The following is a 46,484-nucleotide window of genomic DNA, read 5'->3' as shown; positions in this document are numbered from 1 at the left end:
GCAGGTACGTATAAGTTTGTCTATTCGGTGACAAGTGGTGGCCAAACGTGTACGGACACGGCGCAAGTGATTGTACTTGCCAAGCCAGTGATTGCCGACGGTTCTGCGACTATCTGTGCAGGTGAGTCAGTGGATTTAACGTCGAAGATTACCAATTACAATACGTATTTGAGTCCAGTGTGGACGGTAGGCACGGCGGGTGGCACAGCAGTAGCAACGCCAACTTCAGTGAAGCCAACGGGCACAACGACTTACGTATTGGTAGCACAAAACGCCGCTGGTTGTAAAGACACGGCGAATGTGGTGGTAACGGTGAATCCCAAGCCCAATGCAGGCAAAGACACGACGTTGGCTTGCGTGAATGCAGCAAACAATACCTTGGCGACAAGTTATACCTTAGTTCCAAGTCCTGCAGGTGGCACATGGTCACAATTGGGCACGACCCCAACGACGGCGACGATTACGGGTAACAACGTGACAGGCATGAGTGTAGCAGGCACGTACCAGTTTATTTACACGACAACGGCAGGCTGCAAAGATACGGTTGCCGTGACAGTCGCGCCATGTGCAGGTTGTGTAAAACCAAATGCAGGTGCTGATGCGGCAAATGTGTGCCAACCGACGAGTACGGCGAAGTTGACGGCGGTAACGACAGGAGGCACGTGGGCACCAATAGTTAGCCCCGCCAACCCAAGCGCGGCGACGATAGACGCGAGTGGTAATATCAGCGGATTGAATGCAGCGGGTACTTATAAGTTTGTCTATTCAATTACCTCGGGTGGTCAAACATGTACAGATACAGCGCAAGTGATTGTACTTGCCAAGCCAGTGATTGCCGATGGCAGTGCGACGATTTGTGCAGGCGAGTCAGTGGATTTGATAACGAAGATTACCAATTACAATACGTATTTGAGTCCATTGTGGATGGTAGGTACAGCGAATGGTACGGGAGTAGCAACGCCAAGTTCAGTAAAACCAACGGGCACAACGACCTATGTTTTGGTCGCCCAAAACGCGGCAGGTTGTAAAGACACGGCGAATGTGGTGGTGACAGTGAATGCCAAACCAAGCGCAGGCAAAGACACGACGTTGGTATGTTCAAATGGCAATGTTCCATCAAGTGTACAACTATCAGCGGCGCCAACGGGAGGAACGTGGTCCGCGTTGACGGGTAACCCAACGGGCGCGACGGTGAACAGTTCAGGATTGGTAAGTATCACCAACGCCACTGCCCAAGGCAAGTCATTTGATTTTGTGTATTTGGTGAATGGTTGTCAAGATACGGTGAAAGTGATTGTACCTACTTGCGCAGCCCCATGTGTAGAATCAAGCGTAACTTTGACGGGCGCTCCAGTATGTTCGGCGGATGTACAAACGTATAGTATTACGTTTAGTGTAACCAACAAATTGGGCATTGTGAAAGTGAATAAAGGCACGTTAACGGGAAATAATCCTTACACGGTGACAGGTATCCCGTCGGGCGCGAGTGTGATCATTACGGACAGCTTGAGTGCTATTTGTAAGTCAGATACGACGATCGTTGGGCCTAACTGTAACTGTAATCCACCAGTACCAGTATTGTTAGCTCCAAGTTTGACGGCTTGTATCGGCGATACGTTCCCAACGTTGAAAGCGACGGTGGTAGGTTTGGCAACGGTAGAATGGTTTAGCCAACAAACGGGTGGTGCGGTGTTGTTCACAGGTTTAAATTACAAACCAAGCGGCACAGTAACGGCGAATACGGTTTTCTACGCCCAAGCGCGCAGTACTGACCCGACCTGTCCAACGGCGGTGAGTACGAGCCGCGTCCCAGCGACGATTAATGCGCAAAGCTGTATCGATACAATTGACTTGGCATTGAAGAAGTCGATTAATACAAAAGTAGCGCGGGTGGGTGATGTGCTGACGTACACCATCAAAGTATGGAACGAATGGACCAAGAACGCGACGGGCGTAGAAGTAACCGACAGCATCGCGACGACGGTACAGTTTGTGAGTGGCAGTTTTGTGGTAAGTCGTGGTACTGCGAGTATAAGTGGCAACGTGATTAAGTGGAACATTGGTAACATTGAGGCGGGAGGCGACACGGTGACGTTGCGTTACCAAGTGAAAGCGACGCAGGCGGGTATCCATTTGAACACGGCCGAAATCAGCAAGACCAACGAGAAAGATAAAGACAGCACACCAGGCAATGGCAAAGGTGGTGAAGATGACATTGACCAAGAATGCTTCACAGTACCGTTTGAGTTGTGCGCGGGTCAGAAATTAGAAGTAGGTGTTCCTGCCAACTTGACGAACGTACAATGGTTCAAAAACGGTGGTACGGCGGCAGTGGCAACGGGGAATGTGGTGTTGTTCTCAGAAGTAGGAACCTACACCTTCACGGCGACGAATCAGACGTGTCCAGCCAACGGCTGTTGTCCAGTCATCATCGAAGCGGGGACAAATTGTTGCCCTGTGGAGGTGTGTATTCCTTACACGGTGAAGAAAGTGAAGAAGTAAAAGAGAAGACTATTCTCTTTCTTAATGAGTCCCTCAGTAGGTTGCCTGCTGGGGGATTTTTTCTAAAAACTAAAAATGGTGTGTATAGAAATATTTAAAGGAAATTAATTGATGTGTTCAAGCTGATATTTTTTAGGAGTCATGCCAAAATGCTTTTGAAACATCTTATTGAATTTGATGGCTGAATTGTTGCTGTAACCTACCATTTTGGCTACTTCATTGCATTTTAGACCTCTACGTAGCAGCTCGCTGGCATATTCCATGCGTTTTTCGAGGTAAAGCTGGTAAAATCCTTTGCCGTAGTTTCGTTTAAAATGAATACGAAAAAGACTTGGAGCCATCTTTAGCTTTTCGGATATTTCTATTTCAGAAGGGATAGCCCCTAAGTGCTTCTGTAGGATATAAAACTCGTAAGCCCATTTTATCTTTTCAAGACTGCTCATCTTAGCAAAAACGGGGGTAGAGCTTATTTCGTTTGTGTTGGTTAAAGAAGCGGGTGGTGTTTTGGGAATAGAAATAACAGGTATCAGCGAAGTATGTGGTTGGTACGCAAATTCAAATGAAATCTGTTCTGAAAGCAAAAAGGAAAGAAGCATCGCTGTATCTTTTTGCTCAATTTGAAGACGTACAGTTAAGGTTTGCTTTTTAGAAACATCACTTGGGGATGAGATAAGGTTGCTATTCATGATTTTTAATGGTTTTTTATTCAAATAACAAGCAACGTTAGTGCAAAAAAGATATAATCAATAGACACTTGGTGATGAAATACACCATATGTATATGAATAAAAGAGAAATAAAGTTTGTCACCCTCAATTGCATTTTATCACCCCGTACTAAAGGGGTACTTCTAAAATTTTCATACCAAAAGTATATATTTGAACAAAATGCAATCCCTGAATGACTATCCTACTTATTGAAGATGATCCCTTTTGGCAAATAAAGATTTTGCTGATGTTAGAAGAAGCAAATATATTGGAGGTAACCAGTACAGGGTCACTCAAAGAAGCGCAAGATTTTTTGAGTGAAATCCAACCAGATCTGGTTTTAGCTGATGTAATGTTGCCTGATGGATTGAGTTATGATTTGTTCAAAGGCTTGAAACGAGAGTATCCTGTTATATTCTTAACGGGTTATCCACAGGATGAATTTCTTAAAAATGCGTTATCGTTGCCAAATACTTCTTTCTTAGTAAAACCATTTCATCCTTTTACATTATTGGGCATGGTTCATGCCATGGTGCCAGAAAACGCGCCTGATGATGCCCCTAAAGGGATAAGTTTGCCTGGGAGATTTCGGCAAAAAATATTTTTAGCTTTCGATAGCTTACTTTACATTGAAGCCGACGGAAATTATGTACACATATATACGGCAGAGCGTAATTATATTTTTAAGCGAACATTACGGGCTATCTTATTCGATTTGGATAAAAGATTTGTGCAGGTACATAGGGCATTTGTCGTCAATAAAAACTATGTAAAACGCCTCGATTTGTCAGCACAGCAAATTATTGTTCAAGGGAAGTCAATACCCGTTGGTCGTTCTTTTCGGCAGGATGTTATTGAAATGTTTGAGCAATAGTTGATATTTGTTCTTTACATTGTAACATCTTGAGATGTCTATGAAAAAACTACTGTTTTTGATATGTATTATTCTCTGTTCTAGCGTTGAAGAGATACAAGCTTTTACGTTTTCTGACGTACATCCTATTGTTAAAGTAGATAGTCTAAATAAGTGGCTAGAGAATCATAAAGAATCTTCTACAGAACGTCTCAAAAACTTAATTATACTTGAACAAAGTTACACTTGGTCAAATATCAATAAACTACTTTCGCACACGGAAGAAATCAATAAATTGTCAAATCAATTTGATGATGAAGTAGGTCGTGGGGCCTATTTTTACATTAGAGCCTTCTATTTTAATCGCCATAAACAATATCAAAAAGCATTTAGTGAATTAGAAAATGCCATTACTATTTTTGAAAAATTGAAGGATAGTGGAGGGCTACTTCATTGCTATGGTTTGGCCCTGACTTTGCAATATACACCCTTTGGCGAAAATAAAACCCAAGCCAAGATTTTTAAAAAAAAATACACTGAGTATATCGAGCTGCATTATAAAAGACAGCCAACTACCCATAACTATTTATACTACCAAGCCGTCAAACTACTGGTAGAATATGGCGAAAACGGGGCAAAGTCAGCAGAAAAGCTCGAAAAAATGTCAAACCAAGCGATTGATTTCATTAAAAAACAGCCAGAATTGTCGTATGGGTATTTTCGAGTGTACATTTTTTTGGCAATAGGGTACTATTTTCAAAATCGAATCCTGGACTCCTACCAACTTAATAAAAAAGCGGAGCGTATTCTGGCCCCTAATCAGACCCACGAAAGAGGAGTGATATACTATAATTTGTCAAACGATTGTATGGAACTCAATAAAATAGACGAAGGGATAGAATACTGCCGAAAAGGACTAAGTATTGTGGATAAATACGAGCCCCTTCATTATGTATCGAAGAGTGCTTTATATGGAAATTTACGGACTTTTATGATTCGTAAAAATAGGTTTGAAGAGGTGATAAGTATTGACGACAGCGTATTGAAATATGAGCGCCTGAGTAATCAACAAAGCAACGACATAAAAATGCTGGAGCTACAAGCTAAGTATGAGTTTGATGCGAGGCAAAAAGAAATAACCACATTGAAGGAAACCGAACGACGTAGTTTTATTCTCCTATTGGTCGCAGGGTTAGTTATAATAGGCGTAGGAATTTTGGGGTATAATTTTTATAAAGTAAATAAAGAACTTAAAATCTACACCAGTTCACGCGAGCAGCTGTTTGGGATGATTGCCCATGATTTAAGAAGGCCCATGCACGCTTTTCACGGTATGACGGAAGCGATTGGTTATTGCCTTAAAAAGAAAGATTATAAGTCGATTGAACGATTAGCACATTCATTGGATGAGTCAGGATTGGCTATTCAACGAATATTAGAAAATTTGTTAAGTTGGGTAATATCTCAGAATCAACTGCTGCCGTATAATCCTACCGAAGTACTGCTATCAGAATTGCTGATGAATGTCGTGGAGCTATACCAAAAAGTGGGGGTTAATAAAAGTGTTCTCTTTGAGGTAACGTGCCAAGAAGGAACGAAGGTTTATGCCGACCCTAACGCCATCGAATTAATTGTTCGGAACCTATTGGACAATTCATACAAAGCGATGATGCCCGAAGGTAAAATTGAACTTCATGCCCATCAGATAGACACAAAATATGTTGAGCTGGTCATAAGCGACAACGGTAAAGGAATTGATGCCGATAAATTGGCGGTAATTCGTAAGGTATTTTCTAATCCTCAAAAGGCATTTGTGGGAACGCAGGGAATGGGTTTAGGGCTGATTATGGTAGCTAGGTTCGTAAAAAGAAACCGAGGCAGTATCAGTGTCGTTAGCACCCCTAGCGTGGGCACAACTTTCAACTTGCAATTTCCTGCCAGGTTGGCTACTACTTCAAAAGGATAAATTCTTCTATTTTCTCAATTCCTTTGGCAAGTTTGTTGCTAAAAGGGGCTTCTTCTTTTGTTTCAACGGTCGGGTTTGGAACGACGTGTTGTCTATCACCCTGTTGTGCATTTCACCACCCTGTAAATGATCAATGGGGTAGATTAGTATGAAAATTGACGGAATGAGAGTTGTGTCAGACGATGCGTTGGTATGTTTTGTCATTAATTACATAACAAAATATACCACTTAGTTCGCCACTCATTCAAACATTTACTTACCTACTTCGCAATGAAAAAATTATTACGTTCAAACAGGAATAACCTGCTACACGATGCTTCACTGCACCGAGGTGATACCTTTACCGAAAAGTTGCGTATTGCTTTTTTGGCAGTAGCGCTTTGCCTAATTAGTATAGCTTGGAGTGAGGCTCAAACCATCAGTAATTGTCCTACGCTTGCTGCAACGGAGATTGCAGGTAGTGTTTGGAAAGATTACAACTACAACGGAGCCAAGGATGAAACACTTGTTGGTGTACAGGGCGTTACGGTCAAAGCGTATGACTGTAATGGTATTTTGGTAGGCACAGTTACCACCGATGGTAGTGGTAATTACAAATTTACGGGAATGGTGGCTGGGCAAAAATACCGAATTGAGTTTACCTTGCCTGCCATTGTCAGTTCTTCTTATAACTTAACAAAAGCAGGTGCAGGGGGCCGAACCACTGTACAATTTGTACAAGCAGGACAATGTGCTAGTCTAGGAATTGCTAGGCCAGAAGATTATTGCGAAGTCAACCCGCTTTTGGCTACTACTTGTTTTGCCAATGGAGATCCACTCGTAAGTGGTACGGCAGGCCCTGATGGAGCTGTGGTTACTTTTGACAACAACAGTATCGGCAATGGTACAGCTACTGGAACCGACCCTGCCACCAAAGTAGCGACGGCCAGCCAAGTAGGCTCTTCTTTTGGTATTGCCTGGGATAGAAAAAATAAAAAGATGTTGGTCAGTGCCTTTGCCAAGCGGCATGTAGGATTTGGTCCATTGGGTGAAGGCGGTATTTATCAGGTAGAGTATTCATCAGGTGCCCCCGTTGTAAGCAATTGGCTGGATGTCAAAACACTGGGAATTCCTGTTGATAATGTAGGAACTGGTACAACCATCGCAGACCGCAATATAAGCCGTGGTTTGATGGGTGATAAGTTAACTAAATCACTTGATGCTGCGGGTTATAGCGCTGTGGGTAAGACGAGTATTGGCAACATTGAATTTAATAAAAATGCGGATACCCTGTTTTTTGTGAATTTGACTAACCGAACCGTCTATGCAATCAATGTAGCCACAAAGACCTTGGCAGGTACGTATCCGCCGCCTACAGTCGCTGGTTGTGCAGGTACATTCAGAATTTTTGCCCTCAAATACCACGAGGGAAAACTATTCATGGGGGGTGTTTGTGATGGGACAACACCATCAAATATGAACTCAAAAGTGTATCGCTTAGATGGTACCACCTGGACGGAAATATTCAGCATGACGATGGATTACCCAAAAGGATATGCTTTTTGGGGTAGTTGTATCAACAACACTGGCTGGTATCCTTGGACAGATACTCCCCCTGCTGCTTGCGACATTCAAGGGGCAGAACGTGGGTTTGTTTATCCGACGCCCATCTTTTCAGATATTGAGTTTGACGTGGATGGTTCTATGATTTTGGCTTTTATGGATCGAACGGCGCACCAAATTGGCTGGCGAAATGCTAGTCCAACAAACATCAATGATACGTGGTCTTCCTTTGTGGGTGGTGATATTTTGCGTATATATAATAACAATGGCACGTATGTACTAGAAAACAATGGGACTGCTGGGCCAAACACGTCAGGAGGGGCCAATAAAGGACAAGGTCCAGGTGGTGGTGAATTTTACTTTCACGATTTCTTGTTCGAGCCCCATGCTGAAACGTCGATGGGGGGCTTGGCATTTCGCAAAGGTAGTGGCGAAATTGCCCTGACGGCCATGGATCCTTTCGAGACTCGTTACGATAGCGGGGGAATAAACTGGTTCAGTAACTCAACGGGTGCTTCATCGCGAAATCAGGGTTACTACGTCTATGCAGGCCCCGAATCATTCGGCAAATCGGCTGGGTTGGGTGATGTAGAGTATCTCTGTGGATTGGCACCGATTGAAATCGGTAATCGAGTATGGATTGATCTTGACAAAGATGGGATTCAAGACCCATGCGAAGGCTCACTTCCAAATATGAACGTTTCACTATATAAAGGCAATGTACTGATAGCCGCAACGAAGACCAATGCACAAGGTGAATATTATTTCTCCTCCAAATCAGCACTTGCTGTAGGAACATGGAGCGGAACAGGGGCTGATACGGCTTTGCTTACCAATACGGCTTATAAATTGGTATTTGCTGAAGGTCAAAGTACGGCTGGATTGGTAACGCTTTCAGGATTAGGCCAATTTTCAATTTCACCCAAAGATGTTACTACCAACAATGGCAACGACCAAAACGATTCGGACGTTGCCTTACAAGGTGGTTCAATAGGTATCAACCTGACGACAGGTAGTGAAGGGGCATCAAACCATAGCTTCGATGCTGGGTTTATTCCATTGTCAAGTCCCATTACGTGCGGTATGCTAATCGACTCATTGACGGCTGTACAAAACTCTTTAACCAACGGTCGTGTGTCGAGCGTGCAATCCTCGAGTATATTGCTGGGCGGTGAGCGTGATATGAATTTTGTGTCCAATATCCCAACGAGTAGCACCACAACGCTCTTTGAGGTGGGGCCTTACTTTGCAGGCGGCAACGTAATTGAGATAACAAATCAGGCGGCCTCATCAAGCATTTTGACAGTCCAGTGGGATGGCCTCGATGGCGACGCTGTCAACCTAAACCCGACGGGCCTGGGTGGATTAAACTTTGCGGCACTCGGCATCAATCGTTTGAAAGCACAATTAAATGCTGATTTCCCTCCAAATACCAACGACTCGTTGCAGATACGGTTGGAATTATATACCAATGCGGGGGCGGCATCGCGTATTACCAAGAATTTTAAGTTTACTTCTTCGACGTTCAATGCCATAGAGTTTAAATTCAGTGACTTTGTGCCTTTTGTAGGCAGCGGTGTGGACTTGTCCAATATTGGAGCCGTGGCCATGTTTATAGATATGTCCCCCAATACGGTGAGCACGCGCACAGGCTGGGACGTGTTGCTGAAAGATTTGACACTAGAATGTTGCACCAAACCAGTGGCGTCGGCCACACCTAGAACACAGACAATCTGCGTCGGCGGTACAGCGTCAGCTTTCACGGCTACGCCAAGTACGGGAGTAGAATACAAGTGGTATGGCCCTTTGACAAGTACTTCGGGCAGTTTGGGAACTGCCATCAGCGGTGCGACTGGCGCTAGCTATACCCCCACGGGAGCAGCTCTCACTACCGCAGGGACAAAATACTACGCCGTTGTGGTCAAGATACTGGGAGAACCGCTCTGTTCTGATACGGTTTTTGTGATGCTGAAGGCAGAAGAACTGATTATTCCTTCGGTCACGGCTCAATGCCACGCCAATGGTACGCCCGAAAACGGCAGCGATGATTACATGGTCTTTACGCTGAAAGCAATAGATAATCCATCTGATATTCATACCTTTACGGTAACGGCGACGCAGGCGGGCAGTCCGCTGGCAATCACGTTGAGTAACGGCAATCCTGCCACTGGAGTGAATTGCGGCCTGGACACGCCACTGCGAACGGCCTCGGGCAGTGCTGGAAAAGGGAATATCACGCTGACGGTAACGGATAACGTAACAGGCTGCTCAAAAACGATCACCATTACGGATCCTGGCACCTGTGCGGTAGCCTGCGTGGAAGCTACTCCTACCACTGTGAGTTATGAATACCGAAGTCAAACCGAAGTAACAGAATTATCCAATCTACCCTTGATCATTCCCCGCTTTGATGAGCAGGGAGGCACTCGCGTGCTTACATCGGTAAAACTGGATTATATCATGGGAGCAAAGACGGCCTCAATTTACGAAAACACCGCCGTGACATCGAAGGAATTCACTTCGACGACATCGGTACGCGCCCGATTGAATCTGAACGGGAGCCAAATTGTCAATTCGACGATTCAGAAAGATGTTCCCACTACGACATTGCCGGTAGGAGTATTGGTACCTGCACAGGGTACCTGGCCGGGCGATTCTACCCTTTCTCAGGCGGGCAAATCAACCTTGGTGAAGATGGGTTCTTGGGTATCTGATTATTTAAGTTTTTTCAAAGACCCACGTACTGATTCGCGCTGGGTAACCAACGCAACGGGCGATGCGACCGACGATGATGACATGTATTATTCGGGAGTATTGTCGGACTCAACGCTAGGCAGCTTTACCTATAATACGGCAACATCAATGGCACCCTTTATCGGGTCAGGTAATGTACCTTTAGCCGCCAATACCCTGACGGGCGTTACCGTGCTGGGCGGTGGCGGGAATATACAGAGTATTCAGAGAACCCGGGCGTATGCAGGGGTAAAAGTAACCTACACGTTTGAGTGTGTGACATTGTGCACCAAACCAGTGGCGTCGGCCACACCTAGAACACAGACGATTTGTGTAGGCGGCATAGCGTCAGCTTTTACGGCTACGCTAACTACAGGCGTGGAATACAAATGGTATGGGCCAATGGCAGACACAACGAGCAGTTTGGGCACAGCCGTGAGCGGCGCGACGAGCGCGACGTTTACGCCGAGTGGCGCAGCTTTAACCACTGCTGGAACGAAATATTATGCGGTAGTGGTGAATACGACGGGCGATGTGACGTGTGCTGATACGGCTTATGTACGTTTAGTGGTGAATGCCAAGCCTGTAATTGCCGATGGTTCTGCAACGATTTGTGCAGGTGAGTCAGTAGATTTGACAACGAAGGTTACAAACTACAACAGTTACCAAGGCCAAGTCTGGACGGTAGGCACGGCAGGTGGCACAGTAGTAGCAACGCCAAGTTCTGTAAAACCAACGGGCACAACGATCTATGTTTTGGTTGCTCAAAACGCAGCAGGCTGTAAAGACACGGCGAATGTTGTTGTGACGGTGAATGCTAAACCAAATGCGGGTAAAGACACGACGTTGGCTTGCGTGAATGCAGCAAACAATACCTTGGCGACGAGCTACACCCTAGTGCCAAGTCCATCGGGAGGCACATGGACGCAATTGGGCACGACCCCAACGACGGCGACGATTACGGGTAACAACGTGACAGGTATGAGTGTAGCAGGCACGTACCAGTTTATCTACACGACAACGGCAGGCTGCAAGGACACGGTCGCGGTAACGGTAGCACCATGCGCAGGTTGTGTAAAACCGAATGCAGGTGCTGATGCGGCAAATGTTTGTCAACCTACGAGTACGGCGAAACTGACAGCGGTGACGGCGGGGGGCACATGGGCACCAATTGGCAGTCCCGCCAACCCAAGCGCCGCGACGATAGACGCCAGTGGTAACATCAGTGGTTTGAATGCAGCAGGCACTTATAAGTTTGTGTATTCGATCACCTCAGGTGGTCAAACATGTACAGATACAGCACAACTGATTGTACTTGCCAAGCCAGTGATTGCCGATGGCAGTGCTACAATTTGTGCAGGCGAGTCGGTTGATTTGACGTCGAAGATTACAAACTACAATACATATTTGAGTCCAGTGTGGACGATAGGTACAGCGGGTGGCACAGCAGTAACGACGCCAAGTTCGGTAAAGCCAACGGGCACAACGACCTATGTTTTGGTTGCTCAAAACGCGGCTGGTTGTAAAGACACGGCGAATGTTGTTGTGACGGTTAATCCAAAGCCAAGTGCGGGTAAAGACACAACCTTAGCCTGTGTGAATGCTGCGACAAATACCTTAGCGACGAGCTACACTTTAGTACCAAGTCCAACAGGCGGCAGTTGGTCACAACTAGGCACAACGCCAACGACGGCGACGATTTCTGGTAACAACGTGACAGGCATGACTATAGCAGGCACGTATCAGTTTATTTATACGACAACGGCAGGTTGCAAAGATACGGTTGCCGTGACAGTCGCGCCCTGCGCAGGTTGTGTGAAACCAAATGCAGGTGCCGATGCGGCTTCGGTATGCCAACCAACGAGTACGGCGAAACTGACGGCAGTGACGGCGGGGGGCACATGGGCACCAATCGGCAGCCCAGCGAACCCAAGCGCAGCGACGATAGATGCGAGTGGTAACATCAGTGGATTGAACGCAGCGGGTACTTATAAGTTTGTCTATTCAATTACCTCAGGCGGGCAAACGTGTACGGACACGGCGCAAGTGATTGTACTTGCCAAGCCAGTGATTGCCGACGGCAGCGCGACGATTTGTGCAGGTGAGTCAGTTGATTTGACAACGAAGATTACCAATTACAATACGTACTTGAGTCCAGTTTGGACGGTAGGCACAGCAAATGGCACGGCAGTAGCAACGCCAACTTCAGTGAAGCCAACGGGCACAACGACTTACGTTTTGGTAGCTCAAAACGCAGCTGGCTGTAAAGACACGGCGAATGTTGTTGTGACAGTGAATGCCAAACCAAGCGCAGGTAAAGACACGATGTTGGTTTGTTCAAATGGCAATGTTCCATCAAGCGTCCAACTATCAGCGACGCCAACGGGAGGGACGTGGTCGGCTTTGACGGGCAATCCAACGGGCGCGACGGTGAACAGTTCAGGTTTGGTAAGTATCACCAACGCCACCGCTCAAGGCAAGTCGTTTGATTTTGTTTACTCGGTAAATGGTTGTCAGGATACGGTGAAAGTGATTGTTCCAGTTTGTCAACAGCCTTGTATCAAATCGTCGATTAGTTCAGCGGCGCCTGTATGTTCAAACGATGCCCAAACCTACAGTTTCACCTTCACGGTGGCCAACAAGTTAGGGACGATTAAGGTGAATAAAGGCACGTTGAGCGGAAATAATCCATACACAGTATCGGGCATTCCATCGGGTCAGAATGTAATTATTACTGATAGTCTGAGCGCGATTTGTAAGTCAGACACGATTATCGCGGGCGTGAATTGTAACTGTAATCCAGCGTTGCCAAAATTAATAACATCAAGTTTTACAGTGTGTATCGGTGATACGTTCCCAACCTTGAAAGCGACGGTGGTGGGACTAGCAACGGTAGAATGGTTTAGCCAGCAAACGGGCGGAACGGTATTATCAACAGGCTTAAATTACAAACCAAGTGGCACAGTGACGGCGAACACGGTTTTCTATGCGCAAGCACGCAGTACCGACCCAACGTGCCCAACGGCGGTGAGTACAAGCCGCGTCCCAGCGACGATCAATGCCCAAAGTTGTATTGATACAATTGATTTGGCGTTGAAGAAGTCGATTAATACAAAAATCGCACGCGTTGGTGATGTGTTGACGTACACGATAAAAGTGTGGAACGAATGGACCAAGAACGCGACGGGTGTAGAAGTAACCGACAGCATCGCGACGACGGTACAGTTTGTGAGCGGCAGTTTTGTGGCGAGCCGTGGTAGTGCGAGTATCAGTGGCAACGTGATTAAGTGGACGATAGGCAACATCGCCGCAAATGGCGATACGGTGACGTTGCGTTACCAAGTGAAGGCGACGCAGGCGGGTATTCACTTGAACACGGCGGAAATCAGCAAGACCAACGAGAAAGACAAAGACAGCACGCCAGGCAATGGCAAAGGCGGCGAAGATGACATCGACCAACAATGCTTCACAGTACCGTTTGAGTTGTGCGAGGGTCAGAAATTAGAAGTAGGTGTTCCTGCCAACTTGACGAACGTACAGTGGTTCAAAAACGGAGGTACGACGGCAGTGGCAACGGGGAATGTGGTGTTGTTCTCAGAAGTGGGAGTCTATACCTTCACGGCGACGAACCAGACGTGCCCAGCCAATGGCTGTTGTCCAGTCATTATCGAAGCGGGTGCAAATTGTTGTCCTGTGGAGGTGTGTATTCCTTACACGGTGAAGAAAGTGAAGAAGTAAACACTGAAGTAGATTGTTACAGAAAAAGGCTGCCTTTCGGGGCGGCCTTTTTCTGTTGTGGGTGAAAGGTAGGTGGTTCTTTACTTAAAAATCAATTAGTGCTGTTTAATGGGATAGTAGGATATATACCAAATTTTATTGTTGGATTTGTTGATTCTAAAGTTTTCTTATTCCTATTCGCATTTGGTTCAATTGTTGTGTGGTCGATTTTTGGGAAAAATTGATAAAAAACTGTTACGATGGTATCTATTTTTTGACCGAATATACTTTCTGTGGTAGGTTGTAATTTTTAAAATACCCAATGGTATGAAATTTGAAGTTGTAGGATGCAATGTTTTACAAAATAGGTGCAAAAAAATGAATGTAATGTACCTGCAAGTAAGTATCTTAAAAAATATTCCTACAAATGAAAAGAAAATATCCCTCTTTGTTCATTCAAAGGATTGAGAAAATTTGGGTTTTTATGCTTGTTTGTGTTGTGTTCTTGAGCAGCCAAACGTTCGCACAAACCCTCTCAATTGAAGCCTCCTCCAACAAATCGGACATCCTGACAGGAGAAACGTTTACCTACACGCTCAAATATAGTTGCGCGGCGGGTACAGGCGATTGCCCCAACGTAACTATGACGGCGACCATTCCTTCGTCGATTTCATTTCCCAACCAAGTAGTAGGCTTAACAACGGATATCGACAGCTACACTTTTTCGGCAGATCGACGAACGGCAACCTTTACCTTTAAAAATCCGCTGAAAGCTGGGAATACAGGTATCATCGAATTGTTGGGTCAAGGTGATTTTGGAAAGGTAGATGGTACGACGGGTACGATGACGGCGAGTATTGTTTCGGGCTCGGGAACCCCCGCTACCGCAACCGTCAACACAACTTTGCATTCGAGCAATAAGTTTTGCCCAGCGAAAGCCAATGGACGAGGCTTGGCAATTGATAATTCTACTTTTTACGATATTTACCTCCAATTTCCAGGTAATTATGGCTCAACTGGAATTGGGACAACCAGTGTCAGTTCAGTGGTGATGGTTGATAACCTGCCAGCCAATGCTGTTATCAATGGCGTCACAGCCACGGCGCTTGACGGTTGGCCAACGCCTTCGGTTCCTTCGGGTACTTGCGTTGTTGATAATACACCCGGAGCACCAAAAGTAACTTGTACTTTTCCTGCTTCGACCTTCCAAATTGGGAGTGCATACGCCCCAAGGGTGCTTGTTAAAATAGATGTTACGTATCCAAGTGGAAGTTTTAGCGCGGGGGATAACGTTACAAATAATGTCACAGTGGCTTACACACCCGATGGCGGTTCGCCCATTACGGCTACCAACGGCAGTACCATTACCTACCAAGGAGGTGCTACCTACGCCACCCAGACTACTGAAAGTTGTACTCCTACGCTTACAGTAACGGATAAGCTGGTGGCACCAGAGGCCAAGTTGGCAATAGCAAAAGGTACTTCTTCTACAAAAATCCGACCTGGCGATGTTGTATTGTTCGAGTTTTCGGCAAGCAATACGGGTAATGTACCATTAAATAACGTAGTGCTTGAAGATATTTTGCCCGCAGATTTGAGAGGTACGGCGGTTAATCAGGTTTCTAAGGTGAATATGGCAGGGACTGAAACCATTACGTATTGGGTGAAAACAAACGTCCAAACCACGTATTTTCAAGTCTTAATGACGGACTACACTTATGTGCCTCCTTCGGGTGAGTACATAACGCATTTTAAAACGGAGATTAGTTCTTTACCTGCTGGAGCACTGGTGCAATATGGGGGAATCAGAGTAACCCTGGCGCCAGGTAGTACTGCCACATCGGTGACCAACTGTTTGACAGCCGTAAGTTCGACACCAGGAGTAACAATTACCCCTGCGTCAGCTTGTCAAACTATTCCTGTGGCTCCTTTGGATAATTACAGCTCGCTGTTGGTGCATAAATGGCTGACAAGTGAGCCATTAAGCCAGTACGCCCTTTTCTACGGTACTCCTCAGAATATAGGTACAACGGTGTGGTCAATGATTCAAGCCGTGAATATGTCGGGAGGGCAACCCCTCCAAAACCCGGTAGTAATGGATTTACTTCCAGTAGGGTTGAGTTACGATGGTGCGATTCAGTACGTCCCAACGAGTTGTAATTTTCCTCCTGCCAACAACACAGAAATTATTCCCAATTATAATGGTACGGGTAGAACTTTGGTACGCTTATCTTGGAACATCCCCATGCCTTCGGGGTGCGATGTATGGTTTAGCATAAAAACAAAAATTAATACCCTTGGTACGGGTGGAAATCTTTCGTCAAATGAAGCAGCTTGGGCACCCAAAGACGCCTATAGCCAACCCGTGGGGATTAAAAACCCTGCCTTTTTTACGGGAAGTAGTAAGGCGAAGTGTTTTCAAGAAAGCATCTATGAAACCATGGATCGTTACGAAACCGTCGATAAATTTGACTTAGATGGGGACGGTTCTAAAGCAGACACTATCTGTTTTAGAACGGGTTATATTGGCCTTACTTCGGTAGCTCAGTTGGAGTCGGTAAAGTGGGTAAAAGGCCAGTGCGATACGGTTTACAGCAAACATCCAGATTTTGGACAAACCATGCCTGGCGGGATTGCCAATTATAAATTGATTGTTCGTAACAATGGAAACGTGCCTGCGTCGAGCATTGAAGTGCTTGATATGTTACCTTACATTGGTGATATTGGGGTAAAAGACCTGACCGCTCGTTTGACCCAATGGCGGCCAAACTTGGTTACGCCGTTGATTACGCCAACGGGGGTAACGGTATATTATACGACCGTTCAGAATCCGTGTCGGACGGATTACGTTGCGAGTGGACCTTCAGGATGTAACCCGCCCAACTGGACGACTGTTTTGCCCGCCGACCCAACCACGGTTCAGGGATTAAAATTTGATTTTGGAACAAAAATCTTAAACCCTGGCGACGAAGTTGAGCTTACGTGGGACATGCGCGCACCAGTAAATGCGCCTACCAACGGCGAAATTGCGTGGAACTCGTTTGCTTTCAAAGCAAAACGGAACGACAACAATGACCCGTTCTTGCCTGCTGAACCAAACAAAGTAGGGATTAAATTAAAGCCATTGGTACCAGGAGTATATGGAAACCGTGTGTGGATTGATGCCAACAAAAACGGTAGTCAGGATACGGGCGAGGTAGGCGTAGATGGGGTACGAGTGGAATTGCACCAAGATAACGGCGACGGAATCGCTGACCCGAAAAATGACCCACTTATTAGCTATACCGCAACAGGAAATGGTGGTTTGTATTTGTTCCCTAACTTGGCTCCAGGCAATTATTTTGCGGTATTTTTCGTGCCAGCAGGGTACAGCACGACCACTCCCAATGTCGTAACGCCAGGAGATAGCCTTGATTCGGACGGCGTACCGACGCTTTGCAATGGTCAACGCGTGACGGTGGTTGACATTACAACTATTGATGCTGCGGAAGTCGATTTACGTTGGGATCAAGGTATCTATTTGGACAAAGCAGCCTTAGGAAATTATGTTTGGTTTGACCAAAATTTGAACAACGTACAAGACGAATCAACGACTAACGGTGTAAACGGTGTAATCGTTTGTTTGTACAAAGACAACGGTGACGGAATCGCCCAACCCGATGCGGCCGACGGGGCACCTGTAGCCAGAGATACCACTTCCAATGACATTTATGGTCGTCCTGGGTATTATTTGTTTGAAAACCTTGACCCTGGAAAGTACTTCGTGAAATTTAAGTTGGCAACGGGGCAAACATTTACAACCAATACAGGAACAGTCAATGGCACAAGCGATGAGACGGATTCTGACCCCACTTCAACAGGTGTAACCGAAGTAACGGAACTAACGGCGGGAGAAGTGGACTTGACTTGGGACGCGGGAATTATCATTCCAACGGGGCCGTACAATTTGGGTAACTTAGTTTGGAATGATGCCAATAACAATGGAAAAGTGGACGGAACCGAAACAGGTATTAATGGCGTAACCGTTATCTTGTTTGAAGACCGAAACAATAACAACAAACCTGACCCCGATGAATACGTAACAACAACCATTACGGCTACCGTGGGCGGATTGCCAGGTATTTATACGTTTACCAATTTGCCAGCGGGTAATTACATCGTTCAAGTACCCGATGGTAACTTTAATGGGCCGTTGAAAGACTTCGCAAGCAGTACAGGAAATGACCCTGCGCCAGACCCTGACGATGACGTCGAAAACGATGACAACGGTACTGCGGTTGTAGGTTGCGGAATTATTAGTAAACCTATTACGCTTGGGAGTAATGCCGAGCCGTTGGACAATGGAAAAACCAATTATAGCGTTGATTTTGGGTTCTATAAATGCACTAAACCAAATTATACCGTAACCGTCACTCAACCTACATGTGCGGGAGGAAAAGGCAGTATTGTGTTGGGGACAGGTACCATTGGAGATAAAGTCACTTACACGACGGGGGATGCTTCAACCTTGGCGACTTATGCAAATGCAACCTTGATTAGCAGCTTGACAGGAGGAGTAATCGTTGGAAATATCAACAATCCACCAATGGATGTGACGTATTTGGTAAGAATTTATAACGGTGAAGATGGTTGTTTTAAGGACTTTACGTTTACCATTAAACCATTAAGCTGTTGCACAAAACCAGTGGCAGTAGCTATGCCGAAAACACAGACGATATGTGCAGGCGGTACGGTATCAGCTTACACCGCAACGCCAAGCACGGGCGTGCAATACAAATGGTATGGCCCATTGGCAGATACGACGAGCAGTTTGGGCACAGCCGTGAGCGGTGCCACGAGTTCGACCTTTACGCCGAGTGGCGCAGCGTTGACGACGGCTGGTACGAAATATTACGCGGTAGTGGTAAACACGACAGGTGATTTGACGTGTGCCGATACAGCTTATGTACAATTAGTAGTGAATGCCAAGCCCGTAATTGCTGACGGTTTTGCCACAATTTGTGCAGGCGAGTCGGTTGATTTGACAACGAAGATTACCAATTACAATACGTATTTGAGTCCAGTGTGGACAGTGGGTACGGCGGGTGGTACAGCAGTAGCAATGCCAACTTCAGTGAAGCCAACTGGCACAACGACCTACGTATTGGTTGCTCAAAATGCAGCAGGCTGTAAAGACACGGCGAATGTAGTAGTAACGGTGAATCCAAAACCAAATGCGGGTAAAGACACTACGTTGGCTTGTGTGAATGCAGCAAACAATACCTTGGCGACGAGCTACACCCTAGTTCCAAGTCCAGCGGGAGGCAGTTGGTCACAATTGGGCACAACGCCAGCGACAGCCACAATATCTGGCAACAACGTGACAGGTATGAGTTTAGCAGGCATGTACCAGTTCATTTACACAACAACGGCAGGCTGCAAAGACACGGTCGCAATAACAGTCGCGCCATGTGCAGGTTGTGTGAAACCGAATGCAGGTGCTGATGCGGCAAATGTTTGTCAACCGACGAGTACGGCGAAGTTGACGGCAGTGACGACAGGCGGCACATGGGCACCAATAGTTAGCCCCGCTAACCCAAGCGCCGCGACGATAGACGCCAATGGCAACATCAGTGGTTTGAACGCAGCAGGTACGTACAAGTTTGTGTATTCCATCACCTCAGGTGGGCAAACGTGTACAGATACAGCGCAAGTGATTGTACTTGCCAAGCCAGTGATTGCTGACGGTTCTGCCACGATTTGTGCAGGCGAGTCAGTGGATTTGACAACGAAGATTACCAATTACAATACGTATTTGAGTCCAGTGTGGACGGTAGGTACAGCGAATGGTACGGCAGTAGCAACGCCAACTTCAGTGAAACCAACGGGCACAACAACTTACGTTTTGGTCGCCCAAAACGCCGCAGGCTGTAAAGACACGGCCAATGTAGTGGTGACGGTAAATCCAAAACCAAATGCGGGGAAAGACACGACCTTAGCCTGTGTGAATGCCGCAACAAATACCTTAGCGACGAGCTATACTTTAGTGCCAAGCCCAACAGGTGGCAGCTGGTCACAATTGGGAACGACTCCAACAACGGCGACGATTACGGGTAACAACGTGACAGGTATGAGTGTAGCAGGCACGTACCAATTTATTTACACGACAACGGCAGGTTGCAAAGATACGGTCGCAGTAACGGTAGCTCCCTGCGCAGGTTGTGTGAAGCCGAATGCAGGTGCCGATGCGGCCTCAGTATGTCAACCAACGAGTACGGCGAAATTGACGGCGGTAACGACAGGAGGCACATGGGCACCAATTGGCAGTCCCGCCAACCCAAGTGCAGCGACGATAGACGCCAATGGCAACATCAGTGGTTTGAACGCAGCGGGTACGTATAAGTTTGTGTATTCTGTGACAAGTGGTGGTCAAACGTGTACGGACACCGCGCAAGTAGTAGTGTTGGCTAAGCCAGTGATTGCCGACGGCAGCGCGACGATTTGTGCGGGTGAGTCGGTTGATTTAACGTCGAAGATTACCAATTACAATACGTATTTGAGTCCAGTGTGGACAGTTGGTACAGCGGGCGGCACAGCAGTAGCAACGCCAAGTTCAGTGAAGCCAACGGGCACAACGACCTACGTATTAGTTGCTCAAAATGCAGCAGGCTGTAAAGACACGGCGAATGTGGTAGTAACGGTGAATCCAAAACCAAATGCAGGCAAAGACACGACGTTGGCTTGCGTGAATGCGGCAAACAATACCTTGGCGACGAGCTACACCTTAGTTCCAAGTCCAGCGGGAGGCAGTTGGTCTCAATTAGGAACAACTCCTATAGCAGCCACAATTTCTGGTAACAACGTAACAGGCATGAGTGTAGCAGGCACGTACCAGTTCATTTACACAACAACGGCAGGTTGCAAAGATACGGTTGCCGTGACAGTAGCGCCATGTGCAGGTTGTGTAAAACCGAATGCAGGTGCTGATGCGGCCTCGGTATGCCAACCGACAAGTACGGCTAAATTGACGGCAGTGACGACAGGCGGCACGTGGGCACCAATCGGCAGTCCCGCCAACCCAAGCGCGGCGACGATAGATGCGAGTGGCAACATCAGTGGCTTAAATGCAGCGGGCACTTATAAGTTTATCTATTCAATTACCTCAGGCGGGCAAACGTGTACGGATACAGCGCAAGTGATTGTACTTGCCATGCCAGTGATTGCTGACGGTTCTGCGACAATTTGTGCAGGCGAGTCAGTGGATTTGACTACAAAAATTACAAACTACAACAGTTACCAAGGCCAAGTTTGGACGGTAGGCACGGCGGGTGGCACAGCAGTAGCAACGCCAACTTCAGTGAAGCCAACGGGCACAACGACTTACGTATTGATTGCTCAAAACGCAGCTGGTTGCAAAGACACGGCGAATGTGGTAGTAACGGTTAACCCAAAACCAAATGCGGGTAAAGACACGACGTTGGTGTGCTCAAATGGCAATGTTCCATCAAGCGTTCAACTATCAGCGACGCCAACGGGAGGAACGTGGTCAGCTTTGACGGGTAACCCGACGGGTGCGACGGTGAACAGTGCTGGTTTGGTAAGTATCACTAACGCCACCGCTCAAGGCAAGTCGTTTGACTTTGTATATACTTTGAATGGTTGTCAGGATACGGTGAAAGTGATTGTGCCGACTTGCCCCGCTCCTTGTATCAAATCGTCGATTAGTTCAGCGGCGCCTGTATGTTCCAACGACGCGCAAACGTACAGCTTCACCTTCACGGTGGCGAATAAATTGGGTATTGTGAAAGTGAATAAAGGCACGTTGAGTGGAAATAATCCATACACGGTTTCAGGTATTCCATCGGGCCAGAATGTGATTATTACCGACAGTCTGAGCGCGATTTGTAAGTCAGATACGACAATAGTTGGCGTGAACTGTAACTGTAACCCAGCTTTGCCGCAGTTGTTGACGCCAAGTTTGACGGCTTGTATTGGTGATACGTTCCCAACGTTGAAAGCGGCGGTGGTGGGACTGGCGACAGTAGAGTGGTTTAGTCAACAAACGGGCGGCACAGTATTAGCGACAGGCTTGAGTTTCAAACCAAGCGGCACGGTATCTGCGAATACGGTTTTCTATGCGCAAGCACGGAGTACCGACCCGACCTGTCCAACGGCAGTGAGCACAAGCCGCGTCCCAGCGACGATTAATGCGCAGACTTGTATTGATACGATTGACTTGGCGTTGAAAAAGTTGATTGACAAGAAGATAGCACGGGTTGGTGATGTGTTGACCTATACCATCAAAGTGTGGAACGAGTGGACTAAAAACGCGACGGGCGTAGAAGTAACCGACAGCATCGCGACGACAGTGCAGTTTGTGAGCGGCAGCTTTGTGGCAAGCCGTGGTAGTGCGACTATTAGCGGGAATGTGATTAAGTGGACGATAGGCAACATCGCCGCAAATGGCGACACGGTAACGTTACGCTACCAAGTGAAAGCCACGCAGGCGGGCATCCATTTGAACACGGCCGAAATCAGCAAGACCAACGAGAAGGACAAGGACAGCACACCCGGCAATGGCAAAGGTGGTGAAGATGACATTGACCAACAATGCTTCACAGTACCGTTTGGCTTGTGTGCAGGTCAGAAGTTAGAAGTAGGTGTTCCTGCCAACTTGACGAACGTCCAATGGTTCAAAAACGGAGGTACGGCGGCAGTGGCAACGGGGAATGTGGTGTTGTTCTCAGAAGTGGGAGTCTATACCTTCACGGCGACGAACCAGACGTGTCCAGCCAACGGCTGTTGTCCAGTCATCATCGAAGCGGGGACAAATTGCTGTCCTGTGGACTTGTGCATTCCTTACACGGTGAAAAAAGTGAGGAAGTAAAAGCAGTGGATTTTTAGTAAAAGACCCCGCCGAAGCAATTTGGTGGGGTCTTTTGGCTTATTTGGTGTATATTCGCCCGTTATTTTGAAAGAAAATATGCTAAAGACAATTGTTAAAATAAGTGATGTAACCAACCTCTCCGATGCTCGTTATTGTGCAGGAATGGGGGTGGAAATGTTGGGTTTTTCGGTGGATGAAACCTCGGGGAGTTTTGTTGACCTTAAAAAGTTTCAGGAAATACGCTCGTGGATTGCGGGGGTGCAAATTGTGGCTGAAACCACTTCGACCGATGCCGAAGTTATTGTAGAAAAGATAACAAGCTACCAACCCGATGCCGTTCAGGTTAGCGAAGCAAGCGTGTTGCCGTGGCTTAAAGCCGAGACCATCAAACCCATTATTTTACGGGTAGAAGCCGACCAAGACGTGGATACGGTGGTCGAAATCATGGAAAATAATTTGCAGTATGCGTCTTACTTCTTGCTAGAGTCTGCCTCCGAAAGTGCGTTGGACGGCGATTGGCCTGAGTTTTTGGGGACGATTGCGAGCCGTTTCCCCATTTTAATTGGGTTTGGAATTACACCCGAAAATGCTTCTTCCTTGTCCGAAACGACGGCGATAACGGGCGTAGCTTTGCGAGGAAGCGAAGAAATTCGTCCAGGTTTTAAAGACTTTGGAGAATTGATGGACGTGCTGGAGGCATTGGAAGACGAATAACCTTAGGTTGTCCGTTTTTTACACCCATTTGTTACAAGGGCCATTCTAGTTTTGTGTCAACAAACCACTACTAGAATGGCTCCTGTTTTTTCTCGCCGATTTACGCTGCGCTCTTTGTTTGTCGCAGGTTTATTCCCACGATTTAGTGCTGCTTCCGACACGCCAACCCAGGCGGTTTTGGTTCGGAAAGACGAAGGTGAACGCCTGAAAATAGGGGGTTCAATTTTTGACTTTAAATTAAAGAAAAATCAAACGGGAGGCCAATTAGCTTTTGCCGAAGCAGTTATTTCAGTAGGTACGTTGGGGGCGCCGCCTCATCTTCACCGCACGTTTGATGAAGTGTGCTATGTCTTGGAGGGTACGGTACAAGTATGGGTTGAGGGAGAAGTGGTTACGCTCCACTCGGGGGATGTCCATTTGAGACCCAAAGGAAAAATACACACGTTTTGGAATGCAGGTAAAACTCCCGCTAAGTGCCTTGAAATCAGTATGCCAGGGGGGCACGAAGACTACCTCCGAGATTTGAGTCAGTTGCTGGCCAAAGGAACCCGTCCTCAACCCGAAGATTTTGCGGCTTTGGCACAAAAACACGATATTGTGTATTTCTGGGACAAGCTTCCCGAAATCATCAAAAAGTACCAAGTTCAGTTGTAATCTATCCGTATCAAATATGTTTTTACGTGTTTATTCACCCTGCTTAGCCTTGCGCCCTTTTGTGCGAGAATACACGGTTATGCACGTAGAAATTGAGAGTACAAATGGAATCATTACCAAGCCTTTCCCTGCCAGCCCCGACCAGTGTTTGTACTTTTATGCCCGTGACCCCGTCATTAGTCGAAAAGGCGTAGAAGCGTCTTTGTTAACAAATTCGCCAAGTATTATAGTTGGGCCGCAAGTGACGCGGGTGAATCTGGAGTTACACCCTAATCACCTCACGGTGGCGGTAGTGTTTCGGCCAGGTGGGTTGCACGCACTTTTAGGGCAGCTTCCAATGACGGAGCTGTTTGACTGTTCGATAGACAGTTCGTTGATTTGGCCAACTGAAATTCGAGAGCTTAATGAACAATTGGCGGCTACCTCAAATTATGATTTGATGGCGGCTTTGGTTGAGGGATTTTTAGTGCGCCAATACGCTCGACAATCATTGTCTCAACAGCCTTTTGATAAAGTCATTCACACAATGGTACAGTCGCCGCAGCTGTATTCGATAGACCAACTGGCTGATATGGCGTGTTTGAGCGGACGGCAATTCCGTCGGAAGTTTTACGAAAAAATGGGGCTAAGTCCCAAAACATTTGCTAGAATTGTTCGATTTAGCAAGGCGTTTCGATTAAAAGAAAAAAATCCAAAGCTAGATTGGCTTGACGTTGTCACAATAGCTGGTTATCATGACTTTAGGCACTTGGTGCGCGATTTTAAGGAGTTTGCTGATGCAACCCCTACGTTGTTGTCGGAAGAAGAAAGTCGATATCCACTGAAAATTTATACGTCATTTGAGTAAAATAAAAAATGCCACCCTGAACAAATTGTCATCGGTGGCATTTTACTTGTGAGGGGGCTGTTAATTTACGTGGGTATATAATAGCTCTTTGGGCGTTCTTACTTTCTTGAGTTTCGCCAACCAGTCGTTGTCTTCATCGCGGTAGCCAAGCGCTACGATGGCGGTACTTTTCAACCCCTTTTCGGCTAATCCCAACAACTCATCCAATTGTGCGGCGTTGTAGCCTTCCATTGGAGTGGCATCTACTTCTTGGTCGGCGGCAGCTACGAGGCTAATGCCAAGCGCAATGGCAGATTGTTTGGCTGTGTGGGCAAAGTTCTGCTCGGGTGTGTTGGCAAGTACCATGCCCAGCAAACGCTTACGGTAGTCGTCGGTGGCGCTGTCGGGAAGCCCTCTTTCGGCGTTGGAACGCTTAAAAACGGCATTGATACGCTCTTCGGTATAGTTGTCCCACGCTGCAAAAATCAATAAATGCGAAGCATCAGTAATTTGAGATTGGCCAAATGCGATGGGCTTAATTTTCTCTTTTAATTCTTCATTCGTTACCACAATAATTTCATAAGGCTGCAATCCTGACGAAGAAGGTGACAAGCGGATGGCTTCCAAAATGTAGTCAATTTTGTCTTGTGGCACTTGCTTGCCCGACATCTTTTTGGTGGCATAACGCCACTGTAAGCTTTCAATTAAATCCATGATTTTATATGTTGATACATTTAATGTCTGTACGTAATATACAAGTGTAGGTTAGGTTTTGTTCCAAATGCACCATTAAAAACGCATTAAAGGGTTTTTTGCAGAAGTAATCTATTGATTAACAGTAGTTTTTGAAGTAAAAAAAAACGGACAATAGTTTCCTATTGCCCGTTTGAAATCGACTGGGAGGTAGTTTACTGTAAAATCACGTCAAGAAGGGGCGTAAAATTAGTACCCAAGGCATTGGCATTAATTCCTGGCCCCGAATTTTGCCACGAAAATACCCGACCATCTTTCATCGTTGCCACAAAGCGAACTCGAAGGCGGTCGTTGGCGCGTAAATTAGCGGCGGTTATGCCCGTTTTTGAAAGCAGTTCCGACACCGAAAGTTGTTCTTTGCCATTGAGGCTCGTCAGGGTTTTGACCATCACGCCGTGCGGTGCCGCCGTAGAAGCCGCTGGCGTTACCACCGTGCCGCGTACGTGACTTACATAGGCATCTACTTTTGAAATCTCGTCGGCGTTGGCACTTTGGGTCGTAAAAGCCATGTTAGCCGAGGCCACATTGGCAAGCGGCACGTTAATAATGTTGATATTGGCCGCCGTTACAGCCGCAGGAAGCGGGTCGGGCCAAGCCACAAAACTAGCCCCGTGCGCAATATCAGGAAACGGGCTTTTGGTCTCACAGCCAGCCAGTGCCAGCATAAAAAAACCAAGGAGGGAAAGAAGATATGTTGTCTTTTTCATAAAAATGTTCTGTTTGTTTTTAGTAGTTAATAGTCGATGATGAGGTCCACAGTCCACAGTCGATAGTCCATAGTAAAGGTTTTTGAAATTGAATCTATCGACCATGGACTATTGACCATCGACTAAATCACTTCTGCCAAAAGACTTTTGCGGTTGCAATGACGCGTTGGGCAGGAGCATTGGGGTTCAATTGAAGCTCGCCAGGAACTGGGTAAGGCATCGACTGTGGGTAACCACGGTTGAGGTTGGTAAAGGCAATGTTGTCCGTGTTGGGGTCATAAATTTTTGGAAAACCCGTACGGCGAATGTCGTTGTACGACTCTAGCCCAAAACCAAAGTTGGCAATCCATTTTTCGGTCATAATCAATTCCAGTTTGCCATTGTCATTGGCGGCATCGAATTTGACCAAAACAGCATCCACGTACTCTTTGATGGTGGCTGCCGAAAGGGCAGGGGCGCCTCCGCGAGCAGCCGCAGCGTTGACCTCAGCAAAAGCGGCGTTGACGGCATCCGTAAATAATTGTTTTGCATTGCCCGTTCCGACGCCCGTTTGTGCTAATTCGGCACGCGTAAACAAGTAAGAATGATACGGTAAAATACGCTGAGGGCCATCACCACGGGCCGAAGCTCCACTTACGCCTGCTGCTGATACGCCATTACCATCGTCGTACCGACCACCGCAATAATACAACCCAACGATGGTGTTAGACGAAGATTGGTCAAAGCCTTGGTTAGGGCCTTGTGACGAAAAGTAAATCGACACAAAGTTGCCATTGCGGTACTCGACAGGGTTTTGAGCCGTGGGACGAGCCGCCGAAAGTTGGTTGAAATAATAGTACGGAATGCGCGGATCACGAATGCCGTCCAATACGGTATTGAGGGTGCTTGTTCCAAGTAAAATTTCGTGAAAATACGGACTGATGTAATTGTCGCGGCCCGAAGTGGTGATGTTGTAATCTTCACGGAAAATCGGGTTACGGTTGTCGGGGGCACTTGAAGTACCGTAGTTGAGTGAAAAACTTCCTGCCGACGTCATCAAATCTCCTTCTGCAATCAAGGCATTCACCTGCGTACTCACATTTTGTACCAAACGGATTTGATTATAAAGTTTGAGTTTCAGGGTTTTGGCAAATTGCCGCCAGCGCGTTAGGTTTCCGCCATAAATCAAATCGTCGGTTTTAGGGCTGAGCGCCGACGTTTTGGCAAGGTTGGCAATTCCTTCGTCAATCATCGCAAAAAGCTGAGGATAAACGTCTTGTCCTTTATCAAATTTAGGAAAAGGAACTTTGGCCGAAGTACTGGCCTCGGTAAAAGGAATTTCACCCCATACGTCCACCATGTAGCTGAAAGCCATTGCTTTTGTGATTTGGGCAACGCCCGTATAGGCAAATTGCTGGCTTGCATTGGCTTGTTCAATGAGCACATTTAAGTTTTGTACGGCACGGTACATGTTGGCCCACGCTTGGGTCACGGGGAAGTCCTGCCCCGTAATGGCGTACTGGTCGTTGTTGCTTCGTTGGGTTACTTGGTGCACAAAAACCCCCGCAGGATTGGCCAAACCCGTTGGCCCAGCCCCCAGTGAGTTGACAATGTCGAGTTGGGCATTGGTAAGTAGTTGACTCGAATTGACCGACGAGGGGTTATTAGGGTCATTGTTGATGTCGAGGTTACACGCATTGAGTAGTAATAGGGACGCAATGAGCGTAATATGGGTGACACTTTTTAAGATTCTATTCATGGTATTTTCAGTTTTGTTGTTAGAAAGTAACACTTAGGTTGACCCCATAACGGCGAACAGAAGGAGCGGCAAATAGGTCGATTCCTTGCGTGTTGCTGTTTCCGAAGGTGTTTACTTCAGGGTCAAAGTTGGAGTGTTTAGGGAAGTTAGGGGCAAAAAACCAAAGGTTACGGCCGCTCAACGTGATGTTAGCCGAACCAAAAGGTGTTTTTGCCAACAAACCTTTCGGCAGCGAATATCCTAAGGTAATCTCGCGCAAACGAACGACCGTGGCGTCCCAAACCGAAAATTCGTTAGGGGCGTTTACGGCCAACGAGCCACCCGCCGATTGAAACCAAAGGTTGTTTTCCATTACCTGAATATTGTTCGGAATGGGTTTGCCATCACCGTCTAACAATGGCTTGAGCGTATTGGCATCGCCAAGAACCCCCGCTACTACTTTTGGTATTTCACGGTTTTCGGTGTCTTGCGTTACCCCACGTCCTAACAAGAATTGGTTAGTCCACGAATACAAATCTCCGCCGTGACGATAGTCAATCACTCCGCTAAGGGTAAAGCCTTTGAAACGGAAAGTGTTGCTAACGGCCAAGGTAAATTTAGGGTTAGGGTTACCAATGATTTTTTGTTTGGTATCAGGAATAGTCAAACCTGTGTTGGGATTAATAAGAGCATTACCGTTTTCGTCCCGAGCCACTGCCGTACCACGCAATACCCCAAACCACTCGCCAGGGCGTACCACAGGAATGGGCTGATTGGTGTAAATATTACGTAACGTTACTTCTTCAACTCCCTCCGCTAGCGTTTCGACGATGTTGCGGTTTTGGGTATAGGCCGTGAAAATATCCCACTTAAATCCATTGGCGAGCTGAATAGGCACCAAGGTAAGTCCTGCCTCAATTCCTGAGTTACGAATAGAACCAAAGTTGGTGACAAAAGAAGTATAACCCGATGATTGCGGCAATGAACGGCGGGCGATGATGTCGGTACTCAAACGGTTATAATAGGTCAAGTCCAACGACGCGCGTCCACCAAAAAACTCAAGGTTCGTTCCTACTTCTACTTCTTTGGTAAACTCAGGTTTCAAGTTTGGGTCGAAAGCCGAAGCTGCTACCGAAGCCCCCGATTGGCCATTGAATGGATAGTCGTTGTAACGAGTCGAGCCTACTAAACCAGAGCTTTCTCCCAAGTTGATACGGAAGGTGTTAAGCACTTGGTAAGGGTCGGCGTCGCGGCCTACTTTGGCATAACTTACGCGAAGTTTGGCGTTGCTCAATACATTCGACTTGATACCCAAGGCTTCGGTCAAAATAAAGGAAGCACTTCCCGAATAATAGAAATAGCTGCGGTTGTTGGCGGGTAAGGTCGATGACTTGTCATTACGCCCTGTGAGCGTAAGGTACAGGTAGTTTTTATACCCCAGCGTTAAATCCGCAAACGTGGCATACAAACGGCGCTTGCTCATGCCTGTGTTTCCTGTGTTGGGCGTAACGGTGCTTACGTTGGTAATCAGGTCAATACCCCGCGTGACAATCCCAAGACCATTGACGCTCGTTTGGTCAAACTTACGTTCGTTGTAGTTGGCACCTATCACGGCACGGAGGTCAATGTCGGGCGTCAAATCGTGTTTGAAATTCAAGAGCAAATTGTGGTCTTGTTCGCCAAAAGAAATGGCATCAAACTGCATACTTCCAATGCCTTGCGCACCCGAAAGCGACCCTGCCGAAATCCGCTGAAAGCGGTTGTCGTTGTACGTATTATAGCCGCCTTTGTAGCTGATATTCATCCAGTTGGTGATGTCATACAAAAGACTACCATTCATCGAAATGCGGTTGACCTTGCTGGTATAAATGCTGTTGTTGATTGACCAAAAAGGGTTGTCTGCTTGCCCAAATGGGAAGAAGAACACACCGTTTCCAAACGGATCTTCGTAAGGAAGCTTGTCGAGTGGCCAGTTACGAGGCTGTTGGAACATCCGCGCGAGTGGTGACGTCCCATCACCCCCAAAAAGTGGGCTATCTTGAACGGTATTGGTATAGGCCAAGTTAGCACCTACGACGATGCCATTTTCAAGGGTGGTATTTCCGCCAATGCTGATGTTGATACGTTCAAAGGCCGAGCCAGGGAAAAAGCTTTTTTGGTCGGTGCGCGAAATCACCGAAGTGATGCTCGCCTTTGGGCCTCCACCCGTGATGCTAATGGAGTTTTCATAGACATTGCCCGTACGAAAGAAATTCTTGACGTTGTCGGGATAGGCTTGGTAGGCTACGTTGCCGTTGGGGCGAAGGCCGTACTGTGCTGCAATCGCGGGGTAGTTGGCTGCGTAAGTGTTGTAACCCACCCAGATAGGAATGGAGTCAACGGGAGCAGTGGTGTTGGTCCAACCCCCTGCGGCGTTGTAGATTCGTCCCAAACCAAAAGCAGGGCCCCACGTTCCGTTAGCATTGGCATATACCTGCTGCGAACCTGAGCCGTATTTGTTTTGGAAGTCGGGGTAGCTAGCGATTTTTTCGGCCGAAAACGATGAATTGTACGTAATCTCAAGCCCTTTTTTGGATAATTTGTTGGTGCCCGATTTGGTCGTAATGACAATTACCCCGTTGGCGGCCCGAGTTCCGTACAAAGCGGCGGCGGCGGCTCCTTTTAGTACCGTCATAGAGGCAATGTTGTTGGGGTCAAGGTCGGCGATACGACTTGAGAACGAGGCGCCGTTGTCGCGGAAGTTGCCACTTTCGTTGAGGTCGTTGTTGTAAGGAATCCCATCAACAACAAAAAGCGGCTGGTTCGACCCAAAAAACGAGTTAGCACCGCGAATGGTAATGCGCGACGAACTACCCGCAGTTCCCCCTGAGGCGTTGATGGTAACCCCAGGGATTTTGCCTTGCATGGCTTTCAACACGTCGGGCTCCGATTTCTGAACTAGCTTGTCGGCCGAAAGGCGCTCGACCGAATACCCCAAGGTTTTGTTGCTACGTTCAATCCCCACGGCGGTTACGACCACTTCGCCAAGCTGTTTGACATCGTCCGAAAGCGATACGTTGATGGTTGTTTGGCTCCCTACCACTACTTCTTTGTTGGCATACCCAATAAAGCTAAAAACGAGGGTCGCACCGTTAGGAACTTGAATTTGGTAGGCGCCTTCGGCATTGGTAGAGCTACCGGTATTTGAGCCTTTCAAAAGGACATTGACCCCAGGCAGTGGACTGCCGTCTGCACTAGCAGTAACTTTTCCCGTTACGGTGCGGTTTTGGGCGTGGACGAACCCGACACTTAGCAGCATACCAAGCATCAGAAACAATAGATTTTTTTTCATAGATGAACTGGACATTTTGGTTTTTACATCTGTCGTGGCAACTAGAAACAATTGCCACAACAAAGTTCCCCAATTCATGTATGCCAGAAATCACCCGTTTTTAGTGGTTTATTTTGCCCAATGTTATCCCAATGTGAAGTTTGTTTATGCAGGAAATGAGCATTTTTTCTGCGTATTTTTTCCGAAAAGGGCTTTCTTTTCAATAGCCTCTTTCCCCAAAAAACCGTATTTCATTTGGATACCTCCCTCATTTTTAGCTACCCCCATAGTTAGCTACCCCAAAAAAACTTAAATAAAGCCTAACAATGCTTTTAACGACGCTTTGAGGGGTATTTGCTAGTTTTGTGCCATGAAAACGCCGAAAAAAATGGCGCATATCGGGTGATTTGGGCGATTGGTTTTTTGCAGAACTTTGACCCGAGATTTCAAAATAGATATTCATTTTAAAATTCTCATACGATTTAGTTTAGGTTAAGAACGATAGCCGTAGGACCCTGTCCTACGGCTATTTATATTTGGTAGTTTCTACTTTACTCCCTACTACTTGTATATTTACCTTTTGAAACAGCATACCACTGTTTTTCAAAACACTTAACCGAAGATGATACATTTGACTACTACTCAAATCGAACACCTCGAAACTCAGGTGTTTCCTACTTATTTTAATACTTGTCGGTGGTTTGCGGGAAAAGCCCGCCCTCAAAAAGGATTTCATATTCTTCATATTTTACCCGTAGGAGATGCCGTAATCTTGATAGTGGAGGCGACCTACCACGACGGAGCACCCGAGCTATACCAGTTGCCCTTGGCGGAAGTGGAGTTAGAGATGGAAGTCCCCGTCAAAGGAGTGATTGAAAAAACAGATACCTCACAATGGATTGATGCAATTTACGACGCGGGTTTTAGGCATCAATTATATACGTCTATATATGGTCAACTTGCGCTTTCGACCGACGACGGGCAGTTGCAAGCGACCAAAGGCAGAGGGCTGGCGGAGGCAGACGCGCCAGAGGTGATTGACAGCCGCGTATTGCCCGTTGATTCGAGTAACTCGGCGATGTTGTTTGGCGGGAAATACTTTATGAAATTGTACCGAAAACTTTTTGACCAAACCAACCCCGAGGTGGAAATGGTCAGTTTTTTGACCCAACACTCTGATTTTAGCAACATTCCAGCCTACGCGGGAAGTATTACGTGGCAACGAGCAGGGCAGCCCGACGTAACGCTGGGCATGATGCAACAAGCCATTCGGGCCGAAAAAGACAACTGGGCACTGACGGGCGATTTTCTCAATGACTTTATGTACGGCGTCCCGTCGGGGATGTTTGGTATTAACGAAAGTGTGTTTGAGCAAGTGGCGTTGTTGGGTAAACGCACTGGCGAAATGCACCTTGGTTTGTTTGCCCCTGGCGCAGAAGAAGCCTTTGCCCCCGAAAAATTTGACGATTTTTACCGTAGTTTTTTACTAAAACGCCTTACCGACCTCCTCGACCGTAGGTATGCGTTGTTGATTGAAAATTACGATAAACTCGATGAACCGACGCAGCGTTTGGCGTGGATTTTTATGGAAGCGCGGGAGTTGATTGATGATTTTGCCAACGAAATGCTAACGCGGCCGTTGGATTCGCTGCGGATTCGGATTCACGGCGATTACCATTTGGGACAAGTGCTGACCGACAAGGGCGATTTTATTGTGATTGATTTTGAGGGCGAACCCGAAGCCACCATTGCCGAACGAAAAATAAAACATAGTCCCCTCAAAGACGTAGCGGGGATGATTCGCAGCTACCACTATGCCGTGAGTGCCAAGCTGTTTGAAAGTGCCGAAACCAAGGGGATTTCGTCCGAAAAGCTTCAAATCGTTTCCGACCGTTGGTACAAACTCATGCGCGATACCTACATGGATGCCTATTTGGAAGCCTTTGGTTGGCCGCATCCGTTGTTTAAAAGTCAGAACGAAATCAACTTTTTATTGCTGTTTTTCTTGCTCGAAAAAGCCGTTTATGAACTCGGATACGAAATCAGCTACCGTCCTTCGTGGGTGAACATTCCGTTGCGCGGGATTGTTGAAGTCATCCGTGAAATCGAGAAGTTAAAAGAGCCAACGGTAAGGATTAGTCGATTGGGGATGCAATCCTAGGGTAAGTTTTGTATTTTTGTCGCGTTCATTGATGGCCCATTCTTTGCGGTAGGGGTGTATAGTGGTTAGTCTAAAAATCATTGTATCACCTTTGAACCGAGTTTTTCGGGCACAACCATTTACTTTAATGTCTAAAATTCAATCCATCGTACAGGCTTCCATTGATACAAAAAATCGCGTTTTAGCCGACGAAACTTTACTCAATACCGTAGCAGAAGTAGCTGCCGCGATGACCGAAGCCTTCAAAGCGGGTAAAAAAGTGCTTTTTTGCGGAAATGGCGGAAGTGCTGCCGATGCCCAACACCTAGCGGCCGAATTTAGCGGCCGTTTTTATTACGACCGTCCACCTTTGTATTCGGAGGCATTGCACGTCAATTCATCCTACGTAACGGCCGTCGGAAACGACTACAGCTACGATGTCATCTATTCTCGGATGATTGAGGCGATGGGCAAAGAAGGCGATGTGTTGGTCGGGATTTCAACTTCAGGAAATTCGCCCAACGTCGTCAAAGCCCTCGAAGCGGCCAACAAACTCGGCATGATTACCGTCGGTATGACGGGCGAAACGGGAGGAAAGATGAAAGAAGTAAGTAATTTTTTGATTAATATTCCTTCCAAAGATACCCCTCGTATTCAGGAGTGTCATATCTTACTAGGGCATATCCTGTGCCAATTGGTGGAGGAGAATGTGTTTCCTAAGTAAAAAATACAGAAAGGGGAAGCTATACACTTCCCCTTTAAAGTAACTTGGATAAAGTTAAAGTGCTTTCAATAGAATGAGAATTGAACAAATAAAAGTCGAGAATTTTAAAGCATTCAAAAATACTACCATTAAGGACTTACCCGCAATGGCCGTGTTTTTGGGGGCAAATGGTTCAGGGAAATCTACTTTCTTTGACGTTTTTGGCTTTTTAAGCGATGCTCTACAAACGAATGTTACGATTGCACTTAATAAAAGAGGAGGTTTTCAAGAAGTAATTTCAAGAGGCTGTGATGTACATAAAGATTTTATAGTACTTGAAATTAAGTTTAGAAACCAAGAAAAGGACAGTGATAGTTCTCCTCTTATTACCTATTACTTAGAAATAGGGTTTAAAACTGGGAAGGTTTACATTAGTAGAGAAGTTTTAAAATACCGACGCGGCCAAAAAACGGGAAAACCTTGGCACTTTTTGGATTTTAAAGAAGGGGTTGGAGAGGCGATTACAAATGAAAATGAATACGGCCAAACGGGAGTAGAGGCAGAGAGGATTGCTCAAAAAGTTACTAGCCCTGATATATTGGCTATCAAGGGGTTAGGTCAGTTTGAACAGTTTAAAGCCATTAGCTCTTTCAGAAGTTTACTTGAAAAATGGTACGTTTCTAATTTTAGTATCGACTACGGTAGAAGAATTTCTGATACTGGAATTTCTAATCATTTGTCAGTAACGGGAGATAACTTGGCACAGGTGACAAAATACATGTATGATTATCACCGTGAATTGTTTGATGGTATGCTGGAAAAACTTCCGAGACGTATTCCGGGCATCAACAAAGTAGAGGCAAAAGAAACGGAAGATGGAAGAATTATTTTGCGTTTTCAGGACGAAAATTTCAAAGACCCGTTTGTCGCTCGCTATGTTTCGGACGGTACAATAAAAATGTTTGCTTACATGATTTTATTGCACGATCCAGAACCTCATCCATTATTGTGTATCGAAGAGCCAGAAAACTTTCTTCATCCCGATTTATTGCTGCAATTAAGCGAGGAAATTAGAGAATATGCGGAGAGGGGAGGGCAAGTATTTGTTTCTACACATTCGCCCGATTTCGTGAATGGATTGAAAGTCAATGAATTGTTTTTTCTGGTAAAAGAAAAGGGGTTTACCACGATCAAAGCGGCTGCCAATGATAAATTAGTAGCTGAGTTAGCGAAAGAAAACGAGTTGGGTTGGCTGTGGCGCAATCATTACATTACTGGAGCCAACTTATAAAATGAAAATGTTATACGTTTTTACTGAAGAACCCTCCGCAAAAATTGTCATGGATTCGTTGCTTCCCAAAGTGCTTCCTGAAGGTGTAGGTTTTAAAGTATTTCCGCATCAGGGTAAACAAGATTTGGAGAAAGCGCTGAGGAAAACATTGCCCCACATTAGCCAAATGCCTGGGGCCAAAATACTGGTGACGCGCGATCAAGACAGTGCAAATTGTGTCGCACTCAAAAAAGAACTTAACAGTATTATTGAAGGCTCTTGTAAATGTGAATATTCGATTAGAATTATTTGTAAAGAGTTAGAAGCCTGGTTTTTAGGAGACTTGAAAGCGGTACAAGCGGCCTATCCTCGGCTGAAGCCTGAACAGCACCTTGCCAAGGCTGATTTTAAAAATGTTGATAAAATTACTAACCCCAATAAGTACTTGTTGAAAATTATACCTGAATATAAAAACCGAGAAACATTGCCTAAATTAGAGTGTTCAGAAAGGGTTTCTCCATTTTTGGATTTGGAAAATAACCGCTCTGAAAGTTTTAATCATACTGTAACTGCTATTCGGAAATTAATTGAAACTTAATTATTTATACATGTCTCTTTTACAAAACAAAGTCGCTATCGTAACGGGGGCTTCTCGTGGAATCGGGAAAGCCATTGCCACTCGCTTTGCCCAAGAGGGGGCTCAAGTGGCCTTTACGTATTTGTCGAGCGTCGAAAAAGGCCAAGCCTTAGAAGAAGAACTCAAACAATTTGGAACAAAAGTAAAGGGGTATCGCTCAGATGCTTCTGATTTTAAATCGGCCGAAGACCTTGTCGCGCAAGTTGTGGCAGATTTCGGCACGGTTGATGTGGTAGTTAATAACGCAGGTATTACCCGCGATGGCTTGTTGATGCGCATGACCGAAGAACAATGGGACGAGGTAATTCGCGTTAACTTAAAGTCAATCTTTAACTTGACCAAAGCAGTTACTAAAGTGATGATGAAAGCCCGCAGTGGGTCAATCATCAACATTACATCGGTGGTAGGTTTGACAGGAAACGCTGGCCAAGCCAACTATGCGGCTTCTAAAGCGGGAATGATTGGTTTCACAAAATCAGTGGCCAAAGAACTTGGTTCACGCAATATTCGTTGCAATGCTGTGGCGCCAGGGTTTATCGAAACCGAAATGACGGGCGAACTCAACGAAAAAGCCATCGAAGAATGGAAACAGGGAATCCCGTTGAAACGCGGTGGCGCTCCCGAAGAAGTAGCCGACTGTATCGTGTTTTTGGCCTCTGATATGTCGAAATACATCACAGGGCAGGTGTTACAAGTGGACGGTGGAATGGTGATGTAAAACATAGATTCAACTTCCCGAAAGCTTCAAGCTTTTCGGGAAGTTTTTATCCCAAGCCTTTTTCTGTAACAAATAAAAATAAGGTAGGTTATTGAATAAAAGCGGGTAGCTGATTTAAAATGGACAATAAATAACCGATAATTCTCTAATGTTTGCAGCCGAGATTATTTTTCAGACACCATATTGGTACGTAGGATTGTGTTTGTTGGCAGGGGCAGCCTATGCTTTTTTTCTTTACCAACCCAAACCCATTTGGAGTAAAACAACCAACTACGCGCTTTCCTTTTTTCGGGGAGCGCTGGTGAGTATCATCGCTTTTTTACTGCTTAATCCGCTGTTGAGAAGTGTCCAAACTTTCAGCGATAAGTCGAAGGTGGTACTGGCGATTGACAACTCCGAATCGGTAGCAAGCTATGGAAAAAAAGCCCTTGAAGCCCTCGAAAACCTTCGTGAAGCCCTTGCCGATGAAGGAATAGATGTGGCCGTTCAAACCTTAAATTCCGAAAATTACCAAGAAGAGTTGTCGAAAGTGGCTTTTAATCAGCCTACTACCAATCTCGCTGACATGTTGGGAGGAGCAAAAAGCAACTACGAAGGTCGTAACTTGACCGATGTAGTGCTGCTCACCGATGGCATTAGCAACCAAGGACTTGCACCCACTTTTACCAATTATCCATTCCGAATTCATAGCGTAGGCGTAGGGGATACCTTGCCTAAACGTGACATTAGCATCAAGAACATTGCGGCCAATAAAATTGCCTACTTGGGAAATCAATTCCCAATTAACGCTGATATTGTCGCCAGTGGTTTTCAAGGACAGACCGTCACCGTGACCCTCCGACAAGGAAGCTCAACGCTGAGTAGTCAACGCGTGACTTTTAACCAGAAGGATGATTTTAAACAAATCTCTTTTCAAGCAACTTCGGCCGTCAAGGGGCTTCAACATTATGTCATTGAGGTGGAGGCGCTGAAAGGAGAGTTTACGACTCGAAACAACCGCCGCGATGTCTATCTTGACATCATCGACGGCAAAGAAAAAGTGCTCGTATTGGCCTTGGCCACGCACCCAGACATTAAAGCGATTCGGACCATTTTAGAGAAAAACCTCAACTACGAGGTGGATGTCAAAGTGTTTGGCGTCAACCCGGCGGCTGAAACTTACCCCGACAAAAAATACGACCTCATTATTTTGCACCAACTGCCCGATTTGTTCAACATCGGGGGGGATATCATTCAGCGTTATTTACAACGCGATAATACGCCTCTTTTCTTCATTTTAGGCTCGCAAGCCAATACTGCCAAGGCCAGCCAGCTCAATTCCGCCGTGACGGTGATGGCAAATCCAGGCCAAATTGATAAAGTCTCAGGGCGGTTTAACCCGAACTTTAATTTGTTAAACCTTGACCCCGAAAAACTCCGTATTTTGGAAAAAATGCCACCATTGACGGTTCCTTTTGGGGAATATCGCTTATCGCCAGGGAGTGAAGTGGTGTTGTACCAAAACGTAGGGAACCTCAAAACGACAAAGCCGCTGTTGGTACTGAACACGGGCGGCGCTCGCAAGTCGGCGGTACTGGCAGGGGAGGGGATTTGGCAATGGCGCATGGAAGAATATGCCTTAACCGAAAAACAAGAAGCCGTGGATGAACTGCTTCAAAAAGTGATTCAGTTGATTTCGGTCAAAGAAGACAAACGCAAGTTTCGGGTCTATCCGTTGGCGAATGAATACAACGTAGGCGACAAAGTGACGTTTGAAACCGAAGTATATAACGACATTTACGAAAAAACGTACGGACAAAGCATTCGCCTTGAAATCACGGATGAACGCGGAAAAACCAAGCCTTATACCTACACCAACGCCGAAGGAAGCTCGCGTTTTGAGCTGAGTGGCCTTGGTCAAGGGGTGTATCAATACAAAGCAACGACCAGTTTGCAAAACAAAATAGAATCAGTGACAGGGCAATTTATTGTGCGTGATTTGGCACTTGAAACCCTCAACCTGACGGCTGATTATGGAATGCTACGGGCACTTTCCCAACAAACAGGCGGGCAGTTTGTGAAGGCCGACCAAATCGAACAATTGAAAGACTATTTGCTCAAAAACAAGGCCCCCGACCGCCTAGATAGTGCTGAAGACTTGTCCGAATTGATTCAGAACAAGTGGTTGTTTTTCTTGTTGTTGTTGTTGGCAACAGCCGAATGGGGAGTACGAAAGTACCAAGGAAGTTATTAACCACCATAATGCCTCAAATTAGACGACAGTTAGTAATTCTTGCATTGTGTAGTTTCACGTTGGCGAGAGGATGCGCTTTTGCACAAAAAGACTCGCTGAACGTTAAACCCAATTACCGAGCTTTGCATTGGATAATGGCGGGAGAGAGCGCAGCTTACGTTGGGTCTATTTATGGCTTGAGCAAGGCGTGGTACAAGACCAATGATTTCAGCCATTTCCACGTAAGTGACGATGCGCACGAGTGGCAACAGCTCGACAAGGTAGGGCATTTCTTTACGGCGTATCAAATTTGCCGCCATACTGCGGCGCTTTATCAGCAAACCAATGTGAGCCGTAAACAAGCAGCCTTGTACGGTGCGCTTTCGGGTTTTTTGTTTTTGACTCCTATCGAAATTTTGGACGGATTTCAGTACCCGACCTATGGTTTTTCCCCTTCCGACATGGTGGCCAACGTGCTGGGGCCGTCGTTGTACTTAGGTCAGTATGCACTTTGGAACGAAGAACGCATTGTTCCCAAATTTTCTTTTCACCCGACGTCGCTTGCGAAGGTTCGCCCCGAACTACTCGGGCAAAACCTCAGTGAACAATGGCTGAAGGATTACAATGGACAAACATACTGGTTTTCGTTCAATGTGGCTTCTTTTATGCCAGCCTCTCGCTTTCCGAAGTGGCTGAGTGTGTCGTTTGGATACGGCATTCACGATATGGTAGGGGCAGAAATCGAAAAAAGTAGGATGTTAGGATATGACCCTTATCGGCAATACTACCTGTCGTTAGACATAGATTTTCGGCGTATTCCAACCCGTCGAAAAGGCGTAAAGGCATTGTTCTTTCTGCTAAATACAGTAAAAATACCTGCTCCGACGTTGGAATACACACGAAAATATGGAGTCAAAGCCCATTGGCTATACTTCTAACAATGACTTCTCAGTACGAGGTCCTCTAATAAATACTTAGTGCTTCTTGGTATTTTTTTGGCGTTACCCCAAAATGTTTCTGGAACATTTTATTAAACTTAATGGGATGAGAATACCCTACTCGTAGGGATACCTGTGCTCCCCTGACTCCTTTTCGCAGTAGGTCGGCGGCGTACTCCATTTTTCTATCAATATAGAATTGATAAAATGGTTTGCCATAAGCATCTTTAAAATGCGTTTTGAATACCGATACTTTAAAGTTTAAACGTTGGGCAACAACTTCTACATTTGGCTCTTCACCCGCCGATAAATAATAATCAATCATTCGTTCAATTTCCTTCTTTAGAGAAAAAAGACGCTTTACATGCCCTTCTTGCGATTTTGAGCTTACGCCCATCTCATAAGGTGGGTCTTCCATACTAGCTTGGTTTGTAGCATCATAGCTCGAAGGTGTAGGCACATTTACATCGTTAGGTTGGTGGCTCACAACAAAGGGTACCTTGGTTTGTAGAAGTAGTTCTACAACGTGTGGTAATTCTTCTTGCTTAATAAAAATGTTAACGTAGGGAGGGGCCACTTGATTGGAAACAGGGTCTATATGTATCATATTATTGGTAGGGTAAACGAGTGTAAACTATACTGATTTCAAAAGTAAGAATTTTTTTAAAGCTAAAAAGGGACTACTTATTAAACGGTATTGAATGGGTATATTAGGTATTAAAACGGTTACGAAACTATACTTGTGTCAATTCTACACTTTTCTAATAGACATATTTTATATGCCTATTAAACATGGTGGTATAAATCGAATATACCCTTTAAGCAAACGTTTGTAGATTTTCTTTAGGTATTTATTATAATAAGTAATTCTTTTGCCCAAGATTTCTGGTTTTTACCACCCTATTCTCACCTATGAATATTTTGTTTATCCAATCCAATCCGCTGGAAAACTCTCATTTTGAACTCCTGCTTTCTAATTTAGGCTACTCAATTGTTGGTAAAGTTGGCTCTTGTGATGAAGGACTTGATTTGATTGAAGTAAGTCACGTGGACTTAATTATTGCGACGATTTTTGAAGATGCAACGGCCCAAGACAAGGAATGCTTGGGATCATTAGGGGCTTTCCAAATTCCGATTATATTAATCATCAATGAAGACGTGCCCCAAATCTATGAGAAGGTCGCTAATTTTTCGCACGTATTTTATTTAGTGAAGCCCTTTCATACAAATACCTTGGAGAGCGCTATCCGAATCTTATCGCAACAAATCAGGCAAGAACCACAATTTATCAGGGGTACATCTCGCGGTGAAATTATTGCGATTAAAGACATTCTGTATATCGAGGTAGAACGTACCTACACCTTCATTCAGACCAAGACCAAGCGTTATGCGTTTAAAAAATCGCTGACGTTGTTGAAACAACATCTGCCTCTAGGCCGCTTTTTGCAAATCCACCGTAGTTTTTTGGTTCAGAAAAAGTTCGTCAAAAAAATAGACTTTGAAAAGAGCCAAGTAGAGCTTGAGGAAGGGCATTTTCTCCCAATAAGTCGGCGTGCAAAACATGAATTGCAGTCGAAAAACCTCAATACTATTATTTAGTGGGATATAAGTCTATATACCAAATTTAGCTAGTAAACTTATCGGCTTTAGTCTGTTTATGCTTTTTAGGCCCAATGGCTTGCATTATCCTTGTTTTATATACTAAAAAACAAAATTTTTATAGGTATATGAAGATAGGGCTATTGAGAAGTTAAATAGACTTATTTTTGAAACATAATTAGATACGGTATATGTATTTCAATTTTAGTATATCAAAAATTTATAAATGTTATTTGTTGAAAAGTTTTGCAAGTTATTTGATTTAAAGTATCCGATTAGGCTGAGTAAATTATATACTTGTTTTAAATGTACTAATAAATTGTATGATTTTTATTTTCTTTTTATTTTGTGTAATAAATTTATAATCAGTAGTTTAAATAAATATATACACATGTATTTATATATTTAAAGTAAATAAAATGGGTAATGTTTACAGGAATTCATTGTTTATATATTGATTTTATTTTTTATAATAATGTTTTATTATCGGCATCATAATTGCGATTGTGCATGTTTATTTTTTTCTTTACGAAAATTGCTGGATGGTTTTATTTGTCACTTCCTTTGGTATCCTATAAGGAGCCGTATGTATCCATTTTAGTTAATTGTGTACTTTTTGGGATGGTCTTTGATACATACTATTCCAAACATTTTACCCATGAAAAAGTACATCTACATTCCTTCTATTCATCCAAAAATCTACAGGTTATTTTGTTTCACAACCTTGTTATTGGGAACAGTCTTGTGTGCGAAGGCACAGGTAACGATTTCGTTGGATTACAAAGAGAAAAATGACTTGACCACCGTTCAATCGGGGGATAAGTACACGCTTCAATTAAATTATTCTGTTTCCAGTACCACAGGAAACGCCTCCAATGTAAAGGCCGTTATTAATTTGCCCGATAATATTTATACCGTGGGCGAATTTGTAGGAACTACCCACGCCCCAGTGGCGAACTTTGTGTTTACCAATACGGTAGGGGCCAAAAAACTGACGATAACCTTTATTAACCCAGTGCCATCGGGCTCGACGGGTGTATTGGAGTTCATTGTCAGAACCAATAACCTGACTACGCCCAATAATACCCAACTTTGCACAACCGCTGAGATAACGGATGGCAGTGGGGCTACTTCGGGCGCTAAAAATCATTGTATCAATGTGACGGCCGTCCCTCGGATTTGTGCCCTGAAAACATTGCTCAATGGTGGGGCGATCAACAACATCACCACGTATCGCATTCGGGTTTCTGCAAATGGAGGTTCTAATCCTCTGTTTACGCCCTTTGGAACTTTGCAGGCAACCAATATTACCGTAACCGATAACTTACCTGCCAATGCAGAGTTTATCAGTGCCAAAGTATATCACATTAACGGTACCCAAGTCGGGACAGGAACCTATTCCTCAGGGGTGGTTACGGCCACTATACCCAATTTGACCTTACGACAATATGGCAGTGGCACGTGGGAAAGTTTTTACTTTAATTTAGATATTCAGGTGAAATTTAACTCACCTACTTTTAATGCATCCGATGTCGTGACCAATACTGCAACGGTCGATTATACGCCTTTTTCAGGGAGTGCGGCTGTGCTCAATAATGGCGACAATGTGGGAGGCAACTGTGTTTCTGATTTAATAGAGACGACCACCTTAGCAAATCCTGTCACTGCTGCGGTATTGACCAAAGGTGGAAGTGGGAATTACTTTCCAGGCCAGCGATTTTCGTATGGGTGGAGTTTTACCAATACTGGAAACGTGCCTTTGGAAAATGTGGAAATCATCGAAACCATCCCCGCCAACGCTATCATAGACCAAGATGCGGAATACAATGGGGTACGGGTACTTGAGTGGGAGGATATTCACCACATTGAGTACCAGACCAATGTGTCGGGAAGTACCTGGGTTGCATTGGGTGCTGGTGTAGGCGTTCCTGATCTTCCTTCGGGGACTTACTTTACAAAAATTAAGTTTGTTTTTACAAGTCCCTTCATGCCCAACGCTTCTATATTGTCGAGTAGCCAGATATTGCATTTTAAAGCAATAGGTGAGGTGACTGTTGCCGAAACAGTCACTAACTGCATGGAGTGGACAAGTACAACAGCAGGAATACCCAACCAAGCAGGACGAACAGTGTGTAATAGTTCGGTGACTTTACAACCACGACCTACTACTTCTAGGGCTATATATAGTGCAGCACACGCGTCGAATTGCGCGCAAGTAGCGGGTGGAACCGTGACTTTTTCTGGTACGTTACTCGCAGATGTCGGGTATTCAAACGGTCTAAATCCAGTCTGTGCTTTATTGATACCTTCGGGCTCTATTTATGTGTCAGGCTCCGAGACTTTTACTGCTAATAATACGGGCATTACGACCCCGCCTACCTTAGAGATTATTCCTAATTATATAACAACGGGAGGAGTACTACGAGATTTATACCGCTGGACATTTCCAAGCGGAACGGTAGTACCTTATGGCGAACGATTCACGGTGGGTGTTTCCGTAAAAATTTCGCCAGCCCTTCCTCCTGGGCCTTATAATGCCGATTTTATTGCTACTTTCTCCAATGCTTCTGCGAATGCGCCAGACTACAACTTTGGTAATTTTACGGATACGAAGGATTGGGACTTGGACGGAAATACCACTGAGTTGGTAGGAAGGGCTAATACAAATTACGGGCAATGTGATATCAGTATTGCAGCTTCTGCGTCGATGGAATCCATCAAATGGGTCAAAGGGTTATGCGATGTTGCCTATTCTCGTTATCCTGCCTTTGGACAAACGGTACCAGGTGGAGACGCAGACTATCGTCTCATCATCAAAAATACAGGTAACGTGGTGATGAAAGACATCAAAATCATTGATATTTTACCTTTTGTGGGCGACCGAGGTGTGATTGACCCCCAACCTCGTCAGAGTCAGTGGCGACCCAATTTGGCCAATCCAATTTCCGCGCCAGCAGGGGTAACAGTTTATTATACTACTGTTTCTAACCCTTGCCGCGATGAAGTAAAGCAACCCTCTGACCCTTCGCCTTTCCCAACGGGTTGTACACCTCCTAACTGGAGCGTGACGCCACCTTTGGATATTACGCAAGTTCAGGCGGTAAAAATTGATTTTGGTACAAAAACGTTGACTGGTGGCGATTCGTTGGTGTTCAGCTGGCCGATGCGAGCACCAGTAGATGCCCCTACCAATGACGAAATTGCGTGGAATTCTTTTGGTTTTGTCGCTACTCGTACCGACAATAATCAACCATTGCTTGCCGCCGAGCCTATTAAAGTGGGGATTAAACTCAAACCCATTCAACCCGCGGTGTATGGTGATTATGTATGGATAGATACCAACAAAAATGGTATTCAGGACGACGGAGCAACGGGGGTCTCAGGCGTGCGCGTGGAACTTTATAAAGACAATGGCGATGGCATTTCAGATCCTACTACCGATCTATTTGTCGGCTTTACGGTGACTGATGGTGCGGGTAAATATTTGTTCTCTACCTTGCAACCTGGCGATTACTTTGCCAAGTTTTATCCGCCAGCAGGCTACGTAACCACCACCAGCAATCAGGGGGGGAATGATGCTTTAGACTCTGATGGTATCATTACGATTGTAACAACCTTAGATGCAGGCGAGGATGACCGTACATGGGATTTGGGTATTTATCAAGATACGAATTGTGATGTCAAAATCACGAATTATACGCTCAGTCCATGCGTATGGACAGGTACTGCCAGTGAAGTAACAGCCAATGTGTTTGTAGCTTGGGCAAATGCGCCAAGTGGACAAAATATCAACGTTACCCTCAATGGTGTAACCAAAACCATTGACTTGACGACAGCGACCTCGCCCGCGTTGGTATCGTTTACGCTTCCTGCCAATAATACAGATTATGTACTTAATGCGGTGTTTAGTGGAACTAGCACTTGCAAGGATAGCAAGACCATACGCACACCTTTGCCGTGTCAGCCAGCAGTTTGTGTACTAAACATAGATGCAGTAAACGTAGGTGCTTGCAAAGATGGCAAAGCACCATTGGATATAGTGGTGTCTTGGTCGAGCAATCCATCGGGCGAAAATATCATTGTGACCGCGGGAGATTCAACCCGTATTATCAATGTTGCAGGAGGGGTATTATCGCCAGTGACGGTAAACTTCAATATGCCAAGCAATGGCCAAGTGGATGTTCCCATTAATGTAGGTTTTCAAACAACCACAGCTTGCAAAGACACCGATAAATTTACGCTTCCGAATTGTGTATGTATCAAACCAAATGCAGGAAATGATGTGAGCGTTTGTGCACCAGTCACGACAGCTAAACTAACGGCCATTACTACAGGCGGCACCTGGGTACCTATTGGTAGTCCTGCCAACCCTGCTGCGGCGACCATTGATGCCAATGGCAACGTAACGGGCATGACTGTGGCAGGAACGTATCGTTTTGTGTATTCGGTCAGTGGACTGAATTGTACGGATACCGTGGCCGTCCGTGTGAATGCCATCGCGCCTGTTGCAGCTATTCCACTTTGCCACGCCAACGGTACGCCCGAAGATGGTACAGATGATTACATGACGTTCAGTATTCATGTATCCACCACTCCAATGAGTGCCAATAAATTTACGGTAACGGCCACGCAAGGCGGGAATCCATTGGCCATAACGTTGTCAAACGGCAGCGCAGCAACGGCAATTAATTGCGGACTGAA

Annotated in this window: 23 protein-coding genes; 17 read left to right on the top strand and 6 right to left on the bottom strand. The window is 45.7% G+C overall.

Features of this window, described 5'->3' with window-relative positions; translation table 11 throughout:
- Positions 1–2,502 (top strand): Ig-like domain-containing protein (locus FHS57_RS30395; protein ID WP_183980375.1); only part of this gene is annotated, 2,502 nt, incomplete at its 5' end.
- A 104-nt stretch (positions 2,503–2,606) separates the two neighbouring features.
- Here the strand turns inward: FHS57_RS30395 and FHS57_RS30390 are convergent.
- On the bottom strand, positions 2,607–3,188 hold the full coding sequence (locus FHS57_RS30390) for a helix-turn-helix transcriptional regulator (protein WP_183980374.1): 582 nt from the start codon (positions 3,186–3,188) through the stop codon (positions 2,607–2,609).
- A 213-nt stretch (positions 3,189–3,401) separates the two neighbouring features.
- Between FHS57_RS30390 and FHS57_RS30385 the strand changes: the two genes are divergently transcribed.
- The 7 genes from FHS57_RS30385 (at position 3,402) to FHS57_RS30355 (ending at position 25,100) form a co-directional block, all read left to right on the top strand.
- Positions 3,402–4,082, top strand: coding sequence for a LytR/AlgR family response regulator transcription factor (locus FHS57_RS30385; RefSeq protein ID WP_183980373.1), 681 nt, complete (start codon positions 3,402–3,404; stop codon positions 4,080–4,082).
- A gap of 40 nt (positions 4,083–4,122) precedes the next feature.
- Positions 4,123–6,027 carry a sensor histidine kinase gene (locus FHS57_RS30380; protein WP_183980372.1) on the top strand — a complete coding sequence of 635 codons (1,905 nt, stop codon included), beginning with the start codon at positions 4,123–4,125 and terminating at the stop codon, positions 6,025–6,027.
- 270 nt (positions 6,028–6,297) lie between these two features.
- Positions 6,298–14,040: an SdrD B-like domain-containing protein gene (locus tag FHS57_RS30375; RefSeq protein ID WP_183980371.1), complete on the top strand. Its 7,743-nt coding sequence runs from the start codon at positions 6,298–6,300 to the stop codon at positions 14,038–14,040.
- Positions 14,041–14,503: 463 nt separating this feature from the next.
- A complete protein-coding gene (locus tag FHS57_RS30370; protein WP_221225774.1) occupies positions 14,504–22,885 on the top strand; it encodes an SdrD B-like domain-containing protein in 8,382 nt (2,793 codons plus the stop codon).
- A 96-nt stretch (positions 22,886–22,981) separates the two neighbouring features.
- A complete protein-coding gene (gene trpF, locus FHS57_RS30365; RefSeq protein WP_183980369.1) occupies positions 22,982–23,599 on the top strand; it encodes a phosphoribosylanthranilate isomerase in 618 nt (205 codons plus the stop codon).
- Between the two features lie 75 nt (positions 23,600–23,674).
- Positions 23,675–24,253, top strand: a complete 579-nt coding sequence (locus FHS57_RS30360) for a cupin domain-containing protein (protein WP_183980367.1) — start codon at positions 23,675–23,677, stop codon at positions 24,251–24,253.
- A 16-nt stretch (positions 24,254–24,269) separates the two neighbouring features.
- A complete protein-coding gene (locus FHS57_RS30355) occupies positions 24,270–25,100 on the top strand; it encodes an AraC family transcriptional regulator (protein ID WP_183980365.1) in 831 nt (276 codons plus the stop codon).
- Positions 25,101–25,160: 60 nt separating this feature from the next.
- On the opposite strand, the gene FHS57_RS30350 is transcribed toward FHS57_RS30355, so the two are convergent.
- The 4 genes from FHS57_RS30350 to FHS57_RS30335 all read right to left on the bottom strand — a co-directional run bounded on the left by FHS57_RS30350 (position 25,161) and on the right by FHS57_RS30335 (position 31,587).
- Positions 25,161–25,793, bottom strand: a complete 633-nt coding sequence (locus FHS57_RS30350) for a nitroreductase family protein (RefSeq protein WP_183980363.1) — start codon at positions 25,791–25,793, stop codon at positions 25,161–25,163.
- A 194-nt stretch (positions 25,794–25,987) separates the two neighbouring features.
- The gene (locus tag FHS57_RS30345) at positions 25,988–26,539 is read right to left on the bottom strand and encodes a hypothetical protein (RefSeq protein WP_183980361.1); all 552 of its coding nucleotides are present in this window, start codon (positions 26,537–26,539) and stop codon (positions 25,988–25,990) included.
- A gap of 127 nt (positions 26,540–26,666) precedes the next feature.
- Positions 26,667–28,277, bottom strand: a complete 1,611-nt coding sequence (locus FHS57_RS30340; protein WP_183980358.1) for a SusD/RagB family nutrient-binding outer membrane lipoprotein — start codon at positions 28,275–28,277, stop codon at positions 26,667–26,669.
- Positions 28,278–28,296: 19 nt separating this feature from the next.
- The gene (locus FHS57_RS30335) at positions 28,297–31,587 is read right to left on the bottom strand and encodes a SusC/RagA family TonB-linked outer membrane protein (RefSeq protein WP_183980357.1); all 3,291 of its coding nucleotides are present in this window, start codon (positions 31,585–31,587) and stop codon (positions 28,297–28,299) included.
- Positions 31,588–32,188: 601 nt separating this feature from the next.
- Here FHS57_RS30335 and FHS57_RS30330 point away from each other — a divergent pair.
- The 7 genes from FHS57_RS30330 (at position 32,189) to FHS57_RS30300 (ending at position 40,184) form a co-directional block, all read left to right on the top strand.
- Entirely contained in the window at positions 32,189–33,727 is a 1,539-nt protein-coding gene (locus FHS57_RS30330) for a maltokinase N-terminal cap-like domain-containing protein (protein WP_183980355.1), read from the top strand.
- Positions 33,728–33,854: 127 nt separating this feature from the next.
- Positions 33,855–34,430 carry a D-sedoheptulose-7-phosphate isomerase gene (locus FHS57_RS30325; protein WP_122931509.1) on the top strand — a complete coding sequence of 192 codons (576 nt, stop codon included), beginning with the start codon at positions 33,855–33,857 and terminating at the stop codon, positions 34,428–34,430.
- Positions 34,431–34,503: 73 nt separating this feature from the next.
- Positions 34,504–35,700 (top strand): AAA family ATPase, encoded by a 1,197-nt coding sequence (locus FHS57_RS30320; RefSeq protein WP_183980353.1) that lies wholly within the window; start codon positions 34,504–34,506, stop codon positions 35,698–35,700.
- Position 35,701: 1 nt separating this feature from the next.
- Positions 35,702–36,277, top strand: coding sequence for a DUF4276 family protein (locus FHS57_RS30315; RefSeq protein ID WP_183980351.1), 576 nt, complete (start codon positions 35,702–35,704; stop codon positions 36,275–36,277).
- A 10-nt stretch (positions 36,278–36,287) separates the two neighbouring features.
- Positions 36,288–37,034, top strand: a complete 747-nt coding sequence (gene fabG, locus FHS57_RS30310; RefSeq protein ID WP_028526963.1) for a 3-oxoacyl-[acyl-carrier-protein] reductase — start codon at positions 36,288–36,290, stop codon at positions 37,032–37,034.
- A 148-nt stretch (positions 37,035–37,182) separates the two neighbouring features.
- Positions 37,183–39,267, top strand: coding sequence for a vWA domain-containing protein (locus FHS57_RS30305; RefSeq protein WP_183980349.1), 2,085 nt, complete (start codon positions 37,183–37,185; stop codon positions 39,265–39,267).
- Positions 39,268–39,275: 8 nt separating this feature from the next.
- Positions 39,276–40,184, top strand: a complete 909-nt coding sequence (locus tag FHS57_RS30300; protein ID WP_229601501.1) for a DUF2279 domain-containing protein — start codon at positions 39,276–39,278, stop codon at positions 40,182–40,184.
- Positions 40,185–40,209: 25 nt separating this feature from the next.
- On the opposite strand, the gene FHS57_RS30295 is transcribed toward FHS57_RS30300, so the two are convergent.
- A complete protein-coding gene (locus tag FHS57_RS30295) occupies positions 40,210–40,791 on the bottom strand; it encodes a helix-turn-helix transcriptional regulator (RefSeq protein ID WP_183980345.1) in 582 nt (193 codons plus the stop codon).
- Positions 40,792–41,096: 305 nt separating this feature from the next.
- Between FHS57_RS30295 and FHS57_RS30290 the strand changes: the two genes are divergently transcribed.
- Positions 41,097–41,783 (top strand): LytR/AlgR family response regulator transcription factor, encoded by a 687-nt coding sequence (locus FHS57_RS30290; protein WP_183980343.1) that lies wholly within the window; start codon positions 41,097–41,099, stop codon positions 41,781–41,783.
- Positions 41,784–42,441: 658 nt separating this feature from the next.
- On the top strand, positions 42,442–46,484 hold a 4,043-nt coding region (locus FHS57_RS30285), incomplete at its 3' end, for an SdrD B-like domain-containing protein (RefSeq protein WP_310587029.1).

Source organism: Runella defluvii (assembly GCF_014195535.1).
Classification (GTDB): Bacteria; Bacteroidota; Bacteroidia; order Cytophagales; family Spirosomataceae; genus Runella; species Runella defluvii.
Note: the sequence above shows the minus strand (reverse complement) of the source record. Positions and strands in the feature narration are given on the sequence as shown.

Bases quoted from the DNA above. Each gene is read 5' to 3' on its own strand.
- FHS57_RS30390 (WP_183980374.1), bottom strand. From the start codon at position 3,188: ATGAATAGCAACCTTATCTCATCCCCAAGTGATGTTTCTAAAAAGCAA.
- FHS57_RS30305 (WP_183980349.1), top strand. From the start codon at position 37,183: ATGTTTGCAGCCGAGATTATTTTTCAGACACCATATTGGTACGTAGGA.
- FHS57_RS30385 (WP_183980373.1), top strand. From the start codon at position 3,402: ATGACTATCCTACTTATTGAAGATGATCCCTTTTGGCAAATAAAGATT.
- FHS57_RS30315 (WP_183980351.1), top strand. From the start codon at position 35,702: ATGAAAATGTTATACGTTTTTACTGAAGAACCCTCCGCAAAAATTGTC.
- FHS57_RS30295 (WP_183980345.1), bottom strand. From the start codon at position 40,791: ATGATACATATAGACCCTGTTTCCAATCAAGTGGCCCCTCCCTACGTT.
- FHS57_RS30345 (WP_183980361.1), bottom strand. From the start codon at position 26,539: ATGAAAAAGACAACATATCTTCTTTCCCTCCTTGGTTTTTTTATGCTG.
- FHS57_RS30290 (WP_183980343.1), top strand. From the start codon at position 41,097: ATGAATATTTTGTTTATCCAATCCAATCCGCTGGAAAACTCTCATTTT.
- FHS57_RS30360 (WP_183980367.1), top strand. From the start codon at position 23,675: ATGGCTCCTGTTTTTTCTCGCCGATTTACGCTGCGCTCTTTGTTTGTC.
- FHS57_RS30380 (WP_183980372.1), top strand. From the start codon at position 4,123: ATGAAAAAACTACTGTTTTTGATATGTATTATTCTCTGTTCTAGCGTT.
- FHS57_RS30370 (WP_221225774.1), top strand. From the start codon at position 14,504: ATGCTTGTTTGTGTTGTGTTCTTGAGCAGCCAAACGTTCGCACAAACC.
- FHS57_RS30300 (WP_229601501.1), top strand. From the start codon at position 39,276: ATGCCTCAAATTAGACGACAGTTAGTAATTCTTGCATTGTGTAGTTTC.
- FHS57_RS30355 (WP_183980365.1), top strand. From the start codon at position 24,270: ATGTTTTTACGTGTTTATTCACCCTGCTTAGCCTTGCGCCCTTTTGTG.
- FHS57_RS30335 (WP_183980357.1), bottom strand. From the start codon at position 31,587: ATGAAAAAAAATCTATTGTTTCTGATGCTTGGTATGCTGCTAAGTGTC.
- fabG (WP_028526963.1), top strand. From the start codon at position 36,288: ATGTCTCTTTTACAAAACAAAGTCGCTATCGTAACGGGGGCTTCTCGT.
- FHS57_RS30340 (WP_183980358.1), bottom strand. From the start codon at position 28,277: ATGAATAGAATCTTAAAAAGTGTCACCCATATTACGCTCATTGCGTCC.
- FHS57_RS30375 (WP_183980371.1), top strand. From the start codon at position 6,298: ATGAAAAAATTATTACGTTCAAACAGGAATAACCTGCTACACGATGCT.
- FHS57_RS30330 (WP_183980355.1), top strand. From the start codon at position 32,189: ATGATACATTTGACTACTACTCAAATCGAACACCTCGAAACTCAGGTG.
- FHS57_RS30350 (WP_183980363.1), bottom strand. From the start codon at position 25,793: ATGGATTTAATTGAAAGCTTACAGTGGCGTTATGCCACCAAAAAGATG.
- trpF (WP_183980369.1), top strand. From the start codon at position 22,982: ATGCTAAAGACAATTGTTAAAATAAGTGATGTAACCAACCTCTCCGAT.
- FHS57_RS30320 (WP_183980353.1), top strand. From the start codon at position 34,504: ATGAGAATTGAACAAATAAAAGTCGAGAATTTTAAAGCATTCAAAAAT.
- FHS57_RS30325 (WP_122931509.1), top strand. From the start codon at position 33,855: ATGTCTAAAATTCAATCCATCGTACAGGCTTCCATTGATACAAAAAAT.